At 52.6% G+C, this 57,671-nt stretch carries 40 protein-coding genes and 1 pseudogene (2 of these 41 cut by a window edge); 10 read left to right on the forward strand and 31 right to left on the reverse strand.

Annotated elements, in window-relative coordinates:
* From KDC22_RS22690 to KDC22_RS22755, 14 genes are all read right to left on the reverse strand, one after another.
* Nucleotides 1–284 carry the start of a glycoside hydrolase family 3 N-terminal domain-containing protein gene (locus KDC22_RS22690; RefSeq protein ID WP_211720410.1) on the reverse strand. Its footprint begins 2,011 nt before the window's first position, so only the first 284 of its 2,295 coding nucleotides appear in the window; it begins with the start codon at nt 282–284; the stop codon falls past the left edge of the window.
* 254 nt (nt 285–538) lie between these two features.
* Nucleotides 539–1,456: a carbohydrate ABC transporter permease gene (locus tag KDC22_RS22695; protein ID WP_173130035.1), complete on the reverse strand. Its 918-nt coding sequence runs from the start codon at nt 1,454–1,456 to the stop codon at nt 539–541.
* A 29-nt stretch (nt 1,457–1,485) separates the two neighbouring features.
* The gene (locus tag KDC22_RS22700; protein ID WP_173130037.1) at nt 1,486–2,412 is read right to left on the reverse strand and encodes an ABC transporter permease; all 927 of its coding nucleotides are present in this window, start codon (nt 2,410–2,412) and stop codon (nt 1,486–1,488) included.
* A 91-nt stretch (nt 2,413–2,503) separates the two neighbouring features.
* Nucleotides 2,504–4,009: an ABC transporter substrate-binding protein gene (locus KDC22_RS22705; protein ID WP_211720411.1), complete on the reverse strand. Its 1,506-nt coding sequence runs from the start codon at nt 4,007–4,009 to the stop codon at nt 2,504–2,506.
* A 189-nt stretch (nt 4,010–4,198) separates the two neighbouring features.
* Nucleotides 4,199–5,716, reverse strand: a complete 1,518-nt coding sequence (locus tag KDC22_RS22710) for a response regulator transcription factor (RefSeq protein WP_211720412.1) — start codon at nt 5,714–5,716, stop codon at nt 4,199–4,201.
* The gene (locus KDC22_RS22715) at nt 5,709–7,532 is read right to left on the reverse strand and encodes a sensor histidine kinase (RefSeq protein WP_211720413.1); all 1,824 of its coding nucleotides are present in this window, start codon (nt 7,530–7,532) and stop codon (nt 5,709–5,711) included. The genes KDC22_RS22710 and KDC22_RS22715 overlap by 8 nt, the downstream gene beginning before the upstream one ends.
* Nucleotides 7,533–7,608: 76 nt before the next feature.
* Nucleotides 7,609–12,645, reverse strand: a complete 5,037-nt coding sequence (locus KDC22_RS22720; protein ID WP_211720414.1) for an endo-beta-N-acetylglucosaminidase — start codon at nt 12,643–12,645, stop codon at nt 7,609–7,611.
* 825 nt (nt 12,646–13,470) lie between these two features.
* Nucleotides 13,471–14,460 carry a glycoside hydrolase family 43 protein gene (locus tag KDC22_RS22725; protein WP_211720415.1) on the reverse strand — a complete coding sequence of 330 codons (990 nt, stop codon included), beginning with the start codon at nt 14,458–14,460 and terminating at the stop codon, nt 13,471–13,473.
* A complete protein-coding gene (locus tag KDC22_RS22730) occupies nt 14,457–15,968 on the reverse strand; it encodes a glycoside hydrolase family 43 protein (RefSeq protein ID WP_211720416.1) in 1,512 nt (503 codons plus the stop codon). Before KDC22_RS22730 ends, KDC22_RS22725 begins: the two co-directional genes overlap by 4 nt.
* A 432-nt stretch (nt 15,969–16,400) precedes the next feature.
* Entirely contained in the window at nt 16,401–17,120 is a 720-nt protein-coding gene (treR, locus tag KDC22_RS22735; RefSeq protein WP_211720417.1) for a trehalose operon repressor, read from the reverse strand.
* A gap of 559 nt (nt 17,121–17,679) precedes the next feature.
* Nucleotides 17,680–19,662: a PTS system trehalose-specific EIIBC component gene (gene treP / locus KDC22_RS22740; protein ID WP_211720418.1), complete on the reverse strand. Its 1,983-nt coding sequence runs from the start codon at nt 19,660–19,662 to the stop codon at nt 17,680–17,682.
* Between the two features lie 77 nt (nt 19,663–19,739).
* Nucleotides 19,740–21,464, reverse strand: a complete 1,725-nt coding sequence (gene treC / locus KDC22_RS22745) for an alpha,alpha-phosphotrehalase (RefSeq protein ID WP_211720419.1) — start codon at nt 21,462–21,464, stop codon at nt 19,740–19,742.
* Between the two features lie 1,415 nt (nt 21,465–22,879).
* Entirely contained in the window at nt 22,880–23,983 is a 1,104-nt protein-coding gene (locus KDC22_RS22750; protein ID WP_211720420.1) for a Gfo/Idh/MocA family protein, read from the reverse strand.
* Between the two features lie 26 nt (nt 23,984–24,009).
* Nucleotides 24,010–24,669, reverse strand: coding sequence for a ThuA domain-containing protein (locus tag KDC22_RS22755; protein WP_211720421.1), 660 nt, complete (start codon nt 24,667–24,669; stop codon nt 24,010–24,012).
* A gap of 217 nt (nt 24,670–24,886) precedes the next feature.
* On the opposite strand from KDC22_RS22755, the gene KDC22_RS22760 reads away from it, so the two are divergent.
* From KDC22_RS22760 to KDC22_RS22770, 3 genes are all read left to right on the forward strand, one after another.
* Complete coding sequence (locus KDC22_RS22760) at nt 24,887–25,720, forward strand: AraC family transcriptional regulator (RefSeq protein WP_211720422.1); 834 nt, start codon at nt 24,887–24,889, stop codon at nt 25,718–25,720.
* Nucleotides 25,721–25,914: 194 nt separating this feature from the next.
* Nucleotides 25,915–28,038, forward strand: coding sequence for an alpha-helical endospore appendage domain-containing protein (locus tag KDC22_RS22765; RefSeq protein WP_211720423.1), 2,124 nt, complete (start codon nt 25,915–25,917; stop codon nt 28,036–28,038).
* Between the two features lie 266 nt (nt 28,039–28,304).
* Nucleotides 28,305–29,504, forward strand: a complete 1,200-nt coding sequence (locus tag KDC22_RS22770; protein ID WP_211724145.1) for an MFS transporter — start codon at nt 28,305–28,307, stop codon at nt 29,502–29,504.
* Nucleotides 29,505–29,548: 44 nt separating this feature from the next.
* Here KDC22_RS22770 and KDC22_RS22775 read toward each other — a convergent pair whose 3' ends face one another.
* On the reverse strand, nt 29,549–30,229 hold the full coding sequence (locus KDC22_RS22775) for a GDSL-type esterase/lipase family protein (protein ID WP_211720424.1): 681 nt from the start codon (nt 30,227–30,229) through the stop codon (nt 29,549–29,551).
* Nucleotides 30,230–30,525: 296 nt separating this feature from the next.
* Between KDC22_RS22775 and KDC22_RS22780 the strand changes: the two genes are divergently transcribed.
* The 4 genes from KDC22_RS22780 to KDC22_RS22795 all read left to right on the forward strand — a co-directional run bounded on the left by KDC22_RS22780 (nt 30,526) and on the right by KDC22_RS22795 (nt 33,600).
* Nucleotides 30,526–31,167 carry a pectate lyase gene (locus KDC22_RS22780; protein ID WP_211724146.1) on the forward strand — a complete coding sequence of 214 codons (642 nt, stop codon included), beginning with the start codon at nt 30,526–30,528 and terminating at the stop codon, nt 31,165–31,167.
* A 240-nt stretch (nt 31,168–31,407) separates the two neighbouring features.
* Entirely contained in the window at nt 31,408–32,178 is a 771-nt protein-coding gene (locus KDC22_RS22785; protein ID WP_211720425.1) for an amino acid ABC transporter substrate-binding protein, read from the forward strand.
* Between the two features lie 3 nt (nt 32,179–32,181).
* Nucleotides 32,182–32,841, forward strand: coding sequence for an amino acid ABC transporter permease (locus KDC22_RS22790; RefSeq protein WP_211720426.1), 660 nt, complete (start codon nt 32,182–32,184; stop codon nt 32,839–32,841).
* Between the two features lie 15 nt (nt 32,842–32,856).
* A complete protein-coding gene (locus tag KDC22_RS22795) occupies nt 32,857–33,600 on the forward strand; it encodes an amino acid ABC transporter ATP-binding protein (protein ID WP_281424928.1) in 744 nt (247 codons plus the stop codon).
* 141 nt (nt 33,601–33,741) lie between these two features.
* Here KDC22_RS22795 and KDC22_RS33885 read toward each other — a convergent pair.
* Both KDC22_RS33885 and KDC22_RS22805 read right to left on the reverse strand, forming a co-directional pair.
* Nucleotides 33,742–33,822: pseudogene (locus tag KDC22_RS33885) on the reverse strand (Spo0E family sporulation regulatory protein-aspartic acid phosphatase); the annotation flags it as partial.
* Nucleotides 33,823–33,913: 91 nt separating this feature from the next.
* Entirely contained in the window at nt 33,914–34,369 is a 456-nt protein-coding gene (locus KDC22_RS22805) for a hypothetical protein (RefSeq protein ID WP_211720427.1), read from the reverse strand.
* Nucleotides 34,370–34,636: 267 nt separating this feature from the next.
* Between KDC22_RS22805 and KDC22_RS22810 the strand changes: the two genes are divergently transcribed.
* Nucleotides 34,637–35,551: a copper amine oxidase N-terminal domain-containing protein gene (locus KDC22_RS22810; protein ID WP_211720428.1), complete on the forward strand. Its 915-nt coding sequence runs from the start codon at nt 34,637–34,639 to the stop codon at nt 35,549–35,551.
* 858 nt (nt 35,552–36,409) lie between these two features.
* On the opposite strand, the gene KDC22_RS22815 is transcribed toward KDC22_RS22810, so the two are convergent.
* From KDC22_RS22815 to KDC22_RS22855, 9 genes are all read right to left on the reverse strand, one after another.
* Complete coding sequence (locus KDC22_RS22815) at nt 36,410–37,564, reverse strand: AI-2E family transporter (RefSeq protein WP_211720429.1); 1,155 nt, start codon at nt 37,562–37,564, stop codon at nt 36,410–36,412.
* Between the two features lie 176 nt (nt 37,565–37,740).
* Complete coding sequence (locus KDC22_RS22820; RefSeq protein WP_211720430.1) at nt 37,741–38,805, reverse strand: suppressor of fused domain protein; 1,065 nt, start codon at nt 38,803–38,805, stop codon at nt 37,741–37,743.
* 168 nt (nt 38,806–38,973) lie between these two features.
* Nucleotides 38,974–40,137, reverse strand: a complete 1,164-nt coding sequence (locus KDC22_RS22825) for an NAD(P)-dependent malic enzyme (RefSeq protein WP_246553767.1) — start codon at nt 40,135–40,137, stop codon at nt 38,974–38,976.
* 82 nt (nt 40,138–40,219) lie between these two features.
* Complete coding sequence (locus KDC22_RS22830; RefSeq protein WP_211720432.1) at nt 40,220–41,575, reverse strand: 2-hydroxycarboxylate transporter family protein; 1,356 nt, start codon at nt 41,573–41,575, stop codon at nt 40,220–40,222.
* Nucleotides 41,576–42,439: 864 nt separating this feature from the next.
* The gene (locus KDC22_RS22835; RefSeq protein WP_211720433.1) at nt 42,440–43,147 is read right to left on the reverse strand and encodes a response regulator; all 708 of its coding nucleotides are present in this window, start codon (nt 43,145–43,147) and stop codon (nt 42,440–42,442) included.
* Between the two features lie 57 nt (nt 43,148–43,204).
* A complete protein-coding gene (gene dcuS, locus KDC22_RS22840) occupies nt 43,205–44,818 on the reverse strand; it encodes a DcuS/MalK family sensor histidine kinase (RefSeq protein WP_425516964.1) in 1,614 nt (537 codons plus the stop codon).
* A 12-nt stretch (nt 44,819–44,830) separates the two neighbouring features.
* Nucleotides 44,831–46,420, reverse strand: coding sequence for a sensor domain-containing diguanylate cyclase (locus KDC22_RS22845; RefSeq protein ID WP_211720434.1), 1,590 nt, complete (start codon nt 46,418–46,420; stop codon nt 44,831–44,833).
* A gap of 93 nt (nt 46,421–46,513) precedes the next feature.
* The gene (locus tag KDC22_RS22850) at nt 46,514–47,071 is read right to left on the reverse strand and encodes a 5' nucleotidase, NT5C type (protein WP_211720435.1); all 558 of its coding nucleotides are present in this window, start codon (nt 47,069–47,071) and stop codon (nt 46,514–46,516) included.
* 241 nt (nt 47,072–47,312) lie between these two features.
* Nucleotides 47,313–47,459 carry a lmo0937 family membrane protein gene (locus tag KDC22_RS22855; RefSeq protein WP_211720436.1) on the reverse strand — a complete coding sequence of 49 codons (147 nt, stop codon included), beginning with the start codon at nt 47,457–47,459 and terminating at the stop codon, nt 47,313–47,315.
* A 175-nt stretch (nt 47,460–47,634) separates the two neighbouring features.
* Between KDC22_RS22855 and KDC22_RS22860 the strand changes: the two genes are divergently transcribed.
* Nucleotides 47,635–48,660, forward strand: coding sequence for an alpha/beta fold hydrolase (locus KDC22_RS22860; RefSeq protein ID WP_211720437.1), 1,026 nt, complete (start codon nt 47,635–47,637; stop codon nt 48,658–48,660).
* Nucleotide 48,661: 1 nt separating this feature from the next.
* On the opposite strand, the gene KDC22_RS22865 is transcribed toward KDC22_RS22860, so the two are convergent.
* The 3 genes from KDC22_RS22865 to KDC22_RS22875 form a co-directional block, all read right to left on the reverse strand.
* Nucleotides 48,662–49,318 (reverse strand): class I SAM-dependent methyltransferase, encoded by a 657-nt coding sequence (locus KDC22_RS22865; RefSeq protein WP_211720438.1) that lies wholly within the window; start codon nt 49,316–49,318, stop codon nt 48,662–48,664.
* A 130-nt stretch (nt 49,319–49,448) separates the two neighbouring features.
* Nucleotides 49,449–50,741 (reverse strand): glycoside hydrolase family 125 protein, encoded by a 1,293-nt coding sequence (locus KDC22_RS22870; protein ID WP_246552874.1) that lies wholly within the window; start codon nt 50,739–50,741, stop codon nt 49,449–49,451.
* A gap of 778 nt (nt 50,742–51,519) precedes the next feature.
* The gene (locus tag KDC22_RS22875; protein ID WP_246552876.1) at nt 51,520–52,674 is read right to left on the reverse strand and encodes a GntR family transcriptional regulator; all 1,155 of its coding nucleotides are present in this window, start codon (nt 52,672–52,674) and stop codon (nt 51,520–51,522) included.
* A gap of 166 nt (nt 52,675–52,840) precedes the next feature.
* On the opposite strand from KDC22_RS22875, the gene KDC22_RS22880 reads away from it, so the two are divergent.
* Nucleotides 52,841–54,502, forward strand: coding sequence for a ribonuclease J (locus KDC22_RS22880; RefSeq protein WP_211720440.1), 1,662 nt, complete (start codon nt 52,841–52,843; stop codon nt 54,500–54,502).
* Nucleotides 54,503–54,566: 64 nt separating this feature from the next.
* Here KDC22_RS22880 and KDC22_RS33785 read toward each other — a convergent pair whose 3' ends face one another.
* Nucleotides 54,567–56,750 (reverse strand): alpha-helical endospore appendage domain-containing protein, encoded by a 2,184-nt coding sequence (locus KDC22_RS33785; RefSeq protein ID WP_211720441.1) that lies wholly within the window; start codon nt 56,748–56,750, stop codon nt 54,567–54,569.
* A 21-nt stretch (nt 56,751–56,771) separates the two neighbouring features.
* A protein-coding gene (locus KDC22_RS33790; protein ID WP_211720442.1) for a collagen-like protein crosses the window boundary here: on the reverse strand, nt 56,772–57,671 show its final stretch. It continues 1,284 nt past the right edge of the window; the window shows 900 of its 2,184 coding nt (coding positions 1,285–2,184); its start codon lies beyond the right edge, outside the window; the stop codon is at nt 56,772–56,774.

The raw sequence follows: 57,671 nt of genomic DNA on the forward strand, positions 1-57,671 counted from the left end.
TGGATGGTATTCACGGCTTCGGCTCCGGCTCGCGCCCCAAGTCCGCTCTCCAGAGTAACCCCTGTCCAGGGATCTGCCCGCAGTGTGCCGTATAATGCGCCGATGCCGCCTTCGCGGATCTGGCGTTTGAAGTCTTCTGTCAGCTCTATTGTTCCTTCTGTATGATCATAGGTCTGCCACCCGAACAGCTGAACGAGCTGGCCTACCTTCTCTTCCGGCGTCATCAGCCCCAGCAGATGTTCCGTCCGCTCCTTGACGGGCTTCGCAGAGTCTTTATATAACATTACGGCTCCCACACCCTTTCTCCTGTTGTACTCCTGCTATATAAGATGCACTTGTAGTTTTTTTCTGGGGTAGACGTGACTACAGAGAATATTTGGACTTCCGGCCGCTGTTGTCCCCAGATTTCTTGATTTCGAACCGCTCTTAGCGGTAGAAATCCGGTGACAAAGGCGGTCGCTACCGCTCCTACAGTTCCAAAATTCCCCTCCGCCACTTTTCCCAGTCTGTATTTGTCAAGCTCAATCTATATTGACTCCTACTCCTTAACCGCACCCACAGTAAGACCCTGAATGAAGTAACGCTGGAAGAACGGATACGCAAAAATAATCGGCCCGGTAGCCAGTACCACCATCGCCATACGCGAGGTATCCTGCGGCATATTGCGGAGTGCCTCCAGGCTGAGCGAGCTGTTCTGCGAGTTCTGCAGAATGAACTGCATACTGGTCTCAATCCGCATCAGCATCGACTGCAGCGGCACCAGATTCGGATTATCAATATAGAGCAGGGCATTGAACCAGTCATTCCAGTACCCCAGGGTGCTGAACAGCCCGATCGTAGCGAGGCCCGGCAAGGACAGCGGCAGCACGATTCCCAGGAAGGTGCGGAACTCTCCGGCGCCGTCGATTTTGGCCGACTCGATCAGCGCATCCGGCACGCTGGTGATGTAGAAGGTACGCAGAATCATAATGTAAAAAGCATTCACCGCCAGCGGCAGCACCAGCGCCCAAATGCTGTCCTTCAGGCCCAGCATCTGTGTCACGACAATATAGGTCGGAACCAGCCCGCCGTTAAACAGCATGGTGAAAAAGGAAAAAAACGCGAAGAAATTGCGGTATTTGAAGCTTTTACGTGAAATGGCATAGGCATAAAGTGAAATAATAAGCAGGCTGACAATCGTACCAATGACCGTTACCGCAATGGTTACTCCGTAAGAACGGAGCAGCGTGTCCCCTGAGCTAAATACATATTTGTAGGCTTCCAGACTCCATTTGGCCGGGATTAACTGATAGCCGTCCCGCGCAAGCGCCCCTTCGTCCGTGAACGAGATGAGGACAACGAACAGGAACGGGAAGATACACAGGATGGCAAAGCCTCCGGCGATACAGTTGAAGATGGTGTTCAGCACCGGCGACAGCCGATGGAAATCGCGCGATTTCACAGGATTAGCAGACATTTGGATGACCTCACTTTCCTTCATTTTCCCTAGAATAAAGCACTGTCCTTATCGAATTTGCGCACGATGTAATTAGAGGTAAGCACCAGCACGAACCCGACCACTGATTGATATAAGCCCGCAGCCGTACTCATTCCGATCTCGCCGGTAGTCTTAAGTCCACGGTACACATACGTATCAATTACGTTGGTCACGCTGTAGAGCGTCCCCGAATCTCTCGGCACCTGATAGAACAGCCCGAAGTCGGCATAGAAAATCTTCCCGATCGCAAGCAGCGTCATAATGATAATGATCGGCTTCAGCATCGGCAGCGTGATGCTGCGGATCTGCTGAAGCTTGCTGGCCCCGTCGATCATCGCCGCTTCGTAGAGGGACTTGTCTATGCCCATAATTGCGGCGAGATAGACCACGCTGTTATAGCCGACGGCCTTCCATAGGAACACGAATATAATAATGAACGGCCAGTATTTCGATTCCGAGTACCAGGAGATATTGCTGCCGAACATGGCATTAAGCAGCCCCCGCTCCGAGCTAAGGAAGCTGAAGGCGAAGTATCCCACAACGACCCAGGACAGAAAGTATGGCAGGAACATGCCTGTTTGATAGAACTTGGCAAGCTTCTTGTTGGCAATCTCGGACAGCACCACCGCCATCAGCACGGATAGGATCAGGCCAAGGATGATGAAGGCTAAATTATACAAAAGAGTATTGCGTGTGATCAGATAGGCATCATTGGTGCTGAACAGAAACTTGAAATTATCCCAGCCGACCCATTTGCTGTTGATGATGCTGGCCCAGAAGCCATCCCGGCTGAAGCGGTACTCCTTAAATGCAATGACCGTACCCACCATCGGCAGGTAGGAGAAGAATAAAAACCACAGTGTGCCCGGGAGAACCATAAACAGCAGCACTTTATTTCTCAACACGTCTTTGGCGGACTTTCCTATTTTGCCCATATTCCTAGTTCCTCCTATACCGGAAATTTCTTCCGTTGATACAAAAAGACCGGGCCAAGTCTAATCACCCGCCCGATCCTTGAATAGAATGCTACTTATTGTTCGCTGCTTTCCAGGCGTCGATCTGGGTTTGGGCTTCGGCGATGATTTTATCCAGACCGGCGGCTTTCAATTTCTCATTAGCCTTGGTCAGGTATTCTTCCGAATCTACAGATCCGGTCATCAGCGGTGCCCAGAATTCTTCCTTCACGTTCTGAACAGCGGCGATTTCATTCGTCACCTTGGAAGTATCGAAGTTGAAGCCGAGCAGCGGTGCATTGATACCGGCATCATTGAACTTCTTGAATTCTTCCCATTTGTTCTCAGGGTCGCCTTCGTTCAGGTAGTTGATCATAATGTTACCCAGGGAGAACGTTGGCATATCGTAGTTCTTGGCATCCGGGAGGTTCTTGATCATGTTGTCGCTGACCTTCTCGTAATGTACGCCCTCGATACCGGAGTCAATCATGTTGCGCAGCTTAGGGTCTGTATTCAGCAGGTTCAGGAATTCCATGGCTTTCTCAGGATACTCGGAGTTGGCGGAGATCGCCTGCATGGAGCCCATAACGGACCAGTTATAGATATAAGGCTTGCTTGCTGGTGTCGACACTACAGGATACCCGTAGCTTGCGGACCACAGATTGTCGGCCAGCGGCTGGGTGGACGCGCGGTCGGTGAACCATTTGCCGGCTTTGTACAAGTCATCCACAGACGAAGTAGTGGCTACTTCAGAAGAGATGTAACCTGCCTGGTAGAATTTGCGGACCGTCTTAAGCGCTTCCTTGATCTCAGGAGTTTCAAGGATGTTGACCACTTTGTAGTCCTTGGTGTCCATATATACAGCCATCGGCATCTTCTCGATCACATAGTCAAAAGGCATGATCGGCATGAAGTCCTTGACCATCGCGTACGGGGTCACTCCAGGCTCGTTTTCCTTGATAGTTTTGAGCAGCGGCTCCAGATCGGCCATCGTTTTCACGCTGGTCAGATCAAGCTTGTATTTGTCCAGAAGCTCTTTGTTGAAGCGGAAGACTTCCTGCGCCGGAAGCTCTTTGTTGGCCGGAATCGCATAGTTATGTCCGTCTACCTTGGAGCCTTCCAGGAAGGCCGGATCAATGGTGTCCACAATGCCCTTGCCCTGGTTCTTCAGCAGCTCATCGAGCTCCAGGAAGGCACCCTTACGTGCATTCTGCACATAATCGAAGGCCCAGGAAGAGGTGAACAGAATATCCATTGGCTCGCCCGAAGCAGCCATAACCTGCATTTTTTGCGTATAATCCCCGAAGTCGAGCATTTTGATATCGAGGGTTGCATTGATTTTTTCAAGTGTGTATTTATTGACTTCTGCAAGCACCTTATCCATATCCTTCTGCGGCGGCCCGATAGTGTACCAGATCAGCTCTACAGGCTTCTCCGTAGACTCCGTAGCTTTGTTGCCGCCTGAAGCCGCTTCTCCGCCTGCATTCTTACTGTTGTTCCCACCACATGCGCTAAGCGCCAGTGAGACAGTTAAAAGCGTTGTCAACAACAAGGAGAAGTGTTTCTTTTTCTTACTCATTTGCCGTACCCCCTTTTAATTAGCCGTCCGGAAAACCCAGGCCTGCCGGGCATTTCCGGCTGCTGGCTTCCTTGAGCTATATCTTTACTTTATAAGATGAAAGCATTTTCAAATAGAAGAGAAACTATATATATTCAGGTATGAAATAAAGAAATAACCTCACATATACGTTTCCCCCCAGTGCCTCCATTAGAGCAGCCCTTTGAATTCCGTCGGTGAGATGCCCACATATTTCTTGAATTGCTTGTAAAAATAGCCCATTTCCCAGTAGCCCACATTCCTTGCGATCTCGTGAACCTTCAGGTTCGTCGAGCGGAGCTGCTCCTTCGCCCTGTCGATCCGGTAACGGTTCATGTATTCCGCAAACGACTCTCCGGTTGTCTTATGAAAGAGCTGTCCCAGATACACAGGGTGAATATTGAACATGAAGCCGAGCTTCTTCAGTGACAGATCCTCACTGTAAGACTTCTCGATATAATTCAGCACCTGGTTCACCACCGGGCTCTTCAGCTCCCGGTCCAGCAGCTCAATGATGCTTGCAGAGGTCTGCTGGATGGCAGCGGACAGCCCGGGCAGCGAGTTCGCCCTGCGGATCGCCGTTAACCCCTCGGCAATGAACTCACGCTCCATCTCACTGCGTATATCCTTGATCAGCATCCGGAAATACAGAATCCATTCTACCGAAATCTCCCGGAGCAGCTCGGGTGTTAGGGCCTCCATAGCTTTCCCGAAGAAATACAATTCAATTCTCTCTGTCAGCGCTGGAAGATTCTTGCCCATAATCAGCTTGGAATACTCGCTCCAGTCCTCTGGCAGCACCGCCCCCAGATCCTCCTTCCGGTCCTTCAGCTGCTCATAATGAATGAGGCTCTGCTCCGGATGAATCTCCATGAACTCCTGGGCCTGCTTCGCCTGCTCATAGCTGGAGGGTGCAGCATCCACTCCCTCCACAGCCGAGCCTACGGCCGCGCGCAGACCTTGGCCTGCAGCGCATAAGCCGGAGATCTCCTGGAGCATAGAGGCCATCTGCTCTGCTCCCTTGGGAGCTTCTTCATAGTTATGTATGAGCACCAGATCATTGTCGGAATCCCAGAACATGAAGAAGGAAGTCTGTGCACTGACCAGATCCTCCACGTTCTTCCTGAACGCTTCCGTGGCCGGATCTGCCTGCACCAGGGCAACCTGAACATAACGGCCGCCGAGCGGCAGGCCGACCAGATTCAGCCGTTCGGAACGCTCCCCGGGATCAATCTGCCCCCGCAGCCAGCGCAGCAGCACATTATCCTTCAGCACGGAGTTCGTATATTCCCACCACTGCGTATCCAGCCTGGAGACATCCAGCTTCTCCACAATCGTCTCCAGCGTTCGCTGGAATTCCTCCAGATTGATCGGCTTCAGCAGATAATTCTCAATTCCGAGGGTTAAGCCTTCCTTCACATACCTGAATTCATCATATCCGCTCAGGACAACCACCTTCATCTCCGGGAGGAATTCCCGGGCGGCGCGGATCAGCTCCAGGCCGGTCATCACCGGCATGGAGATATCGGTAATCAGAATGTCAGCAGGGGACTGCCGCAGCCTATCCAGCGCTTCCTGCCCGTTCTCCGCCTGGCCTGTAATTTCAAGACCCAGCTGCTCCCAGTCTAATATATCCTCCAGACCGCTAAGAATGAACGGCTCATCATCCACAATAAACACCTTATACATCAATGGTCTCCTCCTTATGGGGATATGGAAAAGTTATCGTAACCACCGTACCTGCACCTGCTTCACTCGCCAGCTCCACCCCGTACGGCTTACCGTACATGAGTCTTAGACGCTCATGAATACTGCGCAGCCCGAAGGACTCCGATCCGGACAATTCGCCGTTATCCTCCAGCACTTCGCGGAGCTGGCTCAGCCGCTCCTCCGCAATCCCTTTGCCGTTATCCGTGATTACTGCCCGGATATTCCCCGAGTCTGATGTGATCACAATGCTAATTACATTATCGGTTTGTCCAGTCCGCATGCCATGCAGAACATAGTTCTCGATGACCGGCTGCAGGGACATTTTGAGCACAGGAAGCTCTTCCAGCTCCTTGCTGCATTCGATGGTATATGCGAATCTGTCCTTGTACCGGATACGGAATAACTCCAGATACAGGCGGCATGCCTCCAGCTCATCCTTGAACGTATATTTCACCTTCGGGCGGACATAGGATTTGAACAGCATGGACAGGCTGTAGATCATCTCCCCCACATCCTTCGCGCCGCTTGAAATCGCCCGCATCCGTATCACTTCCAAGGTATTATAGAGAAAATGCGGATTCACCCTGGCCTCCAGGGTAGCAATCTCCGTATGCTTCTGCTTGATTTCCGCCTTATACACCTGATCAATGTACTGGTTCAGCTCGTCCAGCATGCTGTTGAAGCTCTTGGCAATCTGGCCCAGTTCGTCTTCGCGGCCGTCCACAATCCGGGTGTTCAAATCCCCGTTTTTCACCTTGCGGGTGAAGCGGATGATACGGTGTGTTCTTTTGGCAAAATTAGAAATGAACATCGCCGGCAGCAGCACAGCAAACAGAATGCAGACGAGGGCGATGGTAATAATAGTGCTCTGCGCACTGCTGTAAGTCTCGGCCAACTCCTTCTTGGAGATCAGGCTGACAACAGTATAACCGCCCTGGCTCTGGGTCAGACTGGTGACCTCCATCCCCTCTATCGTAAACTCCTCGCCGGCGTTAATCCCTTTCAGCTTCGGCAGCTTCCGGCCGTACCCCTTACCCGAGGAATCGAAGATGACCTCATTCTGGGCCGAGAGCACGAGGATATCGCCTTTGAAATCCTGCTTATAATTGCTCATGGCCTGCCGGATGGATTCGGAGTCGAAGTAGACCAGGATCTGGCCGATGTTGAGCAGCGAGGACTTATTATTAATGGGTATTTTCACCGAGAACATAGGGGTCTTCTGTATACCGATACTCTTCAGCACCCAAATGTTCGGAACCGAGACGAGGCTCTCCTCATCCAGAACCATGGAATCCGGGACAAAGGAATGCGCCGCATTGGTAGATATCCGCTCGAATTGCCTGCGGTTGTTGTAGTAATACATCACCTGCTGATTGGCACTGTAGAGGATCAGGCTGCGCATATCGGGATCATCGTCAATCTTGTTCTGGAAATACTGAACGGCGTTGGACGTAGACTGATCCCCCAGCAAATAGCGGTCCAGCCGGTGTTCAATGTAATCGCCGAAGGGATTCTCCAGCAGAAAAGTAGTATTGCTCGCCAGGCTCGCGTCCCGGTAGACATCACGCATCATATCCTGGACGGATTGATATTTATTCTCCACATAGTTGCTGATGCTCTCCATCGTCTTGCGCTGGATATCCATCTGCCGCTGCACTGCCGAATCCGAGATCAGCATCAGCACCAGGAACGAGAAGACAATAATCGTTGCAATGAAGATGCAAGACACAATCAGTGTAAAACGCATAAACATATTATCTTTGAAATATTTGCGGTATAACGAAATACTGCGCATGGTCCACCTCCTCTCTATAGGATACACAAGAAGCGCTCCCCTCTGATGAATTTTTTCAGAGGGGAAGCGCCTTGGCTTACTTCATATAATTCAGCAGCATCTGCGCAGCTTCTGCACGGGTGGCAGGAGCCTTCGGAGCGAAGGTTCCGTCCGCCCGTCCTTTCACGAGGCCAAGCGCTGCCGCTTCAGCCACATGTCCTGCTGCCCAGTCCGAGATCTCGGCGGCATCCTTAACAGACAGGCTGCCCGCTGCGGCCGGACTTGATCCCTGCTGCTTATGGTAAGCACGCATCAGGATGACCGTCATCTCTTCGCGGCTGATCTCCGCATTCGGCTGGAAGGCTCCCGGCGACCGGCCGGTAATCAGGCCCGCCTGCACCATGCCGGAGAGTGCCTGCTGATACCAGGCGCCTTCCGGGACATCGGCGAAGGCGGCGGTACCGCCGTCGCCGCTTAAGCGCAGCGCCTTCGCTGTAAGCTGTACGAATTCAGCCCGGGTCATGTTCCTGGCAGGCTGATAGGCCAGCTCCGAGACCCCCTGGATCAGATGCTTCGCCGACAGCTCGCGCAGCGCATCAAACGCCCAGTGCATGGCCGGAACATCGCTGAATTGCTTGGAGTACTCCAGCAGCGCATAAGTGCCCTTGGCGTCAAGAGATGCCTTCAGCCCGCCGTCTTCCGCTACTCCGCCCAGATAAGTGAGAGAACCGTCACTTTCTACCCGGTACAGTCCAAGCAGCTTGGACTGGAATCCGTCAGCCGTCCAGCTCAGACTTACTGGCGCCGGATAAGCTTCGAGCCGGCGGAGCGTTCCGTCCGCCCCGGACAGGCTCAGATCATACTCCAGCAGCTTGCCCTTAAGCGTTACGCCGGCTTCTGTCTTCAGCACGGCCCCGTCCAGTGCCTTCAGCCCGGTCTTCAGCAGGAGCTTCGCACCGCTGAGCTGATCCGCAGGCAGGACTCCGGCCAGCCGCCCCAGCAGCTCCGACGCCAGGACAAGCCCGATTCCATCTCCCTGCACACGCAGTGAGCTTGTTCCGAGCAGCTCCCCGGCATTCACCGGCAGCTCCACCGCTGCTGCCTGTCCGAGCTGCACGGTCACGACACCGTTCACAGCAGGACTGCTGAGCTCAGCGGCTGAAATCACTACAGCCTTAGGCTGTGCACCAGCCGTTGGTGAAGGTGTTGGTGATGGCGATGGGGTTGCTGCAGGATTCCCCGACCAGGCAGGCGGGGTCGTCGGCGTTACGGCCTGACGGTTCACAGCCAGTTCGATGGACTCTGTCTTTAGTATATCCACATAGGGACGGTTGCCGATGATACGGGTGTTGATTACCTCCACCTTGTAGGCTCCGGCATCCGCAGCCTGAGTCTGTTCAATGGTCAGGCTGCTTCCTCCGGCACCCTCCAGTACAAGGTCATTCTTCAGCCAGCGGTAGCTCAGCTCTCCGTAAGTTACAGTGGCAACAACACTGAAGGTGACCGGGTTGCCTTCCGTTACCGGATTAGCAGACGCGGTGAACGATTGGACGGCGGGGGATTCATGGGCCGGATATACCTTGAGCGTAAGCTCTGTTCCGGTGATCCTGCCCGGATCCCCTTCTCCCTTGCCGGTCAGCACCACACGGTACTGTGTTCCGTTATTCTCCACTCCCGGAGTGAAGCGGTATACCGCTCCGGTAACCCCCGAAACCGGCACCCACTCTTCAGCTTCAGCGCCTCTCATCTCCCACCGGATGGACGCAATATCCCCCACCGGCTCAACCACCAGCGTCAGCGGTTCACCTTGAACGGTCTCCAGCAGCGGAGGCAGATCGGTCCCGAATGCCGGAGTGATCCATTCCTCCCCGGCCGGAAGCACCTGCAGGGTATATTCAGCTTCTCCGGTTAATCCGCCTTCGCCGGTCACGACAGCCTTATACCGGTAGCCGGTCATCGACTCTGACAACCCGGCGAGCGTCAGCGCCTCGCCCGTTCCAACGGGTTCACCATATCCTGCTCCCTTATCCACATACCAGGTATAGGACAGGGTTCCGGCTCCTTGGCCCGCAGCCCGGAGAATTCCGGTTGTTCCGGCCCGCAGCGAGCCTTCACTGACAATCTGCACCTCTGGTGCCTGGAGTGTCCATTTCGCCGTCAGCGTCAACTCGCCAGGTACCGTCCGGCCGGCGAAATCCCATTTCTCTACCCCGTTGTACCAGCCCTCCAGCTCATACCCTTGCTTCGTTACAGCCGGAGCGTTCAAGGGTTCACCGTACACCGCCTGAACGACTGTCTCGGCCGGACTGCCTCCATTGCCGTTAAAGGTCACCTTATAGAGTCCCTTGAGATATAGAGGCTGCGACTTGTTCCCGCTGTAATCCTCCATCACTGCGGTCACCACTTTAGCCGTTGAGGTGAAGCTCAGACTGGCTTTGGTCGTGCGGCCGCGGATAATCATCGGCCTGTTGGCCGCATCTCCTGAGAAGTAGGTTACCGGGAAGGACCTGTCCTTGCCGTCTTCATTGATGTACAGATACCGCCAATCTCTGGTAGTCGGCATCGGCAGGTTCAGCGTATTGCCGTTCCAGGACCAAGCTTCAGCATAAGGCTCCGACACCGTGTCGATAAAGGCTCCGTTATAGCTGACCTTGTCGGTATTGCCTGCTTGTACAGTCACTGTATACTCGTCACCGTTCACCGGCATATCCTGGAACAGGGCGGAAGTTGTGCCCCCCGGCAATGTCATCTCCCTAGATACAGGCTCCGGTGTAGTAATCCAGTTGGTAGACTTCACCGTAACCTTAACCGCGCCCTCTGTGGCACCTGGATTGGACCACTTCACCAGGAAATCACCATTCGCAGCAGACTCGGCTTCAACCCCGGATACCGCCGAATTCAAATCGAAGGATAGTGTGGCCGCAGCTCCTTCACGCCCGTCAGCACCTACTGCAACCACCTTCAGGACACCGGATTTGGACGGAAGCTTCTTAATATAGAAGGTCTCGTCGTATTTGCCGCCCATGAACTTGTCGTTCACGTATACATTGTATTGCTTCACCTTGGAATAATCAGGCTCCATCTCCCACTTCACAATCATCTCGTCCGTGCCGGGCAGAGCCTGCGCAATAGAGAGACCGGCAGGAGCGGACGGCAGAACAGCCGAGCCGTCATGAATGCGGAGCTGACCGATATTCATCTGGTAATCCGCAATCGTACTCTGTCCTGGAGTGAACACAAGACCGAATGCGGCGATATCCCGGCCGGCGTATGCTCCGAGATTCAATTCGGCAGACACCCAACCCGCCGTATGCTTGCCGCTGTCTGCAACAGGCACCTTCACTACTTCAGACGGATCGTCCTGGAAGATTAAGCCCGCACTCAGGACGGAGGCATCGTCAGCCGAAGGCTTGTTATAGGCGATCGACAGCTTGGAGTCCGCCTTAACAGAGAGGTCGCTCTTGTACAGGCGCAGGAAGTTCTCCTGATCCAGTGCCCCGTTCACTACCAGCGAGCTGCCGCCGTTATAGCCGCCGATCTGCTTGTAGTTCATCCGTGAATTGGCCGAGATGTCATATTCCGGGCCATAATCGAAATCCACATCCAGGCGGTTGCCTGTAGTATCCTGCCACCATTGCCAGGTCACCGGAACATCCTGCAGACTCATGTTGGACCACTCGTCCCCGCTGGATTCAGCTCCGTTCACATAATAGGACAGGCCGTGGCCAGTATTGAAGTCTGTATAGAAGTTGGAATCCTTCACCACCGAACGTTCCGCGATGACCGAAGCGATTCCCGGCCAGTAGCGGTTATCCGCATATACATCGGATACGGTATTCGTGGCTGACACCGCTGTATGTTCAGGATTCACGTTCGGTCCCGACCACCAGAGCTGCTCCCGGAGGTTCGTCATCCACTGGTATTTGTTATCCGAGCGGTTCGAGACCGGCCAGGACTTGTTCATATCCTCATCCAGTCCCGCATGGACAAAGTCAGCTCCCAGCGTAGCGAGGCTAAGGCGTGGAAGCCCCCCGGCCAGCTTATTGCTAAGCGCTGTGCCCTGTACGCTCTTGAAGCGGTCCCGCCCTGCCTCGAGTCCGGCGAAGCCTACATCGTAGAGGTCAAAGTCCGTCCCCTGTGAGCTATTCAGATTATTCAAATAATTCACCGCAGCATTGATCTGTGTATTGCCCATTCCATAATCGAAGAAATACGAGTTCGAGACCTGCTCCTTGGTTGTCTTGTCGTACAGCATTGAAATATTGTTATCGTTAAACGTTCTGGCGAAGGTATTTGCTCCCGAGGCCGTATTCAGTGAATCATACCACTGGACATACAGCCCGCCCTTTTGCAGCGCTTTCATAAAGGCCATATAATCAGGAACATCTGCCGGAGCAACGTTCGGGTTCTGCTCCTCCTGGTTCAGGAAGTAACCATCATATCCAAAGTAACGGGCCATCTCAATCATTTTCTCCGCGACCGGGAAGTTACCGTTCTCATCCTTCACGATCATCTGTTTGTAGGTCTGCTGCCCCCGGTCATTATTGGAGAAAAACACACCGGCCAGCGACATCACCCCGTTCTTGTGCGCAGCATCCGTATACGTCGGATTGGGAATATTCAGCATGCCGAACTCGAACCATTTCTGCTGCCAGTCGGACTGGGCCAGATCGTCGTAATATTCCGGCGGTGTATACGCCGTTGCTGTGCCGTGCCAGTAGGAATAATAGTCAATGTACTGCCAGAAATTGAAATGATATTGGGCAAATTTGTTGGTGTAGGGAGCATTCTCGATGAACGCATTCCCATAGTCGCCCGCTACGTTAATCATCTGCACTTCCGGATTCAGCGCAGGATTCGCCTGTGTCTGCTTGAAGGGCGTGATCCGCTGCTGTAGCGGCACCCGGGAACGCAGCAGCGCCGCATCCTGATCGGTCTGCGGACTCCAGTCCGCAATCTGATTACTGGTGTAGCCGTGTACGCTGGGCTGATTGGCTCCGTGTGCGCTTTCATCCTTGAACGGCCAGGTGTCTCCGGCCAGAGCTGTCTGCGGCAGCAGGGTAACCAGAAGCGCTGCGCTTAATACCGTTCCTGTGAGCTTACGAATTCTGCGTGTTCGGGGTTGAGATACCATTGTTCACTCTCCTCATTCTGGGGGTCATCCTCAGCTCCTCCGGTTCAGACACGGATTCATGAGAACGCATTCATAATGAAACGATTCACAATCATTAGAGTCACAACAAATGAATTCCAATTCCCTTCTCTATATTTGATTATCCAACTACTGTTCATCCAAGCTTACTATATAGCAGCTCCTGCCCCGTCACATAGAAGCGAAATTAAAGATAAGCTGGTCAAATTAAAGGAAAATGAGGAATATAGGCTGCAAAGATAAACATGGGCTTCGCCGCCTATAATAAACAAGTGGAAAAATGTAGCTTAATCCGCCGATGTCCGGGAGATGTACGGAAGCAAGTGGAAAAACAGCAACTACTATGGGCAGTTTCTCTACTATAGAGAAAATGGTGCTAATTTAAGTGCGCTTTATCCAATTACTGTCCCAGAAACGTCCATTTGTTCATCAGTAAGTGGAGGTAATCCATCTGCTGTTTTCGCTGACCTCATATTCAGGGGGAGGGCTTGTCCTGTATTTCAGAACAAGATCACTCTGCTGGTGGATAATGTAAAAAACTCTGCGGTCCAAACCACCACTCGTATGACTACCTCCCCATACCCGTCTGCCCATTTCCAGGGCATCCGGCCCACGCACCCCCGCTCCCGCACATTGTATTCGGTTTTTTCACATACATTCTAGACTCCTCATTTACTCCTTCAGCCTCCGGATCATTCAAAGAGTGGAAACGGCTTTAGTTTCAGCGAGAAATAGAAAAATAAGTTCAAAAAACAGCCCCCACCGGGAGCTGCTTGTGTACCGCCTTATTCTCTTCACTCACCCAACTTACTCAGAAGCCGGGTAAGGATCGATTCTCTGGATGGTTCCGTCTGCATTGTATTGGAGCTCGGTGTATTTCACGCAACGCTTGTGGTTAACCCCTTCCGATAAGGAGCTGTCGTGATAGAACAGGTACCACTTGTCTCCAAATTGCACAATCGAGTGATGGGTAGTCCAGCCGATGACCGGAGAGAGAATCTCGCCTTTGAAGGTAAACGGCCCCATTGGATTCTTGCTGATCGCATACACCAGCGTATGCTTCGTTCCTGTAGAGTAGGAGAGGTAGTAGTAACCGTTATACTTATGGACCCATGGGCCTTCAAAATATCTGCGGTCCTCATCCCCGGCCAGAATCGGGTTCCCCTCTTCATCCACAATGGATATCTCTGTTGGCTCCGCCTGAAAAGACAGCATATCCTCGCTTAAGCGCGCTACACGCGGCCCAATCGCCGGTGAATCCAGAGCAGGTCCCTCCGCATCCGGCACGAAGGTGCCGGTCTGCCATTTCTCCAGCTGTCCGCCCCAGAGTCCGCCGAAATAGATATACGACTGGTTGTCCTCATCCACTAATACCGCCGGGTCTATGCTGTAGCTTCCTGGAATATAATCCGGTTGCGGGTTGAACGGACCTGCCGGAGAATCGGAAGTGGCAACGCCGAGCCGGAAGATGCCGTCATGGTCACGGGCCGGGAAGAACAGGTAATAGGTATCGTTCTTATAAGCTGCGTCAGGAGCCCAGAGCTGCTTGGATGCCCAAGGAATATCCTTCAGATGCAGCACCTGGCCGTGATCGGTCACAGGGGAATCGAAATTGTCTATAGACAGAACATGATAGTCTTCCATCTTATACTGGTCGCCGTTATCATTGCTTGGTTCGTCATGGTCGAGATCGTGGGACGGATAGATGTAGATTTTGCCTTCATAGACATGGGCGGACGGGTCCGCCGTATAGATGTGGGTTACCAGTGGTTGATTGGGTTGTGGTGATGATTTCATAGGACATCTCCTTTGGTGTTGGAATAATAGAATCTCTCAAAATAAGCAGGACTTGCATTAGCCGCACCATCGCCCGAGGCGTGCAGACCCAGGCAGACCCCTGTGAATCCGCCGTTCAACTCCGGTGACAGGACGGAGACATGGATCTGTTCCTCGGCGACATGCCAGGTGACGCCATCCTCCGAATAGGAGCAAACATAGAACAGGCCGTCAGAATGTAAACGGAGCTGAACCGGACCCTGACCGCTCACCTCATACCGGTGAACCTGCCTCTGCTCCCCGTTCTTGACCACAAGCTCTATCACCCGGCTGCCGCTGCGTCCAGCCAGTCCCCAGAAGAGATACCCCCGGTTGTTCAGACGGGCGGCCAGTCCGGCATGTTCGCCTTCGCGAACCGGATCGAAGTCAAGGCTGACTCCCAGCTCCATCCGGTGATGCTGCTGGCGGATACAGGCCAGCACGGCGGGCGCTTCATCGTCCAGCGTGTAGGCATTGCCCCGGAGGGTAAGGTTCCCCTGGCGTTCTGTCCAGGAATAACGCTCTTCCTCATAGCTGCGGAGAAAAGCCCATTCCGGGCCGAAGCCCCCGCTCAGCTCCATACGCTGAATACTAACCTCGGCACTGCATTCAGCAGCGGATACTACCGTACCTTCATTGTTGTCAATCATCGGCCAGCCGTCTTCCGTCCACGTGACCGGAGCCAGGAAGGTCTCTCGGCCCAGCGGAGAATATTTGCCTTCCACCGGGCGCATCCCCAGGAAAACCGCCCACCAATTGCCCTTCGTATCCTCCACGAGATCAGCATGTCCGAGGCACTGGACCGGATGGTCCTTCAGCCCGCGGTGAGTCAGGATCGGCTCCGGCTTATCCTCGAACGGCCCGTAAGGTGTGCTGCTGCGGGCAATAATCTCGCGGTGATCCACCGAGGTGCCGCCTGAAGCGGTCATCAGGTAGTAGACACCTTTGATCCGGTACAGATGCGGGCCTTCGACCCACGGACCTTCATCCCCGCTCCAGATGTTTACAGGCTCAGACAGCACCTTACCTGACACCGGATCAATCTCATACTGAATAATATGGGATTCGTAGCCTGCCCCGTTCTGCACAGTCACATAGGCACGCCCATCATCATCGAAGAACAGGGAGGGATCGATTCCCCCATGCGGCAGCAGGATCGGATCAGACCAGGGACCCTCAGGCTTGTCCGCAGTGACATAGAAATTCCCGATCCCTCTGACATCCGTAGTAATCATATAAAAGCGGCCCGCATGATAACGTATCGTAGCGGCGTAAATGCCGGACGAGCTCTTGGTTGTTCTCAGATCCAATTGCGACTCCCGGGTTAACACATGCCCAAGCGGTGTCCAGTGGATCAGATCTCTGCTATGGAAGATAGGCACGCCCGGGAAATACTCGAAGGAGCTGTTGATCAGATAGTAATCTTCATCTACACGGACTACACTGGGGTCAGGATAATATCCGGCGATCACGGGATTGCGATAATTCATAGAATGCACCATATCCTCCCTCTAAAATGAAAGCAAGCGTTTACAATCAACATTATCATTTTACAAGCCCATCTTGTTTTTTCCCATGCACATAATAAAGAACTTCCCCCGAAAATTATAAGACATGCCGCCCTTCTCCGATTGTAATCTATATAAAAACTCCCTGCTCGCCATTTTGCTAGAGCAAATGGTCATTTTTTGCTGAGTTTAGCGGTAGCCCCAAGTACTCTCAGCCGACAAAAAAAGAGGGCCGTCCCCAGTCATCATCTGACCTTGCGGGACGGCCCTCAGCTTGGTAATGGTGCGCTGCTACAAGCATTGCTAATATAGCTTAACTGCCGCGGCCGGAGGTCAAACATTCTCTGGAGTCACTGCAATTCCATACTAGAAAATACAAGCTCAATCTCTCTAATCCGCCGTATTCAAAACCTCCTACTGCCTCACCCTTCTGGCAAAATCCACGAACTGAAATTTGTCCAGCCGGTGTCTGGATTCGGTGTATTGAAACAGCACGGTGTTCTCCAGATACACGTAGTTCCGCACTACCACAATATGTTCGTATTTTTTCAGATCCAGCAGGCGGCCATCCTCCTCGGTTGAGGGCTCCACAGAGATCAGCTTTTTCGCATAACTGATCTTCAGCCCCAGCCCGGTCTCCAGATATTCGTAAATAGAGCCTTCTGCGATCTCCTTGCTCAGGAAGGGAACAATATCGGCGCGGAAATAGTCCTTGTCCAGAATAATCCGCTCTTCTTCAATCTCTCTGGCGCGGATCACCTTCCAGACCGGAGTATCCCCGGCAATGTGAAGCTGACTGGCCAACAAGGAGCCCGCCGGCTCCAGAACCGTCTCCTCCACAAGGGTCCGTGAGGGTACCCCGAGAGTCCCGGACATTTCCTGGAAGGATATCAGCCCGGTCACCGGAAAGTCCATCCGGGTCCTATCCAGCACGAAGGAGCCTCTGCCTTTGATTTTGTTGATGTACCCCTCACGGAACAACAGGTTCAGCGCTTTGCGCACGGTCTCCCGCGAAGTCTTGTAGGCCTCCGCCAGCTCACTCTCGGAAGGCAGCTTAGTCCCTGGCGTTAACTGGCCTGATTGGATGCGGCTGCTGTATTCCGCGTAAATCTGTAAATATATATTTTCTCTCATTTATAATCACCGTCCTATATTGTAACACGCCCTTGCTTAGCTGGTTATGAACAAACTGATTACTCACGGGTGAGTGCATTTATACACCTCATTGAGGCTCGTCCACCAACTTTTGGGTATTTAAGTGTATTTATACACTTCATTTGGGCTCCTACGCCAACTTTTGGGGATTCAAGGGTATTTTTACACCTCATTGAGGCTCGTCCGCTAACTTTTAGGGATTCAAGTGTATTTATACACTTCATTTGGGCTCGTCCGCCAACTTTTGGGGATTCAAGTGTACTTATACACCTCATTCGACCTCGTCCGCCAACTTTAAGGAATTAAAGTGTATTTATACTCCTCATTCAGGTTCGTCGGCCAACTTTAAGGAATTCAAGTGTATTTATACACTTCATTCGGACTTCCCGTCCACTTTCAGCCGGTTCAGCGGGATTTATCCCTCTCTTCCCGCTCCCCACTTCCCCGCCATCCAGTCATCTTATCTTCCCCCCATCTATAGAAAAACAGCCCCGCAGGGCTGTTCCTCTCCTTACCATTCTCACCTGCTCCGCTCAGATTACCCCTTGAGGTGAACCGTTAGAATACTCGTCTGCTTCGCAGTGACAGGTCCACTCTTCTCCTCGATCCGCTCCACCATCTCCTGCCCGGCAGGGATAATAATCGGGGTAATGATCGGGTAACCGGCGGCGCGGATGGCGTCCATATCGAATTCCAGCAAAAGCTCGCCGGCCTGTACCTTATCCCCGATATTTTTGCGCGCGGTGAACCCGCTGCCTTTGAGCGACACAGTGTTGATCCCTACATGAATCAGCACCTGGACACCGCTGGCGTGCTCCAGAATTAGCGCATGTTTGCTCTTAATTACATGGGCAACGGTAGCATCGAATGGAGCGTATACCTTGCCCTCCGAAGGTTCAATGGCAATTCCTTCACCCATTTGCTTCTCGGCAAAAGCGGGATCAGGAACCTGCTCCAGCGGTACCGCAGTTCCGCTCAGCGGTGACGCCAGCTCCAGAATATTCACCGGCTCCTGCGAGCCTTGAACGGAGCTGCGGCTATTCAGCTCGTTGCTTGTGTCTGTTGGACCGGATACCGCCGCGCTTACTCCAGCCGCTTCCGGTTTGTTCGCGGCCCGCTGCACGGCTGCCCGGCCATACAGCACAGTGGCTACAAACGGCACGATCAGCACGATAGCCATTCCGATGAAGAACACTCCCCACTGGTTAGGGAAAATCGACAGGAATCCGGGAACTCCCCCTACGCCAATGGAAGTTGCGCGAACCTGATTGATGGTCAGCAGCACTCCAGCTAGGGCAGAGCCGATCATCCCGAAGATGAACGGGTAGCGGTAGCGGATATTCACCCCGAAGATCGCCGGCTCGGTGACACCGAGGAATGCCGAGATGGAGGACGTTACAGCCAGACCTTTCGTCTTCTGTTCTCTGACTACGAAGATCATGGCGAGCGCCGCAGCACCCTGGGCAATGTTGGAGAGAGCCAGCATCGGCCAGAGGAAGGTGCCGCCTTCGCTGCCGATAAGCTGAACATCCACGGCCAGGAACGTGTGATGCATCCCCGTAATAACCAGCAATGCATAGAATCCCCCGTAGATTACGCCGCCCAGAATTGCGAAATGATCGAATATATAGACCAGCCCGGAGGTGATTGCATTGGCAATACCGAACGTAACCGGACCGATGATGGTGAAGGCCAGGAACCCTGTAATCAGCAGAGTCACCGGCGCTACCACCAGTAGTTTGACAGAATCATGGACCCGCTTATTCAGGAACTTCTCAATGCGGGCCAGAATATAAGCCGATACCAGGACCGGCAATACCTGTCCCTGATAACCGATCCGCTCCAGATGCCAGCCGAACAGGTTCCAGGTCGGAACGGTCCCGTTCGTAGAGGATTCTGCGTATCCGTAAGCACTTAATAAATCCGGATGAACCAGAATAAGTCCTAACACAATCCCGAGCAGCGGACTGCCCCCGAAGCGGGTCACGGCCGCCCAGCCGATCAGCGCAGGCAAGAAGGTAAATGCCGTGCTGGCAATCGTATTGATAATCGCGGCGATATCCTTCCACTGCGGATAGACATCCACCAGCGACTGGCTGAAGAAAATCCCCGGGCCCGTCAGCAGATTATTGATCCCAAGCAACAGACCAGCAGTGACGATGGCCGGAAGAATCGGAATGAAAATATCGGCCAGCGTCTTAATCGCCCGCTGAAGCGGATTCTGGTTGCGGGCAGCGGCAGATTTCACCTCATCCTTGGAGGAACGGGCACCGCCGGTCAGTTGAATCATCTCATCATATACTTTATCTACCGTTCCCGGTCCGATCACAATCTGGAATTGCCCCTGGGAAGAAAATTGTCCTTTGACCAGGTCATTTGCGTCCAGCGCGGCCGAATCCACCTTGCTCTCGTCATAGAGCGAGAATCTTAGCCGGGTCACACAATGCGTCGCAACCTCAATATTCTCCTTGCCTCCAACCGCCCGGACAATCTCTTCAACATTTTTGCGGTCTATAGCCATATTTTCACTCCTCGCGTAGTTGATAAATGTTTAGTTGATATTGCTTCTATAAGTATATTCCCTTAGGAATGACTTCCTCAGTTCTGACTGATCAGCCACATATATGAGGCGTACGGGCTTAACCGCAGCTCTTGCGTGAATGCAAGATCCTCTTCCGTATTGCCTAGCAGAAGCTTATCCTTGCTTCCCGCACTTAATGCAGCCCAGTGATTGTCCGGCAGCCGGAACGTAATCTCTTTGCTGCTGAAGTTCGAGACCACCACAAGCGCCTCACCGTCTCCCGTCCGTGCATATGCGAACACCTCGGGATGCCCATCGTCCAGCCTGCGGTATAAGCCTTCGATGAAGACCGCATGTTTTTTGCGCAGAGCAATCAGCTTGCGGTAGTGATGGAAGATAGAATCCGGCCGCTCCAGCTCCCTCTGCACATTGATATCCGGGTAACGTTCATCCACCTTCAGCCAAGGTGTACCGGTAGTGAATCCGGCATTCGTGCTGTCCTCCCACTGCATCGGGGTACGTGAATTATCCCGCGAGCGTTCCTGAAGGATAGCAAGAGCTTCCTCTGGGGTTGCCCCCTGCTCACAGAGAATACGGTACATGTTCAGCGATTCAATATCACGGAACTCTTCGATGCTCTTCCATCTCGGATTCGGCATCCCGATTTCTTCACCCTGGTAGATATACGGTGTGCCCTGAAGCCCATGCAGTGTTGTTGCCAGCAGCTTGGCGCTTTCTTCGCGGTAAGTCTTATCGTCGGTGAATCTGGAGAGGGCACGTGGCTGATCATGATTGTTGAAAAACAAAGCGTTCCAGCCCCCGCCCTCCTGCATGCCGATCTGCCATTCACTGAACAGCCGTTTTAAAGCCTCGAAATCGTAGGGCATCAACTCCCACTTCCGGCCGTTCGGATAATCCACCTTCAGATGATGGAAGTTGAAGGTCATAGAGAATTCCCGCTGCTCCGGGTTGGAATACCGGATGCACTGTTCGAGCGTAGTGGAGGACATTTCGCCGACCGTGATCATCTCATGCGGGCCAAACACCTCATCATACATCGCCCTGATGTATTCATGGACACGTGGACCATCGGTGTAGAATTTCCGCCCGTCCCCCGGTGGCACACTACCGTCATCGTCCGGGAAGCGCTGGTCCTTGGAGATTAAGTTAATGACATCCATCCGGAAGCCGTCCACCCCTTTGCGGGCCCAGAACAGCATCATCTCATTCACCGCTTGGCGGACCTGCTCGTTCTCCCAGTTCAGATCAGCCTGTGTTTTGTCGAACAAGGTAAGATAATATTGGCCGGAAGCTTCATCGAACTGCCAGGCGGGTCCGCCGAACTTGGACTGCCAGTTGTTCGGCAAGCCGCCGCCGGGAGCCGGGTCTCTCCAGATATAATAATCACGGTACGGATTATCCTTGCTGGAAATGGACTGCTTAAACCACTCATGCTCCGTCGAGGTATGATTGACAACGATATCCGTCATCAGCTTCATTCCGCGCCGGTGCAGCTCCTCCACAAGCTCGTCAAAATCCTCCATCGTACCGAAATCCGGGTTAATCCGCTCATAGTCGGCAACATCGTAACCGTTATCATGTCCGGGCGAGACATAAACCGGCTGCAGCCAGACGATATCAATCCCCAGCTCCTGCAAATAATCCAGCTTCTCCGTCAGACCTCTTATATCTCCTGTTCCGCTACCTGTCGTATCCTTGAAGCTCTTCGGGTACACCTGATACACTGTGGACCGCCGCCACCATTCCGAATGCCGGGCTTGGCTCAAAGTTAGCACCTCCATGTAGAATTTCTGTGTTGTCCTCCAGCAAAAATCGCTTTATTGTCATTCATTACACTTGTATATACAAGATCAAACACCTCACACAGTGTAAACCTGTATATACAGGTTGTCAATATGGCTGACTGTTGGAAGATGTTGCAGAGTTGACTATTGGAGGATAATGCATATAATACTGACTGCCATGAGCGAACTGCAGTCGCAGCATTGCTGCCCCCAGCTCAACTCCGATTACCGGTTATCCTTGCGGAGTATAATTAGCAGGTGATTTAACGGGTGATTTAGTGGGTGGATCAAGAGTGGATAAGTAGCTGGCCCGGCAGGGGATTAACGGGTGATTTGGTAGATGGTGGAGTATTAGATGGGTAGTTAATTAGGTAGATAGTGGGTAGATAGTTGATTGATAGTTGATTGATAGGTAGTTGGTAGGTAGTAGATAGATAGTTGATTGATAGGTAGTTGGTAGGTAGTGGATAGATAGCTAGTGGGTAGATAGTTGATTGATAGGTAGTTGAGAGGTAGTTAGTTGATAGTTAGTTGATTGATAGGTAGTTGAGAGGTAGTTAGTTGATTGATTGATTGATAGCTGGCGGCAGGATACTCGCGGATATAAGGTAAGCAGGTGGAAATTGTACATTTAAATTCCGTCAAATAGGCTTCAGAGGGAATTTAATTGGATAAACAGCATCTACTAGGTTCCATTCCCCTGCCTCTGGGCATTTGAAGCAAAATTAAATGTACTTTTTCCACTCGTTGTCCTACTTTTGTCATTCTGCGTTAAAGCAAGTGCCCTTTTTCCACTTGCTTCAAGCAGTCAGCAGCGCGATGGCGTGGCGAGGGACAGCGACTTTGTTCCGCAGTTGGCGCGACGAGACGAAGTACAGATTGCCCTCCCCCTTCTCCATTCGTCTACTTCTGGCGGCATCCGGCATAATGAGGTGCACTAATTACTTTTCATTGGCTCCTTTAGCACGCGTCCGCCGAATTCAGGTGCACTACTGCTCTTCATTAGCTTATTTAGCACGCGCTCACTAAATTCAGGTGCACTACTGCTCTTCATTAGCTCATTTAGCACGCGCCCACCGAATTCAAGTGCACTACTGCTCTTCATTAGCTGATTTAGCACGCACTCACTAAATTCAGGTGCACTATTGCTCCTCATTAGCTTATTAGCACGCATCAGGTGAATTCGGGTGCACTCTCATAAATTCCCAAACAATAAAAAAACAGCGCCCCCTCCCCGGATGCCGGAGACAGAAACGCTGCCTATTACTAGTCCTCTTCACCTCACTGTAACTCTTTATACCTCTTTGAATCTCTCTGTATCTTTCTGTATCTTTCTGTATCTTTCTGTATCTTTCTATACCTCTTTTATCTCTGAATATCTCTTTATATCTCCATAACTCTCTTACTCCTGGTTACTCCAAATACCCCTTAACCAGACCCAGCGGCAGCAGCTTTGGCTGCTCGCAGGTGGTGGTCAGCTCGGCGTAACGCTTGGAATCGGAGCTGGTGTGGAAGGCGTGCATGATCTCCAGCACATGATTCGCCAGCTCGCCGTTAGCGCGCGGGGTCTCTCCGGTCTCGATACAGCGGGCCATATCGGCCACGCCGATGCCCCGGCTGTTCCCCTCATAGCTGTGAACCACCGGGATTTCCTTGAAGTCCGGGCTATGCGCCGGACGCAGCAGGATGGGTCCGCTGAAGGTATTCGGGTCCGGTACAATCAAGGTGCCCAGCGAGCCGTAGATTTCGATTCGCGGCAGCGTGCTGTGCCAGACATCGAAGCTGGTAATCATCGTAGCCACGGCACCGCTGGCGAACTGAATCGTTCCGGCCACATGCGTAGGCACTTCGACATCCACCACCTTGCCGAACTTCTTCTCACTCGTGATCGTCCGGGTGGGGAAGGAGGTTTTGGTCATGCCGCAGACCGTTGTAGCCGGGCCCAGCAAGGACACCAGAGCCGTCAGATAGTACGGACCCATGTCAAACATCGGGCCGCCTCCGGCCTGATAATAGAATTCAGGGTCCGGGTGCCAGCTCTCATGACCATGGCAGAGCATGAAGGCCGTGGCTGCTACCGGCTCGCCGATATAGCCGTCCGCAATCAGCTTCGCGCAGGTCTGCAAACCTCCACCAAGGAAGGTATCCGGGGCGCAGCCGAGGAACAACCCTTTTTCCTGTGCCAGCTGAACCAGCTCCGTCCCATGCTCAAGCGACAGCGACAGCGGCTTCTCCACATACACATGCTTGCCTGCGAGCAGAGCCTGCCTGCACACCTCGAAATGATAATTAGGCGTCGTCAGATTCACGACAATCTCAATCTCGTCTGAAGCGAGCAGCTCCTCTGTCGTCCAGACATTAGGGACTCCATAGGTCTCCGCTGCCTGCTGTGCCCGCTCCAGGTTAAGATCCGAACAGGCATAGACCTCTGTATTCACGAAGGTTCCGGTCAAATTCTCAAAATAAATACTGCTGATATTTCCGCAGCCGACGATCCCTACCTTTACTTTACGCACGCTGTTTCCCACCTTGTCCCGGTTTATTATTTGGCTGCCCACAAGAAGCCCCGACGCATCAGTTCCTTGGCTTCCGGAATATCGAATACATCCGCATGATGTCCAAGCGCGTTATAGAATACCTTGCCCTGACCCCATTTCTTCGTATAGACCACCGGCATTGTGATGACACCGTTGGCCGAATGCTCCCCTTCGCTCATTACAAAAGTAGTGGTAGCCAGTACATTCACCGCCGGATCAACATGCAGATAATACTGCTCTGACTTCACCATGAAGTCCTGCATACCCTCGACAATCGGGCTGGAGCCAGATTTCACGATATTCACTTCATAATCCACTCCATCGTTGAAGGGATGCGCCACCCATTGTGATCCGGTCAAAAATTGCCATTCTGTATTGGTACGGAAGGAGTCGCACATCCCGCCGTGACAGCCTGCAATACCTACGCCGGAAGCCACCGCCGCCAGAACCGACGCACACTGCTCCCCTTGGATCTCGCCCATCGTCCACACCGGCACAATCAGATTCAGAGCCTTCAGCGCCTCGGCATCGTTGAAGCTGTCCAGCGTATCCGACACTTCAACCTCGAATCCTTCATTGGTGAGGATATCTGCAAAAAGCGCCCCTACCTCATTCGGTTCATGCCCGTCCCATCCACCTTTTACAATCAATGCCTTCTTTGCCATATCAAGCTCTCCTTTGTATCTTAAGATTAAATTTGGGTTGTAGAATGATTAAACTTACCTGAAGAAATTGTAATCCATTGCGGGCATTTCTGCTCGTCATTTTGCTTGTGGGAATGGTCATTTTTTGCTAAATTTAAGGTTGTATCCTGCGAATAGCAGAGCATCACTGAAACCGCTTCCTGGGGAAATCGCCGGGAGGATGAGAACAGGAGCAATCATGAGAGCTTTTCACGAGAACAGAACGTATGGATCGGCGTTCCCCTTCACCGCCTTTGTAAGTCACAATATAGATTTCCTGGCCCACTGGCATCATGATCTGGAGATTGTCTATGTCCTGGAGGGCTCCATCCGCATGGGGATTAACTCCGAGACACGGGTGCTGGCCGCAGGGGATCTGGCCGTATGCAGCAGCGGCGATATTCATTATTATGACAGCAAGAACAGCCAGTCTAAGCTGCTGATGATTATTTTCAATCCATCCCTGATCGGATATCCTGCAGGCTGGCCCTTAAATATGCGGCTGATGTCCCCTTTTCTGGAGAACCAGCCGTCTACACCGGAAGTTGAGATTACCTATCACCGCCTGCCCGCGATCATGCAGGAGCTGCTCCAGGAACATACCCGGAAGCTTCCGCATCACGAACAACTGATGACCGGGCTTTTGCATGAGCTGTGCGCGTTGCTCCTGCGGCATATGCCTCTGGATATCGTCAACCCTCACAAGGACAAGCGGCGCATTACGAATATGAAGATCATGCAGGAGGTGCTGGAATACCTCGACGTCCATTACATGCACCCCATCACCCTGGCCGACGCCGCGCGGCACGCCAATATGAGCCTGTTCTATTTCTCCCGCTTCTTCAAAAGCATCTCAGGCATGAGCTACGTGGCGTACCTGAACAGCATCCGCGTCAACCAGGCAGAACGGCTGCTGCTGGATACCGACAAAACCATTCTGGACATCGCGCTGGAATGCGGCTTTTCCAATATCCGTACCTTCAACCGTGTGTTTAAGCAGGTCAAGCTGCGGACACCTAGCGAGCTGCGATAGAATGAAATATGCTTAAAGAGAGAGTTAAAAACCTCGCACAGGAGAGTATCCTTGCGGGGTTGTTTTTGCGATTCATGGAACATTCTTACTCCACTCTGTTTGTACTGTAGGCTTACTGTAATAGGTTCATATACGTTGCCAAAATAGAAACTGCGAATATATTAATATATCCCCAGTAATAAGGAGGCGTATCCATGTCCAATCCCAATATTCCAAACCTCACTCCTTCGATTACATTATCTAGGGATGATGTCATCAATCTCCTCTTCTCTTCTATAGCCATGGAAGAGCTTGGACTAGCCCATATCATTAACGCAGAAGGCGAGAAAATACAATTCGCTCTGGGTACGCTCCCGGGGATCAGCGGTCCCCCAGCCACGCTGGCCCAGGTGCTGGAGGTCAATAACAGCGCCCAGGCCATGCTGGACAGCATCTTCCGGCAGGAGATAATGCTCGATTCCAAGCTCAAGACCGCCGCCAACATTCCATCCTTGGTCGGACCTACCGGCCCTGCTGGACCTACCGGGGCCGCGGGGGCCGTTACCAGTGTCAACGGCCTAACCGGCGATGTTGTGCTGGATGCCGACAACGACGTCTTCCCCATTAACAATAATGAACCCTCCGGCAGCACGATGGCTAATTATAACGATCCCGGTGTCTATAGCTCGTCGAACCCGAACGGTCCGGAGCCGCCAGATGGACCAACCGGCGTCGACCATTCTGCCGTCTGGACTATCTATGTCTCCCGCGTAGGCAATTATGTGCAGCAGCTCTACATCTCCAATCCTTCCCTCTACTACCGCAGCAGCCAAGATGGCGGGGTCACCTACACTGACTGGATTCCCATCGGTGAACGAGGACCGACGGGACCGACAGGAGCAACAGGAGCCGGCGCTACCGGGGCTACCGGCCCTACCGGAGCCACTGGTGCTACCGGCCCTACTGGCGCTACCGGAGCCACCGGCGCTACCGGAGCCACCGGCGCCACGGGCGCTACCGGCGCTACCGGCGCTACCGGCGCTACCGGCGCTACCGGCGCTACCGGCGCTACCGGCGCTACCGGCGCTACCGGCGCTACCGGCCCTACTGGCGCCACCGGTCCTACTGGCGCCACCGGGGCCACTGGTGCTACCGGCGCTACCGGCGCCACAGGCGATACCGGCGCCACAGGCGATACCGGAGCCACAGGCGATACCGGTGCTACTGGCGCCACCGGCTCTACTGGCGCTACCGGGGCCACCGGCCCTACCGGGGCTACCGGGGCTACCGGCGCTACCGGGGCCACTGGTGCTACCGGCACTACCGGAGCCACCGGCGTTACCGGTGCTACCGGAGCCACAGGCGCTACCGGCGCTACCGGCCCTACCGGCCCTACCGGAGCCACTGGTGCTACCGGCCCTACTGGCGCTACCGGAGCCACCGGCGCCACGGGCGCTACCGGCGCTACCGGCGCTACCGGCGCTACCGGCCCTACTGGCGCCACCGGTCCTACTGGCGCCACCGGGGCCACCGGCCCTACCGGGGCTACCGGGGCTACCGGCGCTACCGGGGCCACTGGTGCTACCGGCACTACCGGAGCCACCGGCGATACCGGAGCCACAGGCGCTACCGGCGCTACCGGAGCCACAGGCACTACTGGCGCCACCGGCTCTACTGGCGCTACCGGAGCCACCGGCACTACCGGCGCTACCGGAGCTACCGGCCCTACCGGGGCTACCGGCGCCACCGGCACTACCGGCGCTACTGGGGCCACCGGGACTACCGGCGTCACCGGAACCACTGGTGCTACTGGCGCTACCGGGGCTACTGGTGCTACTGGTGCTACCGGGGCTACCGGTGCTACTGGTGCTACTGGTGCTACCGGGGCTACCGGTCACATCGGCCCGACTGGCCACACTGGCCCGACCGGAGTATTATCCACTGAGCTTTTATTCGCTACCCTGTCAACAAATGCTGTCATTAATCCTTCAGGCCCCGTACCCTTTGACACCGTTACAACAAGAGTAGGAAACAATATCACACTCTCTACTACAGGTACGACCAAAGGGCAAATTACTCTGGCCGGTAATCATATCTATTTGGCTATGTTTTCTGTGGCTACTAGTACCAACAATTCCTCTTTTCAATTCTATAGAAATCTAACAACTCCCATTGCCGGTACCCAGACCTTAACCACGAATTCCAATGTTAATCAAAGTTCTACTGCTATTATTAATCTATTAGGTGCACCTAATGCCATTTTAACGGTTCGAAGTATATCGGCTAGTGTAACTATGCGTGGAAGTTCTAGTGAAGTAACAGTAGTAATGTTAAAATAATCAACAACCGCCCACTCCACGCAGTCTTTCAATGCGGATCAATCATTTTTAATGCAAAGACGTAAACGCTCGTACATCGTGGGAAAGTTATCATATCCTGCCTGTGCGAGCTTTTCATTTGTTATGGAGATCGAACAATCAACCCTTGCCCTTTCCCCGAAAACTAACTACAATACACGTATTCCAACAAGCAATGACTCAGGAGGCACTTTACCTTGAAGGCTCAGTCCCGCAACTCTGCAAGCAAACGCAACACCGTCTATATCATGCAGCTCGTAACCATTTTTCTCGGCTTCGTAGTCTTTGGCATCTCCGAAAATATTAAAGGACCCGCCATCCCGCGGATTCAGCTGGCCTTCAACCTTAATGAAGGACAGCTCGGCACGCTGCTCTCCCTGAATGCGCTTGGCTATCTGATCGCCTGCTCGTTCACCGCAGTGCTTGTCCGCAAATGGGGCATCAAGGCAGTCACTATTATTTCGTTCGCCTCCATGGTCCTCTCGGGAGTGCTGATTTTTCTGTCTCACAGCTATCCGCTGTTCGCTTCCTCTTACTTCCTGATGTACATCGGGAACGGGATGCTGGAGATTGGACTGGCGATTCTGGGGGCACGTATTTTCGTCAAAAACACGGGGATGATGATGAACCTGTCCCATTTCTTCTATGGACTAAGCTCGACTGTAGCACCGTTATTGGCTACCGGGGTGATGTCGCTGAGTGTACTCGGGCATACGCTGGACTGGCGGGGGATGTATCTGGTCATGCTGTCGCTGTGTCTTCTGCCGATCCTGTCGGCGCTGCGCGGCACGTTTCCCGGTGATGATCTGCCGAATGAGGACCGTACCTCCTTCCGTACCCTGATGCGTGATCCCGCGCTCTGGATGATGGTGATGATTCTGTCGTTCGGCGTTGTCTCGGAGCTGGCCGTGGGCGGCTGGCTGGTTAATTTTCTGGAAAAAGCCTATGCCTGGGATACTGTCCGCGCTTCCGGCTTATTGTCGGCCTTCTTCCTGCTCTTCTCGCTGGGAAGGCTGTTGATCGGCCCGCTGACAGACAAGATCGGCTTCGTACTCTCGCTGATTATCTTCTCCTGCTTCTCGGCGGTCTGTACCTTCATCGCCTTGGCTGGCGGGGAAAGTCTCGCCTTTCTCTTCGCTATATCCGGGGCCGGAATCGCTATTATCTATCCTACCGTGATGGCTTTTATTGCCCGCCGTTACCCGAACGGAAGCGATACAGCCATTACCTTTGTCGTCACGTTGATGGGTCTCGGAAGCGTCATCGGCAATTACATCATCGGCTGGGTGATTGAGACCGTCAAAGGAGTATACGGCAGTACTTCAGAGCTTGGCCTGCTGCGCGGTCTTCAGGCGGGGTACGGCTTCATCGGCTTATGCGCGGCCGTCTGCTCCGTGTCGGGGATTGTGCTGTATGTATATTTGAAGCGGAGACAGGAATTGATCTGAGAGCCGGATTAGGGAGGGCAGCAGCCCCCCTCTGCTCCTGCCTTTTACAAATATGCCTGAAGCTGTTGCAGCACCACCGCGTACCCGTTCCCGTACATATGAACACCGTCCATCGTGTACTCTTCCTTCAAGTTCCCTTCTTCGTCAGTTAACCCTTCATTGACATTAATGAACAGATATCCATGCTTAAGCGCAAGCTCCTCCACGGCCCGATTCGCTTCCAGCAGCGTCGCATTGGTTCTCGTTCTGAAGTAGTTCTCTCGCATCTCCTCATCCATCCCGGGAAAGTCGGCCTTGGCGTTCACCGGATAATACGCCATGACATACACCTTGCACTCTGGCAGCCTTGCGGCAATCCTGGTCAGAATTTCATCGTAATTCGCAAGCAGCTTCCCGAGCTCATATTCACCATCCGCTGAGCTGATGTCGTTGGTGCCAATATTAATGAACAGCCTGGAAGGCGCAAGCTCCAGCACACACTCCTCCAGCGACTCCAATAATTCACGTGTCACATAGCCTGCAATCCCGCGGTTATACAGAATCGGCTGCTTCTCCAGCGTCTGCTGTAATTCATTCACCGGAAAAAACTCCATCAGCGAGGAGCCCGCCAGTACTGTCTGCCCCTTCTTGGCATATGTATTCAGAATAGAATACTTCTTCACCTTCTCTTCTTTCTCTCTCTGCCACTGAAGCTCCATCATCTCGTCAAGCTCTTCCTGGGTCAATCTAATCTCCTCCGTTCTGATACTCTTCGCTACTATTCTACTATTCTACTATGGTTATACTTCATTCCCAAGCTTGTGACTCCGTCCCAATGATGTCCGAAATATGCTAATTCATCTCCATGTAAGGTTTTTGTTCTATGCACACGTGTTCCGAAATACCTTAGATATCGGGTGCGGTCAGAGGTGCACATCTGGCTCGATTGCCCGCAAGGTACCGGTACGCCGGACCTCAATTCTACTGTTGAAGGGCGGAATGTTTTTTGAAAAAGGTTGTAGGCTTGCTTCTGTCGGTTGTCATGTTGTCTTCGTTCTATGTTGCCAGTCCTCCCAAGGTATCTGCCGCGACCCCCATTGTGGTCAATGCTACGATTGTAGTTCCGGCAGGCCAGACCTTTAACGGCAGCGGCCAGACTTATGTGGCCAATCCGAGTACCCTTGGCGACGGCAGCCAGGCAGAGAACCAGAAGCCCATCTTCCGGCTGGAAAAGAATGCTACCCTTAAAAATGTAATTATCGGCGCTCCCGGCGCAGACGGGGTGCACTGTTATGGAAATGCAACCCTCTCCAATGTGACCTGGCAGGATGTCGGCGAGGACGCATTGACGCTGAAGGCCTCCGGTACAGTCAATATCACAGGCGGCGGTGCGTACAAAGCTTACGATAAAGTATTCCAGGCGAACGCTGCGGGCACCATCAACATCAAGAACTTCAGAGCCGACGATATCGGCAAGCTGGCCCGTCAGAACGGCGGCACCTCCTATGCCGTGAACTTCACCCTGGACAACTCGGATATATCGAATGTTAAGGATTCCATCTTCCGCACAGACAGCAGCAGCAGCGCCGCCCGGATCACCAATACCCGCTACCGCAATGTGCCTACCCTGTTCAAGGGTTTTGCCTCGGGCAAGACCAGCCAATCGGGCAATACGCCATATTGAGGTTAGCTTAGGTTAGTTAAGCTGGCGTAAACTATACACAGATTTCCACTAACCGCCTCCCTTTCGGCTTCGCCGGGATGGAGGCGGTTTCAGTCTGCGATTTGATCTATTTTGGACACATCTGCCTCTCTCAACTCTATCGACAGTAGCTCGCGTGATATGCTATCATGATAAACTGATAACGTATTAACGAACTAAAGTAACCGATGCTGCATGCAATCTACTAGGGGGATTAGAGAGATGAAGAGACAAGGAATATGGGTTCTATTCGTAATACTGGCCGTTGCCGTAATCGCCGGCTGTTCCAGTTCAGGAGGCAAGGACGGGGAGCTGGTGATCGGCATCGACGACAAATTTGCCCCGATGGGCTTCAGAGATGATAACAATGAGATTGTCGGCTTCGATATTGACTATGCCAAGGCGGCTGCCGCGAAGATGGGCCGAGAGGTCACCTTCCAGCCGATTGACTGGTCCGCCAAGGAGTCGGAGCTGAACAGCGGACGGATTGATATGATCTGGAACGGATACACCATCACGGATGAGCGTAAGGACAAGGTATTATTCACCAAGCCCTATCTGGAGAATAGTCAGGTAGTAGTTGTGCTGGCGGATTCAGCGCTGACTAAGCTTCAGGATCTGGCCGGCCACGAAATCGGACTGCAAAGCCTCTCCTCCGCTGCCGATGCCCTGGATGCGAATCCGATCAAGGCGGAGCTTGCAGGCGTGTCCGAATTCACAGATAATGTGCTGGCTCTGACCGACCTGAAGTCCGGGCGTCTGGATGGAGTCGTCATTGATGAGGTTGTGGCCAGATATTACATAGCCAAGGAACCGGACACGTATAAGCTGATGGAAGAATCACTGGCCCCTGAGCAATATGGCATTGGCATCAAGAAAGGCAATGAAGACCTGCTGGCGGAGCTGCAGAAGGCGCTGGACGAGCTGAGCAGTGACGGCACCGCCGCTGATATCTCCACCAAATGGTTCGGCGAGAACAAGGTTCTGAACTAAGACATGAATATCGAATATATTATCAGAATTTCCGGACCGATGCTGGAAGGCGCCCGGACCACGGTGCTGCTGTTCCTGATCGTAATCGTATTGTCCATTCCGCTCGGGATGCTAGTCACCCTGATGGCCAAAAGCACAGTTAAGCCGCTGGCTTGGATCGCACACACTTATATTTACGTCATGCGCGGAACTCCGCTGCTGCTGCAGCTTTTCTTCTTTTGTTTTGGCTTGCCGCAGATCCCCGTGATCGGGCAATATCTGGTCATGGACCGTTTTGTGGCGGCCAGCCTTGGGTTTATTCTGAATTACGGCGCTTATTTCGCCGAGATTTTCCGTGGCGGGCTGCTCTCGATTGATAAAGGCCAGCATGAGGCCGCCAAGGTGCTCGGACTCAGCAAATGGCAGACCCTGCGCAAGGTAATTCTGGCCCAGATGTTCCGGGTGGCTCTACCTGCGGTCGCCAATGAGTCCATCACCTTGGTTAAGGACACGGCTCTACTGTATGCCGTGGCTGTGCCTGAGCTGCTGAATTTCGCCAAAACCGCGGTGAACCGTGATTTTACCGTCACTCCCTTTGTCGTAGCGGGCGTCATTTATCTGCTGATGACGCTGGTGCTTACGCTATTCTTCAAGATGCTGGAGAAACGTTTCAAATTTGAATAGAAGGGCTGTTAGGCTATGAGCAGTATGATTGAAGTACGGCAATTACAGAAATCCTTCGGCAGTCTGGATGTGCTGAAGCAAATCACTTTTGACGTCACCCCCGGTGAAGTCGTTGCCGTGATCGGACCTTCCGGCTCCGGCAAAAGCACCATGCTCCGCAGTCTGGTGCATCTGGAAGAGGTCACTGGAGGAAGCATCTCGATCTGCGGCAAAATGCTTGTCGAGAACGGCAGCTACACCAGCAGCACAGCGATTAGGGAAATCACCTCGACCATGGGCATGGTGTTTCAGCACTTCAATCTCTTTCCGCATCTTAGCGTAAGAGATAACCTGGAGCTGGCTCCGAGAACGCTGAAGCGCGAGAGTGTGCAGCAGATCACGGCCAAAAGCCGGGAGCTGCTCGCCAAAGTAGGTCTGGCTGACAAAGCGGATGTCTACCCCTCCACGCTGTCAGGCGGACAGAAGCAGCGCGTGGCTATTGCCCGGGCAATGATGCTAAGCCCGGACATTCTCCTGTTCGACGAGCCGACCTCGGCGCTCGATCCTGAATTGACCGGCGAGGTATTGCGTGTCATCCGCCAGCTTGCCGAGGAGAACATGACGATGATAATCGTCACGCATGAGATGAGCTTCGCCCGCGATGTCGCCGACCGCGTCTTCTTCATGGACAACGGAGAGATCGCCGAGTCGGGCACACCCGACGAGATCTTCGGCAACCCGAAGCTGGAGCGTACGCGGGCGTTTTTGATGCGGGAGTAGGTATTCGGGAAGCTTGTAGAGACCAAAAAAAGTAGCGCTTCGTTTAGCACTTAAAAGGACTTTGTTTAATGCGAGTCCTTTTTCTTCTTTTTCTCCCAACGATTCTATAACCTCCATATGTACAACTAATCTTTGGTATTCGTTTAATAGACGATCCAATTCCCTCGATTTCTTCAATATGCGATCATCCAATAAACCGTATTCTTTAACCAACCCGTTCATTTCCTTTCGTCTAACAAGAGTTACCCAACTACGAAAAAACCTTTTAGGAATCACACATTTGGAATGGTTTGCCTAGTTCCTAAAATTCATTTTATTTTTTTGATGCAACCGATGTTTCCCATTCTCCATTACTGCCCTGAAATATAGTAGATGATACTTTTTCATTATTTTTGTTTATAAAGCCCAAAATTACGTCTTTTAAGTCTTTGTTAATTAAAATCACAGTTGGAGATGCTTTCTCATATTTCTCATTATAATATTCTTCATAAATAAGTTTTGAGATATTTTCGTCATCCTTGTAAAGCTCCGCCAACTTATCATTAAGAGTCTCAATATCACATACATAGTAATGTTCTTTATCAATATCAAAAGCCAAAGAAACTTGGGTTAAAACATCCGATTTGATTTGATTAACTTCTTCTGTAGAATCCACTCTGTTATTGGTTTGGTTAGTATAGATAGCGAATCCCGTACCAACAATTAGTATGAATATTGCAACTAAAATAAGAGAGGTCTTTTTTTTCAAATTCATCATCTCACTCTCCATTCTTTTTGTATTTTCACGTTCTCTTCCAACATTTACTATCATAAACCTGTTGGTGCTTTCCGCACAACCAGAGTGAAAATACTAGAGCAATATAACATTTATTCTATCTCTTACTTTTCCTATTTGGGAACCTTACACCGAAAATCATGTTAAGCATTGATTCTGGTGTGTTTGTTTTACTTTTTTAGTAGAGTAACATTTCTGGTTTTTGTGTGTCTAACTTACAGGGAGTAAATAACTAAAAATGGAATAAGGAGGAGATCAAACGTGAACAAGTATTTGAAAAATGGGTTCATCGGAGCACTCATTGCGTCCCTGCTGATTGCGGGAAACGCCCTGAATACAGGATCGGCTTCAGCCGCTTCTTCAACCATCGGAATTAGGATAAATAATAGTTTCGCGGATACAGATGTAGCCACCTATATTACCAATGGCACCACCATGGTTCCATTGCAAGTGGCCCAACAAATACCCGGCAGCTCGGTACAATGGAATAATTCATCCAAGACGGTCACCCTTACCCGAAATGGTGAAATCACCACCTTAGTGGCAGGACAAAAAACAGCAAAGATCGAGAATAAGGAAGTGAAATTGGAGGCGGCTTCGACCTTGAAGCAAGGGCGTGTCATGGTTCCCTTGCGTTTCATCGCGGAATCCACCGGGGCCTATGTCCTGTGGAATCCCAAACAACGGGTTGTATTCGTTGCTAAACCCAATAAAGAGCTAAAAGAACAACTCGCCTCGTCCAGCCTGGCCGAAGCCCGAACCGCAGCGCTGAAATTCCCCCGTGTTAGCTCACTGGAAGCCTTCAAAATCACTGACAATGAGGGTGGTAATCAAGAGTATTATTTCCCGGAAGGAAAAGCGGACCAATTTTTCTTGTCCGGGGGCAACGGCATCTCGTACTATGTGGTTGCAGGTAACCATAGCGAAGAAAAATGGACGGCCACCTTTAATTCAGAATCAGGTTCAAACGGCCTGTTCTTCCTGCTCCGAAAAATTACCAACCAGGACGGCGAACTCCCCAAAATAACAAGTCGCATCGTATTTTTCCACTTTATGGGCCATGTCGGAGAAGCGAATTACGGGTTTATTGAACCTAACGGGAAAGTAAGTACCTTAGGGACAAAGGGAATGGAATTAAATCAGTTTTTCGACATTCCTGAAGAAAAGAAGTCTTAAGCTTTTCCGCACACAAAGCGGGCAACGCCACTCAACTCAGGCGTTGCCCGCTTCTTATAAAGGGACTCTAACTTGAATATAGGCAAATTCGCGGTCTGTGATCATTAATGGATCATATAATCTCTTCACCTTATTGGGTGCCATGTAGCCGCCCTTCAAAAGGACGATACGATTTGTTCGGTCGGCTCGGATAAGTTTGTTTGGCTTTGATAAGTAACTGGTCTATCCCAGTGCGCGTACCGTGCTTGGGACGGCGGATAAGCTAAGTGGAATTAGTACATCTAATTTCGAGCCTTTGGTGCAATTACAGAACGTAGTTGGATAAACAGCACTTACTCAATCCGATTTCCACTAAATCCTTAATATATGGAATATTAAGTGTACTTTTTCCAACTACTTACCCGCAATACTCCATTCCGTCAGAATTAAGTGCCTTTTTTCCACCTCTTCTCTTACACCAGCCTAACTCAACACAAAATCTTCCTCACTCTACCTAAACTAGCTCTAACTTAGCACATACTCTCCCTTACTCTACCCAACCTTAGCTCTAACTTAGCACATACTCTCCCTTACTCTACCCAACCTTAGCCCTAACTTAGCACATACTCTCCCTTAGTCACCCAACCTTAGCCCTAACTTAGCACATACTCTTCCTTACTCTTCCTTACTCTTCCTTACTCTTCTTAACCCATCCCCAACTCCGCCCTTTTCCACCCTTTATCTTCCTTTATCTTCCTTTATCTTCCTTTATCTTCCTTTATCTTCCTTTATCTTCATTTATCTTCCTTTATCTTCCTTTATCTTCCTTTATCTTCCTTACTCCTCCTTACTCTTCCTTATTGTATACCAACCCCACCCTCACTCCCCTGCTCCCGCAGAAGGCGCCGTTTCCCCGGGAACCGGTTCTCCTGGCACGGGTTCGCCGGGCACAGCGGGCTCTTCTTCCCAGCGCTTGCGGATGAACAGCTGATAGAGCTTGACGGTGATGATCTTGAGCATCATATAGACCGGAATAATCACCAGAATGCCGATAATTCCGCCGAAATCGCCTCCGGCCAGGACCAGAATGATGGTCGTCAGCGGATGGATATCCATGCTTTTGCCGAAGATATAAGGGGCTACCAGGTTATCCTGAATCTGCTGCGCGACAAGCACCACTACCATGGACCAGATGGCCGTAGACGGTGACTCAATCAAGCCGAAGATGAAGATCGGCACAGTGGACAGAATCGCTCCGATAAACGGGATAAAGTTCATCAGCACAGCAACCAGCGTCAGCAATAGCGCATACGGCAGGCCGATGATCAGGAACCCGATGTACATCAGGACACCCAGCGCCAGATTGACCAGCACTCTGCCGACGATGAAGCTGCCCATTACCCCGTCGATTTCAGCAATAACCCCCGCACCCTCCTCATGATACCGCTTGGGGAAGAAGCTCACGAGCTTGTCGCCGAACTTCCCGCCCTCCTTCAGCATATAGAACAGCAGGATCGGAAAGGTAAAGAGCACAATCGCGAAATTGGAGACGAAGGAGAATAGTCCGGACACATATACCGACGCCAGCGAGAAGCCTTTGTTCAGATAGCCCATCAATTGGCTGGACAGATTCATATTCGCGGGGATCAGATTCGACAGCAGTTCACTGTTCTCCAGCTTACTCAGCTGATCGCCCACCGCCCTCAGCACACCGGGCATATTATTAGCCAGATTCAACAGCTGATTCTGCAGCGAAGGCCAGACGCCTACCGTGAATCCCAGCAGCAGAACAGCGATAACCAGGTAGACCAGCAGGATGGCTAAGGAACGGTTCAGCTTGCGCGAGGACAGGTAATCAATCAACGGACGAAGCAGATAATAGAAGAAGACGGCCAGCATCAACGGCACAATCACGACGTTGAAGAGCGAGATAATCGGGTTAAAAATAAAATTCACCAGCGAGCCTACATAGATAATGCCCAGCACCAGCAGCACTGCAACGCAAATACGGATAAATAAATTCAATTTGACCATGGTTGACTCCCGTTCCCATATTTTGAGCAGATTTTCTTTGTCCCTTAAATATAGTCGGTCATTCTTAATTCAGACTAAACTAAGTCTAAAGAAAAGCTAAAGATTCGGGATGGAGTGAACGCATGATCACCATCGAAACGGAAGTCCCGCTAGAATGAAGCTGCCGTCAGCGCAGGTTAGCCGATGGTCTCTACCACGTTGCCCTCTTGGTCTTTGATGTAGGTCTTTCTTACCTGCACCTTCAGTTCTTTGGCGGTGGACAGCCGGAATTCGCCTTCCTTGGGCTGGAGCTTCGTTTCCAGCTCCAGGATAGCCGCTTCACTCAGGCGGATACGGACGGTCTCCCCGTCCTGTACACAGCTAGTCTCTTCAGCCGGTTCCAGCAAGATCTGCAGCTTCGGGCAGGTTAACCTCAGCGGCTTCCCCTTCAGCAATCGTCCGCGCAGCAGGCTGGCTACGGACGCGGCCTGCCGAGCCCCCATGGTCAGGACCGCCGGTGCGGTGCCTAACAGATGGCCTTTTGCAGGCTCGAAGCCCAATTCATCTACATACAGGATACCCGTCTGGGACCCGTCACGCTCGATGCCCAGGCGGACTGCTTCCTTAATGGCCGGAAGCCGGAGCAGCGAATCCCGGGCAAGATCGGTGATATATGCGGGAAGCATCTCCTCGCTGGCGTGCAGGAATGAGGTCGTATTCCAGGTCATCATGGCTTCAAGTTCATCTGCTGTAATTCCCACCATCTGCAGAAATTCAACCCGTCCATTAGGCGTATCCACGGCTGGAAGCTCAGGGTCATCAATGAAAGCCAGCGCAGTCAGCCGGGTGTCCGCGCCCAGACAGATGGGTCCGTTCGCATCCAGATAATGACCAGAGGCAAAGATATTCCCGCTGGAGAATACATACCGGGCCATATTCTGGAGCAGACTGATGCCCCAACCCGGAGGCTCCTGTTCCTCTGCACTGCGGGCCAGCCGGAAGGTCAGCTCGAAGCCGTAGCCGCTATATTCGAGGTTCTCCGACTCCTTATCATACAGCTCAGAGAAACCGAAGGTTACGAAATGCCAATGCGGATAAGGCTGCTGCGCTTCATAGGCACTGATTCCGCTCAGCGGGTCTTTACCCCCCAGCCTATATGGCAGCATTGCAGCATAATGCTTCGGCTCCTGCTGTCCGTACAACCTCTTCATCTGATCTTCAATGGCATCCCAGCCGGTTGCTTCCACTTCTTCCTCGCTCATGTTCGTTCCCTCCTATGTATAGCCCGAACGTTCGTGTCCGGCCCTGAATCTCCCATTGATTACCCGTAATTCCGCTGGCATAACCAGCGCAGTATCCAGCTCAGCCCTCCCCCTATAGCCGCAGCAAAAAAACGGCAAGCTCATTCGTTGAGCTTGCCGTTTCAGTAATTAGTTTACGCCAACCAGCAGGTTTTTTCTGGCTACGCCGCTTTTGGATGCTGCCTCGGCTACAGCCATGCGGATTCTCTCTACTACTCTGGGATCAAAGGCATCGGGAATAATATAATTCTCGTGCAGCTCGGACGGATCAATCACCGAGGAAATCGCCTCTGCTGCCGCCAGCTTCATATCGTCATTGATATCCGTGGCTTCACAATCCAGCGCCCCTCTGAATATTCCCGGGAAGCACAGCACATTATTAATCTGGTTCGGATAATCGGAGCGGCCCGTCGCCATTACTCTTACATGCGGCGCAGCAATCGCGGGATCAATCTCCGGGTTCGGATTCGCCATGGCGAACACAATCGAATCTGCGGCCATGTTCAGCACATCTTCCAGCTTCAGCACATCCGGTGCAGAGACTCCGATGAAGACATCCGCGCCTTTAATGACATCGGACAGACTTCCGATTTCAAGATAAGGGTTCGTAATCTGGGCGTAATCACTCCAGTGGCTGCGCTCATAATTCGCAAGCCGGTTAATCGCGCCCTCCCGGTCCACGCCGATCAGGTTCACCGCTCCGGCATGCAGCAGCATTTTGGAGACGGAGATGCCTGCTGCACCTATGCCGTTGACTACGATTTTGACATCCTTAATATCCTTGCCGCATACCTTGAGTGCGTTCAGTAGTCCGGCAGTTACGACAATTGCCGTACCATGCTGGTCATCATGGAAGACCGGAATATCCAGCTCCGCTCTTAATCTTGCTTCAATCTCGAAACAGCGCGGAGAGGAAATATCTTCGAGATTAATGCCGCCGAAGGTCGGGGCAAGCGCTTTTACAATCGCAATGATCTCTTCCGTATCCTTGGTATCGAGACAGATCGGCACGGCATCCACATCTGCGAACTGCTTGAACAGCGCGGCTTTGCCTTCCATTACCGGCATGGCCGCCTTCGGCCCGATATCCCCAAGTCCCAGCACAGCAGTTCCGTCGGATATAACAGCTACGGTATTCTTCTTCGTTGTTAGCTCATAGGCCTGGGATTGATCGAGGGCAATCGCCTGACAGACCTTTGCCACACCCGGGGTGTAGACTTTGGACAGGTCCTCCTTGCACAGAATCGGATGCTTCAGGGTAGTCTCGAGCTTGCCGCCCTGATGCAGCAACATGATTTCTTCTAATAATTCCACAATATCTCCTCCGTTCAACTGGTTAACCGCTTGTTCAATCCTTTGACGATATCCGCACCGCTTAACCGCCCCATACAGCAATGAGCAGCGTCGCAGCAACAACGGTAATGGCTCCGCCGATACGCGTTGAGATCTGTGCGAATGGCATCAGCTCCATACGTCCTGAAGCAGACAGAATCGCCACATCGCCCGTTCCGCCGAGGCCGCCGCGGCAGCCGGTGACAATGGCCGCTTCGACCGGATACATGTTGACCCATTTGCCGGTAAAATAGCCGGTGATCGTCATCGCCACGATAACGGTAGCGCAGACAATAATATAAGGAAGCGAGATCAGGGCTGCGACATCCTTCAACGGAATGTACAGCATCCCCAGGCCGACCATGAGCGGCCAGGTTAAAGTACCGGACACAAGCTTGTAGAGCTGATAAGCGCCTTGCTCGATTTTGGACGGGAGCAGCTTGGAAATCTTCAATAATGCTGCTGTGAAGATCATCAGGATCGGACCTGGAACGCCGACAAACGGCGACAGCAAGTGTCCAGTGATGAACAATCCGCAGGCGAACAGCAGGCCCGCGCCCATCAGCAGGAAGTCCGGCTTCATACTGTCATACGTGCTGCCCGCCAGCTTCTGTCCGTCCTTCGCTTTTACCAGGACACCATTACCGGTAATGGACGGATTCTTATCAGCCATTCTTTTGAGCAGTCCCGCACCAATAATGGCAAACACGTTACCGATTACCGCCGCTGGAATCATCTGAGCCACATAAGCGCCGGACTCACCGCCAAGAATCTGCGAGAACGCGATGGACAGCGGGAGAATCCCTTCGCCGACGCCGCCGCCTATAATCGGTACGATAATGTAGAATAAGGTCCGGTGTGCGCTATAACCGAGCAGCATTCCTACGCCCAGCCCCACACCAACCGCAGCCAGCGTTCCGGCCATCATCGGGATGAAGATGCGGATGAACCCGCTGATGAGTGTGGTACGGTTCATGCCAGTAATACTTCCGGCTACCAGAATAGAGATATACAGGTAGAGGAAGTTCGACGTTTTCATCAGGGTGTTGACCGATTCGAGGACCGAAGGGTCAAGCACATTCCAGAACACCAGGAACGATGGAATCATTAATGAGAGGATGGCCGGGCCGCCGATGTTCCTCAGAACCGGAAGCTTGAAGCCCAGATCACTGAGCAGCACCCCCAGAACGATAATTACTGCAAAGCCGCCGATCATATCGTTTGGCAGTTCACCAAGTACAGATGCCGCAAAAATAATAAGTGCAAATACCACGTACAGCGGAAGCGGAATGACGCCTACTTTCAATTGCATGATCCGCTGGGCCAAGCCTTGTTCTCCTTGCTTCAGTACATGCTGCTGATCCGGTACCGAAAGCGGGGGCTGAATTGCTTTTTGCATGTTTACCTTACCTCCTTAACTCGTTTACAAATTCATCATAGCGGCTTTGTAAGCGCTTTTGTTTTTATGTAAGTAATAAAGAGGTTTTGTAAATTATTAAAGTAAGCGTTGTCACTAGGGTGGGAAGCGGTGGTGAAGTAGAGATGACGAGGGGGTGATGTATGCATGTGATGAGGAAGGGATAAGGGGTGGTGAAGAGAAGACGTATAATAAGGATTGCTAGAGTGTGGTAAAGAGATGGAGAATGACACAGAGTTGACTGGAAGGTGGTGAGGGGATGGCGAGTAACATGAGGTTGGCTTGAGGGCGGTGAGGGAATGACAAGTAACACAGGGATGACTGGAGGGCGGAACCGTTAGTGGAACAAATTTTGCTCGTCACACTTACTCCAGGAAATTCAAGGGTATTTATACACCTCATTGGCTCCTTCCACCCACTTTCCAGAAATTCAGGGGTACTTATACACTTCATTTACCCATTACGCCTACTTCCAGGTAATTCAAGTGTACTTATGCACCTCATTGGCTCATTACGCCCAATTTCAGGGAATTAAAGGGTATTTATACACTTCATTGGCTCATTACGCCCACTTCCAGGAAATTCAAGGGTATTTATACACCTCATTTACTCATCCCGCCCACTTTCAGGTAATTCAAGGGTATTTATGCTCTTCATTGGCTCCTTCCACCCACTTTCCAGAAATCCAAGGGTATTTATACACCTCATTGGCTCCTTCGCTCATCCCGCCCACTCCCGTCCTATTCGCTCCCACTAAGCAAACACAGCGTAAGCTGTGAACTTTCCTTACCGTTCCTCCGTAACTCAAAAAGCTCCGCCGCAGGGCGGCAGGAGCTTCAGCTTCCGTTAGATATACTTGGTAATCAGGGATTTACCGTTCGGGGCGAGTCTGTATTTCTGAACCGGCCTGCCGATGCTTCCGTAGACCAGATCCATCTCCAGCACGCCCATCTCCGTCAGCCCGACCAGATACTTACCGGCAGAGACCCGGGAGATGCCCGACACCGCCGAAATATCCTCCGCCGAGAATAAATCGCAATTGCAGGCCTCCACCGCCTTCCAGATCGTCTGCAGGGTCTGGCGGGTGAAGCCTTTGGCCAGCTCCTGTGAAGCGGCCGGTTCCTGCTTGAATCTGGACAGCCTGTCCAGCTCGGACTGGTTCAGCCGTTCCTGGGTGCGGAACAGCCGGTTCTGCTCCCTGTACCCCTTCAGGGCAGCCCGGAGTCTGGAGAACTCGAACGGCTTAATCAAGTAATCTACTGCTCCGTTCTGCAGCGCTTCCTGGATACTCTCCTTATCGCTTGCCGCCGAGATAACAATGACATCAATCTTGATGCCCCTTCGCCGGATCTCGGACAGAAGCTCCAGGCCGTTGCTCTCTTTCATATAGATGTCCAGCAGAATCAGGTCATAGACCCGCTCCTCCAGCATCTCCAGCACCTGTTCCCCGGAGCTGGCCCAGCCTTGGGCGCGGAAGCCTTCAACCTGCTCCAAGTAGAATTTGTTCATTTCCGACACCATCGGATCATCCTCAACGATAAGTACTTTTATCATAACGGCATATCATCACTCTTCATAGGTATCATCACTCTTCACAGGTATCATCACTTTTCATGGATTCTCATCACTCTTCGCCATATAGGGTAACTGCACAATAAAATCGGTTCCTTGACCGGCCCGGCTGAGATAGCGGATCGTCCCGCCCAGCTTGGCCACACTCCGGTGCACCAGATACAGCCCGACACCCCTGTCTTTGCCTTTAGTAGAATAGCCCTGTTCGTACAGGTGGTTCCCGTTCTCCGCAGATATGCCTGTACCGTTGTCGCTGATCTTGAGGGTAAGCAGGTTATGCTCATGCCGGAATCCAAGCTCGATCAGCTTGTTGTCCGCACCTTGGACAGCCTCCAACGCATTGTCCAGCAGGTTGCCGGCAATCGTGACCAGCTCCCGCGAGACCTCATGATCCGCAGCTTCAGGCAGCACCCCCTCCTCCAGAATGACCAGACGCACATCTGCCTCTCTGATCCGGCTGAGCTTGCCCAGCAGGAAACCGACCATCACCGGGTCTTTGACCAGCCGGACCACGGAGTCTGCTTCCGTCTGGATGCTTTGTACCATATCCGTGAGATATTCCTCCAGCCGGTCGTAGCTGCGCATATTAGTCAGGCCCATAATGACATGCAGCTTGTTCATGAATTCATGGGTCTGGGCACGCAGCGCCTCCGCATACAGGGAGATGCCCGAGAGCCGCTCCATTAGGATACTGATCTCGGTCTTGTCGCGGAACGTGGCAATAGCCCCTTCGATCATGCCGTTCACCCTTACCGGAACCACATTCACCAGTAGCGTGATCCCGCTCTGCTCCAATTCTTTATCCTGCGCGGCTTCCCCGGTATCCAGTACCTTCTCCATCCGCAGCAGGGGCCAGAACTGCTCTACCTGCCTGCCCACCGGGTCTTCGCTCAAGCCGAGGCTGCTCATCAGCCTTCGGGCCTCCGCGTTCACCAAGGTAATCCGGGATTCCTTATCTACAGCCAGGATGCCCTCCTTGGCCGATTGGAGCATCGCACTCCGCTCTTCCAGCAACTTGGCGATTTCCTCCGGCTCCATGCCGAACATCATGCGTTTGATTTTGCGTGCCAGCATGACGGCTCCGAACACCCCCATCAATCCGCCAACCAGGATCCCCCAGTAGATGATCCACCGGTTCTGCTGCACGGCTGACTGGACACTGTCCAGTGAAATCCCGACAGCTACAGCACCGATCTGTGTGCGATTCGGGCCGAATATCGGTGAGAACGCTCTCACGGAATAGCCCAGTGAGCCTTGGGCCGTAGATATTGTCTCCTTGCCATGCAGCGCTTCCGTCTCGTCGCCTCCCATGAAATGCTTGCCTATCTGGGCAGGATCGGGGTGGGAGCGGCGAATGCCTTCCATATCCATCACCACTACAAACTGGACATTATTAATCTCGCTGATCTCGGTTGCGTAATGCTGGATACTGCCGGAATCTGCCCGCTCCAGCAGACCGTCCACAACCACCGGCGTGCGCGAGAGCGTGCGGGCAATCGTGATCGCCTTGTTCTCCAGCGAGGCCTGGGCCTCACGGGAGAACTTCAGGCCGAACATGACATACACAATCAGCAGCACAACCACGACGATGCCGCAGGTCATCAGGGTGATGGCCGTCTGAAGGCGTAATCTTTTGGGGCCAATTCTCATCATGCTCCTCCCGCTCTATTCTGTAATTACCGTCCGGTTCCGCCCCCTGCTCTTCGCCAGATACAGAGCCTGATCCGCCCTCCCCAGCAGTCCCTCCAGGTCAGAGGCGTGTGAAGGATAATGGGCAATCCCCTGAGATACTGTAAGCTGTTCAGGAATCGGTGCCTTGCTCCGCTCTACGGCCTTGCGGATTCTCTCGGCAGCGCTGAAGGCTTCGGCAGGCAGGGTACGGGTCAGCAGAATGACGAACTCTTCCCCGCCATAGCGGTAACAGACATCGTCCGGGCGAAGCGAAGTCACGATCATCCGGACCACATGCTTCAGGACTTCATCGCCCAGGTGATGGCCGTGGGTATCGTTCACGAGCTTGAAGTGGTCCACATCCAGCATAACCAGCGAGAAAGGTACACCCGAAGCCATCCATTGACGGATCGTATATTCCAGTGATCTCCGGTTCATGAGACCGGTCAGAACATCCGTCGCGGCTTCCTGGGTCAACTGCTCCGTCTGCTGCTGAATGTTATCCAGGGCAAGCGATACCCCGTCGGTCAGCAAATAGGCCTCCCGGCTCCAATACCGCTTCGCTTCCTGCAATTCGATCTTTTCCGTGCCCATCCTGCTCACCACATCCGCCAGATAGACAAAAGGGCGCGCAAACTTGCGTGCCAGGAGAATAACACCCAAGAGCAGAATGATGAACGGACCCAGACAATACCAGATCAGAATACGGATATGCCCCACCAGCTCATGCTGAATTTGACTCACCGGGGAGACGACCACGATACCCCATCCATTGGCCGGTACACTGGAGTACCCTGCAAGCAGGTCAATCCCTTTGAGGTTGCGGACGGGTTGTTCCCCGCTTTGCTTGTTCAAGAGCTGCTGCACAACGGCATTACTGCTGACATCCTGGCCGATGCGCTGCTTGTCCGGGTGGTACACCAGATGACCTTCGGAATCCACAATATAATAATAAGCGCCCGAATCATCCTCTTGACCGTTGTCAAAAATCTCCGACAGAATGTTATTCTCCTGAAGATAGATGGTGCCGCTTAACATTCCGAGATAGGTACCGGCAGAACTAACAACCGGCTGGCTCAAAAACACAATTAACCGATTGGTATTGGCAGTCAGGTAAGGAGAGGATATGTAAGGTTTACGGAGCGCCAAAGCTACCTGACTATTCTTCGAGGTGATGTGCTTGCCTGCTGTGCCCAAGCTGGCCGGGGAGACATTGCGGATGAATCCGCTGGCTTCGACCATGGTGATGGAATTGAAAAAATTGCTGCTGCTCCGCATCTGATCCAGGGATTCATTCACTTGCTCCGGTGCCATGGCTTCAATATCCGACAACCTCCCCGCATTGTATTTCAAGCTGTTATGCATGGATACAAACAAGGAATCCATGGTCCGCGACATCCGGTCAGCATTGATATAATTCAAATGAAGTGTGGTCTCCATCAGGGATTGCTTCTTGGACTTATAAGAACCGATCAGGAGAATACTCGAGGTCAACAGAATCACCAGCGTCACCAGACCCGTGAGCAATGTGGTGAGACTCAGTTTTTTACTTTGACAGAACGTACTCTTTAACCCTCTATACAAAACTGTAATCCTCCTTGATACCTGACAGCCATAGTAAACCCATCATACCGCAAATGCCGATAATGTTCGACACCGGATGTATCGCAGAAGAGGTTAGGTCTGCAGAAGTTCATCCACCCGCGCTGATGCACCCTGCCAGGAAGTCATCAGGGGAAAAGCGTATTCCTCCCGTGCCCTCAGGTTCCAGGGATGAGGAATACAGAGTACCTTCCTCCCTGCCTGCACAGCGGGAAGCAGGTTATGCGGGCCGTCATCAATCAGCAGATCGAAGCCGATCAGATGCTTCCGCTTACAGGTGAAGAAATTGTCGTCCGGGATGTACGGCATGTGCTTTTGCAGCCAATTCCATTTCTCAAGCACAGTCTTCGGTACGGCTGCCGTCACAATAATGACATCATACGCGCGGTGAAGCTTCTCCATCTCTTCCACTACATATTCATCGAACAGCTCCAGCTCCTCGTACAAGCCCGGTCTTCCGAAGAACAGATCCATTGTGCTGTCCGGGTGGCGCAGGTGGTCCGTGTTCCAATCCATCATATCTTCATAGCGAAGCGGATGCGTAGGAAATTCAATGTTGTTGTGGTATATCGCACGTTTGACGAGATGGCAGATGGTATCGTCCATATCGACGGCGATGATCGGTTTATGCATTGATTCTCCTCCAATTACATTTTCATTTCATTCATTATAGGCAACCGGGGAATAGGTGTCCAGACTCGCGGGTAATATGGGACTTGACTGCAACACAAGCGGAAACGGCTTTGCCGTCCTTTTAAACATATATATTCTATATTTTGAAAAAGCACACCTCATCCTATAAAAGGAAAGGCGTGCTTTTTGTGCTTTTAATATACGGAATTACAGATTGCATCAAAGTGTATTTCAATCGTCGTTATCTGCGGGATCGCCCCTTGATCAGGTTAACTACGAACAATACCGCAGCGACAAACAGCAGCAGATGAATCACATTGCCCACGAGGTCAAAAATGAAGCCAAGCAGCCATACTACAATGACGAGTCCAATTAATCCCCACAGCATAAGCTTACCGCCTTTCTCTTCCGGGTTATTTGTCTCTATCTTACCCGCGCGAGGGAGGGTTCAAACGGAAGCCGGCAGAATGGAAGACACTTCTGGATTGCTTAATGATAAGGCAAGCTGTTATACTGTTTTTAAATAATACAGTTGTATTAAAAAAGGAGAATCATCAAACATCATGAAAAACTCATCCAGTAACCGGGCATCCGCTGGCCCCAAATTGCGGAGCAGGCTGCTAAAGCTGCTGCTTGTTCTTGTGACTCTGGCCGGGCTTATCGCAGGATCGGGATTCCTGTACGAAGCTATCGCCTCCACATCAGCCGCTAAAGACTATCCGGCACCGGGTAAGCTGGTGGATGCCGGAGGCTACAAGCTGCACATCCGGCAGCAAGGAGCCGGTGCCCCCACCATTATTATGGAAGCAGGCAGCGGTGAAACCAGCCTCTCCTGGAGAGATATTCCCGAACAATTAGCGGAAGCAGCTACCGTTGTCACTTACGACCGGGCGGGGTATGCCTGGAGTGAGCAGGCCGATACTGAACGCTCTGGAGCCCATATTGTGCGCGAACTGCATACCGCACTTAAGAATGCCGACCTTCCCGGCCCTTATCTGCTGGTCGGCCACTCCCTCGGGGGCATGTACGCCCGGCTGTTCACTCAGACTTACCCGGAGGAAGTAACCGGGCTGGTGCTGATTGATGCCAGACCCGAGAATGACGACCGGGAGACGAAGCCGATTCTGGAGGCTGAGAAGGTTGCCGGCAACCCCAGCGCTTCCCTGCTGAGTCTGCTCAAACGCTCCGGTGCGCTTCGGCTGTTCCAGGACCAGCTGCTTAAGGGACTGGTTGCGGAACAAGACCGCGGGGCATTCATTAATGTCATATCTACGCCAGAGTATTTTGCCGCCAAGGAGCAGGAAGCAGTACTGGCTGGCTCTACCGAGGATGCTATCCGTGGTCAGAACTTCGGCGCACTCCCGGTAAAAGTAATCGCCCGGGGCTTGCCCCAGGATTATGCATCCTTCGGGGTTTCCGAAGAAGCGGGCCGGCAGCTCGAAGCTATCTGGCAGGAGGGCCAGCGCAACATGCTGAATCTCTCTTCCAATAGTCAGCTTATAGTAGCTGAACGAAGCGGGCATATGATCATTCATGATCAGCCGGAGCTGGTCGTCCAGACCATTCGGAGTGTACTGGAAGGGAAGTAACTCATGGGTACATCGGCTTGATTACATTCCAGTTGGCATGCATATATGAAGTTACCGGGGAGCAGCCTTTGGGCATCAGAACACCAAGCCCATAGCTATGCTCGAATTGTACTGCATAGTATTGCATCTGAAGATCTCCCCATAAGCGGTACACGCCGAAGTCGTCTTGCATAGCCGCGATATCATGGAACAGAATAACGCCGTGATCCGCCAGCTTGGGCAGCCAGGACTCATAATCATGCTTGACCGCCTCATAGGTGTGAAGACCGTCAATATGCAGCAGATTGATGCTATGGTCCGGAAATTCATGCAGCGCCTCATCGAAGGTCATGCGAAGCATACGGGAGATTCCGGGGTAAAAGGTAGCCGATGACAATTGCACCGACTGATACAAGGATTCGTCATATAGCCCCGTATGCTTATCGCCCAGCCACGTATCGACGGCATAACATTCCGTGGGAAGTCCATGATCCTTAACCGCCTGACAGAAGGCGAAGTGGGAAGCGCCGTAATACGTCCCTAATTCTACGATCCTCCCAGGATGCATATGACGGACCAGGTCGTAAGCGAATCTGCGATGTCCTTCCCAGGCGGTATTCAGATGCGTCCCCCGCTCATCCGTCTCGAACACAGGTCTGCTGCTATTCCATACGTTCATGTATCCACCTCCTGATGAACTTCTTGATACAAGTTAGTATATTCGGACCCAGTGGATTTGGTTGCAAAAAAGCGGTACAAACCCATGCTCATTCTTCAATGAGCTTGACGTTTGTACCGCCTATCTTCCGCTATTTCAATACGCGGAATCCGCAATAATCCATAATCAGTTCACAGAACAGCATGTTCGACCAGGAGAACCAAGGCCGGGTGAAGGCGCTGGCATCATCAGCGGAGAAGCCTTCATGGGTGAAGCCTGTATCTGCATCCGTATCCTGAATTAATTGCAGTAATCGTGCTTTCTCGCTGCGTTCCGGCGAAGTAAGACCTTGCATGGACAAGGCGATATGCCAGATGTAACCCTCAGGGGTATGCGGACTGCCGATCCCTTCAGCAATCTGTCCTTTATAGTAATAAGGATTATCTTCGCTGAGGATGAACCGCCGGGTATTACTGTACACCTCATCATCCCCGTCCGTGTAGCCCAGATACGGCAGCGACAGCAGACTTGGAACATTGGCATCGTCCATGAGATTATAGTTGCCTAGACCATCGGTTTCATAAGCGTAGATTCTTCCATATACCGGATGATTATTCATCCCATGCTCCTGAATGCCCTGGTTAATCTCACCGCCCAGCTGCCGCGCGGCTGCCGCAAGTTCCTGATCTCCATAAATCTCATTTGCGATTTCTTCCAAATAACGCAGAACGACTACGGCGAACATATTAGATGGAATCAGATACCCATACTTACAGTTATCATCACTTGGACGGAAGCCCGACCAGGTCATTCCGGTATATGCCGTTTCACTGCCTTTCCCTTCTCTTGCCAGCGTGTCCGTAACCGGTGCATCCAGCCGCTGGAACGTATAAGCGGACTCTGTCTCATGCTGTTGCTCTACTCTCCATAACTTCATAATCTCATGGGCAGCCTTGCGAAAAGTCTCATCGAACTGCATGACACAGCCGCTATTTTTCCATAGCAGATAACTGAGCTGAATCGGATAAGCCAGCGAGTCAATCTCATATTTACGTTCCCAGATCCACGGGCTCATTGAAGTAAGGTCCGATTGGTGACCCTGGCCGTTCGCTTCTTCATTGAAGGCATTGGCATAAGGATCAAGCAGAATATACTTCATCTGCCGCTGGACCAGACCGGCAATCATCGCCGCCATGTTCGGGTCCTCTCCGGCAAGCAGCAGATAAGGCCGCACCTGGGCGGCGGAGTCCCGCAGCCACATAGCTGGTATATCACCTGTTATAACAAAAGTGGTGCCATCCGCCTGTTGCGAAATGGTCGTTCCAATCGTATTGATGAGGCAATCCTCGAACATTTTTGCCAGTTTGGGGGAGTTTGGCAGTTCCCCTCTGACCTTTGCGATTAGAGCATGTACTGACTTCGGAATCTCATTCTTCAGCTTCAAGGTTGTATATTGCACCTCCAAATAGTATATAAACAATTTAAACGCTTTCATCATAGTAAACAAATGATATAAATATGTCAATATAATAAATGGTATGTACGAAGATTGAAATATATGAATACTATGCTGTATTGATATGTTATTATACACATTTGATATGCAGGAAATTCTTGTAATGCTCATTATGTAACTTATTGACCTCTTTTCAGTCACACTTGAGGTAGCGTCCCCCCACGCTCGCCCCACAAACATAGGTGGGATGAGGTGCACTTCTGCTCTCTATTTCCTCGTCCCACCTACGTTTGACTAATTGAGGGGCATTTCTGCTCCCTATTCCCTCGTCCCGCCTACGTTTGACCCATTGAGGTGCACTTCTGCTCCCTATTTCCTCGTTCCATCTACGTTAGACCCATTGAGGTGCACTTCTGCTCCTTATTTCCTCGTCCGGCCTACGTTCGACCCATTGAGGTGCACTTCTGATCCTTATTCCCTCGTCCAGCCAGCTTTCAGCGGATTCAGAGGGATTTATCCCTTTGGTTTCCTAGCTCAGCCAACTTTCGGCGGATTCAGAGGGATTTATCCCTTTGGTTTCCTCGCTCAGCCAACTTCCAGCGGATTCAGAGGGATTTATCCCTTTGGTTTCCCCACTTAGCCAGCCTTCGGCGGATTCAGAGGGATTTATCCCTTTGGTTTCCACTCTCCACCAGCTTCCAGCGGATTCAGAGGGATTTATCCCTTTGATTCCCTCACTCCGCCAACTTTCGGCGGATTATGAGGGTCAGTCCTTACGGACCGGCGCTGTGGATCTGCCCTTAATTAAGGCAGCCGGTAAAAGAATACGGGAAATAGACGGTTCGTTCCCTTGCATCGCAAGCACGTTCTCGAAGGCCTGCTTGCCGATGCTGAACTGATTCTGCCGCATATGTGTGATCCGGCAACCCTCATGCGGCTCGGGATTGTCGAAGCAGATGACGGACAGGTCCTCAGGAATCCGCAGGCCGAGCTTGCCCGCCGCCTCTTCCACCATCAATGCAATGTTATATTCCGCAGCGAACAGGGCTGTGATCTGCGGATGCTTGCGGAGATGCTCCACCAGCCTGTCCACATCCTCTACGCGGGCCTGCGGGTCAAATACATTCGGCATGGTAGACGTCAGAGTCTCCATCCATAATTCACGGTTCACCAGCAGATTATGCTCCACAAAGGCAGCGAGAATACCGTCGATCCTTTCCTCTATAGCTGTTGTATTCGCCGGGGGCGGCGCCAGAAATCCGATATGCCGGTGCCCCAGCTCAAAAAGATAACGGGTAGCCTCCTGGGCTGCCTGAATATGGTCGGTACTTACAGAGGATGCCGGAATCCCCTTCAAATACCGGTCAATCATGACGAACGGGAATTTCTGTATGACCAGCTTCAGGATCTCGGCACTGAAATATTCGCCTTGCGCCGGAAAGATAATCAGCCCGTCCACCCCAAGCGCGAGCAGCTGTTGAATCGTCGTCTCTTCCAGCCCGGAAATCCCGAAAGACCGCCGGACAATAAGGAATGCGTCATTCTCCCGGGAGGCTTCTTCCATGCCGTAGATCAGTTCTGTACCGTACATATCACTGAAGTGTGTAATAACGAGTCCGATTACCCGTCTCTTACCGGAAGTCCGGGGGGCCTGCGGGAAATCAAACGGTTTCAATACTGCCGAAGCCGAAGCCGCATCGGCAACGAAGGAACCCCTGCCCGGCTGGCGAATGATCAGATGCTCATCGGCCAGCATTTTCAGCGCTTTTTTGGAAGTAATCCGGCTCACGCCGAACTCACTGCAGAGCTCTTTCTCGGAGGGAATCCGTTCTCCGGCTTTATATTCATTCTTAGTAATCCGTTCGCGCAGCGTGTGAAAAATCATCTCGTACATCGGCTTCGATCCAGTATTCTTAGCCATACCAAGCACCTCCATTACTACTTTCTCTCCAAATGTTACATCCCAATATACCATGTTATATTTGTAATGTGAAGAAAGGGTTTGCCAGGATATTTTCCGAACACCGGATAGCCTCCCGTCTCTCCAAACATAATAAGGAGACTAATGTAAGGAGGGCCCTGAGACCATGCCACAAGACAAGTTATGGATTGCCGCTTTAGGCGGAGTTCATGAGATCGGTAAAAATATGTATTTTCTGCAAGTGGGCGACGATATTATTGTCATCGACTGCGGGTCCAAATTCCCGGACGAGAGCCTGCTTGGAATTGACCTGATTATCCCGGATATCGCTTATTTACAGGACAATAAGGATAAGGTACGGGCACTGATTGTTACCCACGGGCATGAGGACCACATCGGAGGCATCCCCTATCTGCTCAAGCAGATGAACATCCCGCTCTACGCCTCCCGTCTGACGCTTGGATTAATTGAGATCAAGCTGAAGGAGCACAGGCTCCTCCGGGATGCCACGCTCCATTGTATCGACGCTGATTCCGTACTCACCTTTGGTCCGGTGACCACCAGCTTTTTCAGTACGAATCACAGTATTCCGGACTGTCTGGGTGTTGTCTTCGATACCCCTGAAGGAACGGTTGTCCACACGGGAGATTTCAAATTCGATATGACCCCGGTCAACAAGCAGTATCCGGATATCCATAGAATGGCTGAGATCGGTACAAAAGGAGTCAGGTTCCTGCTCTCGGAGAGCACGAATGCGGAGCGTCCCGGCTTCACGCCTTCCGAGCAGCTCGTCGGGGCGCATATGGAGGAAGCGTTCAAGCAGGCTGACCGCCGGATTTTTGTATCCACCTTCGCCTCCAATGTCCACCGGCTCCAGCAGGTTGTGGATGCTGCCGGACTTACCGGGCGTAAGCTTGCCCTACTGGGACGGAGTATGGTCAATGTTGTAGCCGTGTCCAAGGAGCTGGGTTATCTGAGCATCCCCGAGGGAATGCTGGTCGAGCCTGCGGAGGCTGCCAAGCTGCCGCCGCAGGAAGTAGCTGTGCTGTGCACGGGAAGCCAGGGCGAGCCTATGGCCGCATTATCCCGCCTGGCGAATTCAAGCAACCGGCAGATGGAGATTCACGCCGGCGATACCGTGCTTCTTGCGGCCAATCCTATACCAGGCAATGAACGCAATGTCTCGCGGATTGTAGACAATCTCTATATCCTCGGGGCCAAGGTTATCTACGGGTCCCGCAGCGAGCTGCATGTGTCCGGCCACGGCAGCCAGGAGGAATTGAAGCTGATGCTGACCTTAATGAAACCGGAGTATTTCATCCCCATTCACGGCGAATACCGGATGCTGCACCATCACCGCTTGCTGGCGGAAGCTGTCGGGGTGCAGGGAGACCAGATTTTTCTGTTAAAAAACGGGGATCTGGTGGAATCGGCAGGCGGCGTGGTCCGGCAATCGGGAAGGGTAGCAGCCGGACAGATCTTCGTGGATGGCCTGGGAATTGGCGATATCGGCAATGTAGTGCTGCGGGACCGCCGCCAGTTGTCAGCAGACGGGGTTCTAATTACCGTGATTACCCTTAGCCAGGCCGACGGGCGGCTGCTGAATGAGCCGGATACGCTCTCCCGCGGGTTCGTCTATGTCCGCAATTCAGACACCCTGATGGATGAGATCAACCAGCTCGTCAAGGCCACCCTTCTTAAGATGAGCAGAGCGGATCTGGAGCAGTGGAATATTATCAAGCAGACGCTTAAGGATTCCTTGAGCAAGTTCCTGTATGACAAAACAAAACGCCGTCCGATGATTCTTCCGATCATTATTGAAGTGTAATTCCGCAACAAGAAGGCCCGCGATCATTCGCGGGCCTTCTAAATGAATGAGGACCTTCTACCCGCTAAATTAGGCGAATAACGCTAAGAAAGGCACTGGTTCCAGCTCTCCCATTACGAGTAGATATAGTTAGGGTTGCGTTAGAAGTATTGACAACGGATAGGACGCTTCCTGCTGCAAGATTTCGAATATATTCCCCTCCAATTTGATAAGCGTTACTACCACTAGGTACAATTGTGTAGAACTCGCCCCCAGGAATAACCGTTCCATTTACGGCAACAGCCCACGCTATTATTTGTACTGATACTGCTGTGGTGACCTGAAAAGCAATCCGGTAAGTTCCCGCTGTAGCAATCGTAAGCGAAGTATTGGCATCTGTTACAGTAATATCCGAGGTTCCTATACCAGGAAGATTAAATATAACCTTACCTCTATTCGCAACAGTAACATTTCTTTGATTCGAAATGACATAACGATAAGAGGAAGGAAAACCAAATCCGGTTACACCCGGCTTGCCGATTGGGCCGGTTACGCCTGTCACTCCTGTCAGCCCTCTCACACCTCTGAGTCCCCTCACACCTGTAGGTCCCACTACACCTGTGGGTCCCCTCGTACCTGTCGGACCGGTGGCACCCGTTGGACCGGTTACACCAGTGGGGCCAGTGTGGCCAGTGGGACCAGCGGTTCCCGTTGGGCCGGTTACACCGGTTGGCCCCGTCACCCCTTTAGCACCTGTCATCCCTGTAGCACCCGTCAGACCTCTAGCCCCCGTCACACCGGTAGCCCCCGTCACACCGGCAGCCCCCGTCACTCCGGTAGCCCCCGTCACTCCGGTTGGGCCGATTACACCGGTCGGGCCGGTTACACCGGTCGGGCCCGTCACTCCGGTTGGGCCGGTTACACCGGTAGCCCCCGTCACACCGGTAGCCCCCGTCACACCGGTCGGGCCCGTCACTCCGGTTGGGCCGGTCACACCGGTAGCCCCCGTCACACCGGTAGCCCCCGTCACACCGGTAGCCCCCGTCACACCGGTAGCCCCCGTCACACCGGTAGCCCAAGTCACACCAGTCGGGCCGGTCACACCGGTCGGGCCAGTTACACCGGTGGGTCCTGTCACACCCGTCGGTCCCGTCACACCGGTCGGGCCGGTCACACCTGTGGGTCCCGTCACACCGGTCGGACCCGTCATGCCTGCCCAGCCGGTTACACCCGTGGGGCCCGTCATACCCGTGGGTCCCGCCACTCCTGTGGGTCCTGTCACACCTGCCAGGCCGGTCACACCCGTTGGACCTTTTAGCCCCGTGGGGCCGGTCATCCCCGTTGGTCCCGTCACACCTGTCGGCCCCCTGACACCCGTGAGTCCCCTAACACCCGTGGGACCCGTTACACCGGTCGGACCGGTTACACCCGCCCGGCCGGTTACACCTTTGGGGCCGGTTATCCCTGTGGGACCCGTTACACCTGCCCGGCCGGTCACACCCGTTGCTCCTGTTACACCGGCTGGACCGGTTAACCCAATCGGACCGGCTACTCCTGTGGGACCCGTTACCCCCTTCTCCCCGGTGGCTCCTACCCCAACAGGCCCTGTTGCCCCTTGCTCGCCGATCGGAAGCCATCCGCCAGGATACGTTAGACCGCCGTCCTGACTGCTGCGGTAATACAGCGCAGGGTTGGAAATATACAGCTGCTGGACATAATTATCTACACGGGACACATAAATAGTCCATACCGATGGGTGTTCCACCTGTGGCCCGTCTGGCGGTGCAGGACCCGTGGGACTGTCTGAACTGTAGACACCCGGCTGATTATACAGCGCCAGTCGATTGCCCGACGGATCTTCATTGAGGGGGAAGACCCCGTTATCTGCGTTCAGAATGATATCGCCGGTCTGACCATTGACACTGAACACACCTCCGGCGAAGCCTGTTGGCCCCGTGGGACCTGTGGGACCAAGGATCGTTGGAATACCAGCTGCGATAAGCATCTTCGAATCCAGCATAATCTCTTGACGGAAAACGGTGTCCAACATAGCTTGTACATTGCTGTTAACCTGAAGCACCTCTGGCAATGTAGCAGGAGTTGAACCGGGAAGCGTGCCCAAAGCGAACTGGATCTTCTCTCCTTCGGCATTGATGATATGTGCCAGACCCAACTCCTCCATGGCGATTGATGAGAACAACAAATTCAATACATCGGCCCGCGACAAGGAGAGGGCCGGAGTAATATTGGGTATATTGGGATTGGACATGGTAAGGCCTCCTTTAGCTTCTCAACCAATTCTGATTACACTCAGGAAACCATTGTCTTCACCAACATTAGCCCCTGATATCCTTTGCACTGTAGTCGCGGTATTCGTTAGAGTAAGCTTATCACCAGCATTTAAGCGGATAAGATATTCTCCTCCTATCTGATAATTGTCGCCGGTACTGAAATATCTGTGAAATTCACCGTTGGGAATAGGAGTGGCATTGACCGAAACTGTCCATCTTTTGAGTGGAATAGATTGATTCGCTATCGTTAATTGAAAGACAACTAAATAATCGCCGGCTGTATTAACCGTTACTGTGGATTGGCCATCGAATGCGATATCAGACGTCCCTGCACCAAGAACGTTGAATACAACATTATCATTAGGATTTATGGGAACATTACCGGCAGTTGTAGAAATGTACCTATACGAGGAAGCGAATCCTACTCCTGCTGAACCAGTTGAACCAGTGTGACCGTTTGGACCCCTCAGACCTGTCGGACCGGTTGGACCGGTTACACCTGTCGGGCCTATTACACCTGTCGCCCCCCTTACACCTGTCGCACCCCTAACGCCTGTCGGACCCTTCATACCGGTCGGGCCCGTCACACCGGTCGGCCCCGTCACGCCAGTAGGACCGGTCACGCCGGTTGGACCGGTTACTCCCGCCCGGCCCATTATCCCTGCCCGGCCCGTTCCACCAGTCGGGCCTGTCATGCCAGTAGGACCGGTCACACCGGTCGGACCGGTTACGCCCGTTGGGCCGGTGACACCCGTTGGCCCGGTGACACCCGCTACTCCCGTTACGCCCGCCCGACCCTTCACCCCGGTCGGGCCGGTGACACCAGTGGGACCGGTAGCACCTGCCCTACCAGTGATACCCGTTGGTCCTGTCACACCTGTTAGGCCGGTCATGCCGGT

It is taken from the genome of Paenibacillus tritici, from assembly GCF_018207515.1.
GTDB classification, from domain to species: domain Bacteria; phylum Bacillota; class Bacilli; order Paenibacillales; family Paenibacillaceae; genus Paenibacillus_AQ; species Paenibacillus_AQ tritici.

Bases quoted from the DNA above. Each gene is read 5' to 3' on its own strand.
- treP (WP_211720418.1), bottom strand. From the start codon at position 19,662: ATGGCTATAGACCGCAAAAATGTTGAAGAGATTGTCCGGGCGGTTGGA.
- KDC22_RS22855 (WP_211720436.1), bottom strand. From the start codon at position 47,459: ATGCTGTGGGGATTAATTGGACTCGTCATTGTAGTATGGCTGCTTGGC.
- KDC22_RS22795 (WP_281424928.1), top strand. From the start codon at position 32,857: ATGAGCAGTATGATTGAAGTACGGCAATTACAGAAATCCTTCGGCAGT.
- KDC22_RS22780 (WP_211724146.1), top strand. From the start codon at position 30,526: ATGTTGTCTTCGTTCTATGTTGCCAGTCCTCCCAAGGTATCTGCCGCG.
- KDC22_RS22820 (WP_211720430.1), bottom strand. From the start codon at position 38,805: ATGAGCGAGGAAGAAGTGGAAGCAACCGGCTGGGATGCCATTGAAGAT.
- KDC22_RS22815 (WP_211720429.1), bottom strand. From the start codon at position 37,564: ATGGTCAAATTGAATTTATTTATCCGTATTTGCGTTGCAGTGCTGCTG.
- KDC22_RS33785 (WP_211720441.1), bottom strand. From the start codon at position 56,750: ATGTCCAATCCCAATATACCCAATATTACTCCGGCCCTCTCCTTGTCG.
- KDC22_RS22710 (WP_211720412.1), bottom strand. From the start codon at position 5,716: ATGTATAAGGTGTTTATTGTGGATGATGAGCCGTTCATTCTTAGCGGT.
- KDC22_RS22730 (WP_211720416.1), bottom strand. From the start codon at position 15,968: ATGAATTATCGCAATCCCGTGATCGCCGGATATTATCCTGACCCCAGT.
- KDC22_RS22760 (WP_211720422.1), top strand. From the start codon at position 24,887: ATGAGAGCTTTTCACGAGAACAGAACGTATGGATCGGCGTTCCCCTTC.
- KDC22_RS22705 (WP_211720411.1), bottom strand. From the start codon at position 4,009: ATGAGTAAGAAAAAGAAACACTTCTCCTTGTTGTTGACAACGCTTTTA.
- KDC22_RS22765 (WP_211720423.1), top strand. From the start codon at position 25,915: ATGTCCAATCCCAATATTCCAAACCTCACTCCTTCGATTACATTATCT.
- KDC22_RS22755 (WP_211720421.1), bottom strand. From the start codon at position 24,669: ATGGCAAAGAAGGCATTGATTGTAAAAGGTGGATGGGACGGGCATGAA.
- KDC22_RS22860 (WP_211720437.1), top strand. From the start codon at position 47,635: ATGAAAAACTCATCCAGTAACCGGGCATCCGCTGGCCCCAAATTGCGG.
- KDC22_RS22785 (WP_211720425.1), top strand. From the start codon at position 31,408: ATGAAGAGACAAGGAATATGGGTTCTATTCGTAATACTGGCCGTTGCC.
- KDC22_RS22850 (WP_211720435.1), bottom strand. From the start codon at position 47,071: ATGCATAAACCGATCATCGCCGTCGATATGGACGATACCATCTGCCAT.
- treR (WP_211720417.1), bottom strand. From the start codon at position 17,120: ATGAGAGAAAATATATATTTACAGATTTACGCGGAATACAGCAGCCGC.
- KDC22_RS22790 (WP_211720426.1), top strand. From the start codon at position 32,182: ATGAATATCGAATATATTATCAGAATTTCCGGACCGATGCTGGAAGGC.
- KDC22_RS22695 (WP_173130035.1), bottom strand. From the start codon at position 1,456: ATGTCTGCTAATCCTGTGAAATCGCGCGATTTCCATCGGCTGTCGCCG.
- KDC22_RS22865 (WP_211720438.1), bottom strand. From the start codon at position 49,318: ATGAACGTATGGAATAGCAGCAGACCTGTGTTCGAGACGGATGAGCGG.
- KDC22_RS22835 (WP_211720433.1), bottom strand. From the start codon at position 43,147: ATGATAAAAGTACTTATCGTTGAGGATGATCCGATGGTGTCGGAAATG.
- treC (WP_211720419.1), bottom strand. From the start codon at position 21,464: ATGGAGGTGCTAACTTTGAGCCAAGCCCGGCATTCGGAATGGTGGCGG.
- dcuS (WP_425516964.1), bottom strand. From the start codon at position 44,818: ATGATGAGAATTGGCCCCAAAAGATTACGCCTTCAGACGGCCATCACC.
- KDC22_RS22770 (WP_211724145.1), top strand. From the start codon at position 28,305: ATGCAGCTCGTAACCATTTTTCTCGGCTTCGTAGTCTTTGGCATCTCC.
- KDC22_RS22715 (WP_211720413.1), bottom strand. From the start codon at position 7,532: ATGCGCAGTATTTCGTTATACCGCAAATATTTCAAAGATAATATGTTT.
- KDC22_RS22725 (WP_211720415.1), bottom strand. From the start codon at position 14,460: ATGAAATCATCACCACAACCCAATCAACCACTGGTAACCCACATCTAT.
- KDC22_RS22720 (WP_211720414.1), bottom strand. From the start codon at position 12,645: ATGGTATCTCAACCCCGAACACGCAGAATTCGTAAGCTCACAGGAACG.
- KDC22_RS22875 (WP_246552876.1), bottom strand. From the start codon at position 52,674: ATGGCTAAGAATACTGGATCGAAGCCGATGTACGAGATGATTTTTCAC.
- KDC22_RS22880 (WP_211720440.1), top strand. From the start codon at position 52,841: ATGCCACAAGACAAGTTATGGATTGCCGCTTTAGGCGGAGTTCATGAG.
- KDC22_RS22805 (WP_211720427.1), bottom strand. From the start codon at position 34,369: ATGGAGAGTGAGATGATGAATTTGAAAAAAAAGACCTCTCTTATTTTA.
- KDC22_RS22830 (WP_211720432.1), bottom strand. From the start codon at position 41,575: ATGCAAAAAGCAATTCAGCCCCCGCTTTCGGTACCGGATCAGCAGCAT.
- KDC22_RS22825 (WP_246553767.1), bottom strand. From the start codon at position 40,137: ATGTTGCTGCATCAGGGCGGCAAGCTCGAGACTACCCTGAAGCATCCG.
- KDC22_RS22700 (WP_173130037.1), bottom strand. From the start codon at position 2,412: ATGGGCAAAATAGGAAAGTCCGCCAAAGACGTGTTGAGAAATAAAGTG.